52 protein-coding genes, 2 tRNA genes and 1 pseudogene (2 of these 55 only partly in view) are annotated in these 55463 nt (G+C 67.6%); 24 read left to right on the top strand and 31 right to left on the bottom strand.

What is annotated here, in order from left to right:
* On the bottom strand, positions 1-2812 hold the 5' portion of the coding sequence (locus FOZ74_RS03360) for an efflux RND transporter permease subunit (RefSeq protein WP_146911744.1). It extends 431 nt beyond the left edge of the window; 2812 of the gene's 3243 nt are visible here — the first part of the coding sequence; the start codon lies at positions 2810-2812; its stop codon lies off the left edge, out of view.
* Between the two features lies 1 nt (position 2813).
* Positions 2814-3869, bottom strand: a complete 1056-nt coding sequence (locus FOZ74_RS03355) for an efflux RND transporter periplasmic adaptor subunit (RefSeq protein WP_255437758.1) — start codon at positions 3867-3869, stop codon at positions 2814-2816.
* An 84-nt stretch (positions 3870-3953) separates the two neighbouring features.
* On the opposite strand from FOZ74_RS03355, the gene FOZ74_RS03350 reads away from it, so the two are divergent.
* From FOZ74_RS03350 to FOZ74_RS03330, 5 genes are all read left to right on the top strand, one after another.
* A complete protein-coding gene (locus FOZ74_RS03350) occupies positions 3954-4292 on the top strand; it encodes an ArsR/SmtB family transcription factor (RefSeq protein ID WP_146911743.1) in 339 nt (112 codons plus the stop codon).
* 92 nt (positions 4293-4384) lie between these two features.
* Positions 4385-4458 (top strand) — tRNA-Gly (locus FOZ74_RS03345).
* 104 nt (positions 4459-4562) lie between these two features.
* Positions 4563-7193 carry an alanine--tRNA ligase gene (gene alaS, locus FOZ74_RS03340; protein ID WP_146911742.1) on the top strand — a complete coding sequence of 877 codons (2631 nt, stop codon included), beginning with the start codon at positions 4563-4565 and terminating at the stop codon, positions 7191-7193.
* 2 nt (positions 7194-7195) lie between these two features.
* Positions 7196-7534: a tRNA-binding protein gene (locus FOZ74_RS03335; protein WP_146911741.1), complete on the top strand. Its 339-nt coding sequence runs from the start codon at positions 7196-7198 to the stop codon at positions 7532-7534.
* A 112-nt stretch (positions 7535-7646) separates the two neighbouring features.
* Positions 7647-8039 (top strand): hypothetical protein, encoded by a 393-nt coding sequence (locus FOZ74_RS03330; protein WP_146911740.1) that lies wholly within the window; start codon positions 7647-7649, stop codon positions 8037-8039.
* Between the two features lie 18 nt (positions 8040-8057).
* On the opposite strand, the gene FOZ74_RS03325 is transcribed toward FOZ74_RS03330, so the two are convergent.
* Positions 8058-8525, bottom strand: coding sequence for a winged helix-turn-helix transcriptional regulator (locus FOZ74_RS03325; RefSeq protein WP_146911739.1), 468 nt, complete (start codon positions 8523-8525; stop codon positions 8058-8060).
* Positions 8526-8664: 139 nt separating this feature from the next.
* Between FOZ74_RS03325 and FOZ74_RS03320 the strand changes: the two genes are divergently transcribed.
* Positions 8665-9978, top strand: coding sequence for a D-amino acid dehydrogenase (locus FOZ74_RS03320; protein WP_146911738.1), 1314 nt, complete (start codon positions 8665-8667; stop codon positions 9976-9978).
* An 8-nt stretch (positions 9979-9986) separates the two neighbouring features.
* On the opposite strand, the gene FOZ74_RS03315 is transcribed toward FOZ74_RS03320, so the two are convergent.
* The 4 genes and pseudogenes from FOZ74_RS03315 to FOZ74_RS03300 form a co-directional block, all read right to left on the bottom strand.
* Positions 9987-11174, bottom strand: coding sequence for an acetate/propionate family kinase (locus FOZ74_RS03315; RefSeq protein ID WP_146911737.1), 1188 nt, complete (start codon positions 11172-11174; stop codon positions 9987-9989).
* A 31-nt stretch (positions 11175-11205) separates the two neighbouring features.
* Positions 11206-12117 (bottom strand): annotated as a pseudogene (locus FOZ74_RS03310) (bifunctional enoyl-CoA hydratase/phosphate acetyltransferase); the annotation flags it as partial.
* 116 nt (positions 12118-12233) lie between these two features.
* Positions 12234-13067: an isocitrate lyase/PEP mutase family protein gene (locus tag FOZ74_RS03305; protein ID WP_146911735.1), complete on the bottom strand. Its 834-nt coding sequence runs from the start codon at positions 13065-13067 to the stop codon at positions 12234-12236.
* A gap of 80 nt (positions 13068-13147) precedes the next feature.
* A complete protein-coding gene (locus FOZ74_RS03300; protein WP_146911734.1) occupies positions 13148-13633 on the bottom strand; it encodes a nucleoside deaminase in 486 nt (161 codons plus the stop codon).
* 62 nt (positions 13634-13695) lie between these two features.
* Between FOZ74_RS03300 and FOZ74_RS03295 the strand changes: the two genes are divergently transcribed.
* Positions 13696-14190 carry a flavodoxin family protein gene (locus FOZ74_RS03295; protein ID WP_146911733.1) on the top strand — a complete coding sequence of 165 codons (495 nt, stop codon included), beginning with the start codon at positions 13696-13698 and terminating at the stop codon, positions 14188-14190.
* Positions 14191-14207: 17 nt separating this feature from the next.
* Positions 14208-15902, top strand: a complete 1695-nt coding sequence (locus FOZ74_RS03290; protein WP_146911732.1) for a phosphoethanolamine transferase — start codon at positions 14208-14210, stop codon at positions 15900-15902.
* 247 nt (positions 15903-16149) lie between these two features.
* Here FOZ74_RS03290 and FOZ74_RS03285 read toward each other — a convergent pair whose 3' ends face one another.
* The 3 genes from FOZ74_RS03285 to FOZ74_RS03275 all read right to left on the bottom strand — a co-directional run bounded on the left by FOZ74_RS03285 (position 16150) and on the right by FOZ74_RS03275 (position 18580).
* On the bottom strand, positions 16150-16731 hold the full coding sequence (locus FOZ74_RS03285) for a peroxidase-related enzyme (RefSeq protein ID WP_146911731.1): 582 nt from the start codon (positions 16729-16731) through the stop codon (positions 16150-16152).
* Positions 16728-18029: a class I SAM-dependent methyltransferase gene (locus tag FOZ74_RS03280; RefSeq protein WP_146911730.1), complete on the bottom strand. Its 1302-nt coding sequence runs from the start codon at positions 18027-18029 to the stop codon at positions 16728-16730. The genes FOZ74_RS03285 and FOZ74_RS03280 overlap by 4 nt, the downstream gene beginning before the upstream one ends.
* Positions 18030-18268: 239 nt before the next feature.
* Positions 18269-18580, bottom strand: a complete 312-nt coding sequence (locus tag FOZ74_RS03275; protein ID WP_146911729.1) for a c-type cytochrome — start codon at positions 18578-18580, stop codon at positions 18269-18271.
* A 108-nt stretch (positions 18581-18688) separates the two neighbouring features.
* Between FOZ74_RS03275 and FOZ74_RS03270 the strand changes: the two genes are divergently transcribed.
* On the top strand, positions 18689-18931 hold the full coding sequence (locus FOZ74_RS03270) for a TIGR04438 family Trp-rich protein (protein WP_146911728.1): 243 nt from the start codon (positions 18689-18691) through the stop codon (positions 18929-18931).
* Positions 18932-18952: 21 nt separating this feature from the next.
* Here FOZ74_RS03270 and ilvD read toward each other — a convergent pair whose 3' ends face one another.
* Positions 18953-20647 (bottom strand): dihydroxy-acid dehydratase, encoded by a 1695-nt coding sequence (ilvD, locus tag FOZ74_RS03265; RefSeq protein WP_146911727.1) that lies wholly within the window; start codon positions 20645-20647, stop codon positions 18953-18955.
* 166 nt (positions 20648-20813) lie between these two features.
* Here ilvD and FOZ74_RS03260 point away from each other — a divergent pair, with 166 nt between their 5' ends.
* The 5 genes from FOZ74_RS03260 (at position 20814) to FOZ74_RS03240 (ending at position 25507) form a co-directional block, all read left to right on the top strand.
* Positions 20814-21236 carry a PaaI family thioesterase gene (locus FOZ74_RS03260; protein ID WP_146911726.1) on the top strand — a complete coding sequence of 141 codons (423 nt, stop codon included), beginning with the start codon at positions 20814-20816 and terminating at the stop codon, positions 21234-21236.
* A gap of 115 nt (positions 21237-21351) precedes the next feature.
* Positions 21352-22134, top strand: a complete 783-nt coding sequence (locus tag FOZ74_RS03255) for a 3-hydroxybutyrate dehydrogenase (RefSeq protein ID WP_146914056.1) — start codon at positions 21352-21354, stop codon at positions 22132-22134.
* A gap of 69 nt (positions 22135-22203) precedes the next feature.
* Positions 22204-23025 carry a prolipoprotein diacylglyceryl transferase gene (gene lgt, locus FOZ74_RS03250; protein ID WP_146911725.1) on the top strand — a complete coding sequence of 274 codons (822 nt, stop codon included), beginning with the start codon at positions 22204-22206 and terminating at the stop codon, positions 23023-23025.
* Positions 23015-23836: an enoyl-CoA hydratase/isomerase family protein gene (locus FOZ74_RS03245; RefSeq protein WP_146911724.1), complete on the top strand. Its 822-nt coding sequence runs from the start codon at positions 23015-23017 to the stop codon at positions 23834-23836. Before lgt ends, FOZ74_RS03245 begins: the two co-directional genes overlap by 11 nt.
* 105 nt (positions 23837-23941) lie before the next feature.
* Positions 23942-25507: a malonate--CoA ligase gene (locus tag FOZ74_RS03240; protein ID WP_146911723.1), complete on the top strand. Its 1566-nt coding sequence runs from the start codon at positions 23942-23944 to the stop codon at positions 25505-25507.
* Between the two features lie 37 nt (positions 25508-25544).
* Here the strand turns inward: FOZ74_RS03240 and FOZ74_RS03235 are convergent, their stop codons facing one another.
* Positions 25545-25988, bottom strand: coding sequence for a universal stress protein (locus tag FOZ74_RS03235; protein ID WP_146911722.1), 444 nt, complete (start codon positions 25986-25988; stop codon positions 25545-25547).
* A 148-nt stretch (positions 25989-26136) separates the two neighbouring features.
* On the opposite strand from FOZ74_RS03235, the gene FOZ74_RS03230 reads away from it, so the two are divergent.
* From FOZ74_RS03230 to FOZ74_RS03220, 3 genes are all read left to right on the top strand, one after another.
* Positions 26137-26649, top strand: a complete 513-nt coding sequence (locus tag FOZ74_RS03230; protein WP_146911721.1) for a disulfide bond formation protein B — start codon at positions 26137-26139, stop codon at positions 26647-26649.
* 224 nt (positions 26650-26873) lie between these two features.
* The gene (locus tag FOZ74_RS03225; protein WP_146911720.1) at positions 26874-28412 is read left to right on the top strand and encodes a 2-isopropylmalate synthase; all 1539 of its coding nucleotides are present in this window, start codon (positions 26874-26876) and stop codon (positions 28410-28412) included.
* Between the two features lie 164 nt (positions 28413-28576).
* A complete protein-coding gene (locus tag FOZ74_RS03220; protein ID WP_255437754.1) occupies positions 28577-29674 on the top strand; it encodes a D-alanyl-D-alanine carboxypeptidase family protein in 1098 nt (365 codons plus the stop codon).
* A gap of 49 nt (positions 29675-29723) precedes the next feature.
* On the opposite strand, the gene FOZ74_RS03215 is transcribed toward FOZ74_RS03220, so the two are convergent.
* The 3 genes from FOZ74_RS03215 to FOZ74_RS03205 all read right to left on the bottom strand — a co-directional run bounded on the left by FOZ74_RS03215 (position 29724) and on the right by FOZ74_RS03205 (position 32453).
* Positions 29724-30482, bottom strand: coding sequence for a 3-hydroxyacyl-CoA dehydrogenase (locus FOZ74_RS03215; protein ID WP_146911719.1), 759 nt, complete (start codon positions 30480-30482; stop codon positions 29724-29726).
* 106 nt (positions 30483-30588) lie between these two features.
* Positions 30589-31656 (bottom strand): extracellular solute-binding protein, encoded by a 1068-nt coding sequence (locus FOZ74_RS03210; RefSeq protein ID WP_146911718.1) that lies wholly within the window; start codon positions 31654-31656, stop codon positions 30589-30591.
* A gap of 254 nt (positions 31657-31910) precedes the next feature.
* Positions 31911-32453 (bottom strand): phasin family protein, encoded by a 543-nt coding sequence (locus FOZ74_RS03205; RefSeq protein ID WP_146911717.1) that lies wholly within the window; start codon positions 32451-32453, stop codon positions 31911-31913.
* A 219-nt stretch (positions 32454-32672) separates the two neighbouring features.
* Between FOZ74_RS03205 and FOZ74_RS03200 the strand changes: the two genes are divergently transcribed.
* The 6 genes from FOZ74_RS03200 (at position 32673) to FOZ74_RS03175 (ending at position 39045) form a co-directional block, all read left to right on the top strand.
* Entirely contained in the window at positions 32673-33140 is a 468-nt protein-coding gene (locus FOZ74_RS03200) for an acyl-CoA thioesterase (protein ID WP_146911716.1), read from the top strand.
* Between the two features lie 10 nt (positions 33141-33150).
* Positions 33151-34353 (top strand): nicotinate phosphoribosyltransferase, encoded by a 1203-nt coding sequence (pncB, locus tag FOZ74_RS03195; RefSeq protein ID WP_146911715.1) that lies wholly within the window; start codon positions 33151-33153, stop codon positions 34351-34353.
* A gap of 48 nt (positions 34354-34401) precedes the next feature.
* Entirely contained in the window at positions 34402-35814 is a 1413-nt protein-coding gene (locus FOZ74_RS03190) for a sodium:proton antiporter (RefSeq protein WP_146911714.1), read from the top strand.
* Between the two features lie 19 nt (positions 35815-35833).
* Positions 35834-36799 carry a 2-hydroxyacid dehydrogenase gene (locus FOZ74_RS03185; RefSeq protein ID WP_146911713.1) on the top strand — a complete coding sequence of 322 codons (966 nt, stop codon included), beginning with the start codon at positions 35834-35836 and terminating at the stop codon, positions 36797-36799.
* 64 nt (positions 36800-36863) lie between these two features.
* Complete coding sequence (locus FOZ74_RS03180; protein ID WP_146911712.1) at positions 36864-38486, top strand: DNA recombination protein RmuC; 1623 nt, start codon at positions 36864-36866, stop codon at positions 38484-38486.
* Between the two features lie 199 nt (positions 38487-38685).
* Positions 38686-39045 carry a plasmid stabilization protein gene (locus tag FOZ74_RS03175; RefSeq protein ID WP_146911711.1) on the top strand — a complete coding sequence of 120 codons (360 nt, stop codon included), beginning with the start codon at positions 38686-38688 and terminating at the stop codon, positions 39043-39045.
* A gap of 117 nt (positions 39046-39162) precedes the next feature.
* Here FOZ74_RS03175 and FOZ74_RS03170 read toward each other — a convergent pair whose 3' ends face one another.
* On the bottom strand, positions 39163-40443 hold the full coding sequence (locus tag FOZ74_RS03170; protein WP_146911710.1) for an NAD(P)/FAD-dependent oxidoreductase: 1281 nt from the start codon (positions 40441-40443) through the stop codon (positions 39163-39165).
* 11 nt (positions 40444-40454) lie between these two features.
* Positions 40455-40763 carry a c-type cytochrome gene (locus tag FOZ74_RS03165; RefSeq protein ID WP_146911709.1) on the bottom strand — a complete coding sequence of 103 codons (309 nt, stop codon included), beginning with the start codon at positions 40761-40763 and terminating at the stop codon, positions 40455-40457.
* A 262-nt stretch (positions 40764-41025) separates the two neighbouring features.
* On the opposite strand from FOZ74_RS03165, the gene FOZ74_RS03160 reads away from it, so the two are divergent.
* A complete protein-coding gene (locus FOZ74_RS03160) occupies positions 41026-42198 on the top strand; it encodes a cytochrome P450 (protein ID WP_146911708.1) in 1173 nt (390 codons plus the stop codon).
* A gap of 13 nt (positions 42199-42211) precedes the next feature.
* On the opposite strand, the gene FOZ74_RS03155 is transcribed toward FOZ74_RS03160, so the two are convergent.
* From FOZ74_RS03155 to FOZ74_RS03090, 14 genes are all read right to left on the bottom strand, one after another.
* Positions 42212-43075, bottom strand: a complete 864-nt coding sequence (locus tag FOZ74_RS03155) for an LOG family protein (protein WP_146911707.1) — start codon at positions 43073-43075, stop codon at positions 42212-42214.
* Positions 43076-43152: 77 nt separating this feature from the next.
* Positions 43153-43536: a fluoride efflux transporter CrcB gene (gene crcB, locus FOZ74_RS03150; RefSeq protein WP_146911706.1), complete on the bottom strand. Its 384-nt coding sequence runs from the start codon at positions 43534-43536 to the stop codon at positions 43153-43155.
* Between the two features lie 17 nt (positions 43537-43553).
* Positions 43554-44288 carry a phosphoserine phosphatase SerB gene (gene serB, locus FOZ74_RS03145; RefSeq protein WP_146911705.1) on the bottom strand — a complete coding sequence of 245 codons (735 nt, stop codon included), beginning with the start codon at positions 44286-44288 and terminating at the stop codon, positions 43554-43556.
* A gap of 36 nt (positions 44289-44324) precedes the next feature.
* A complete protein-coding gene (locus FOZ74_RS03140) occupies positions 44325-45314 on the bottom strand; it encodes an adenosine deaminase (RefSeq protein ID WP_146914054.1) in 990 nt (329 codons plus the stop codon).
* A 209-nt stretch (positions 45315-45523) separates the two neighbouring features.
* Positions 45524-45600 (bottom strand) — tRNA-Pro (locus tag FOZ74_RS03135).
* A gap of 25 nt (positions 45601-45625) precedes the next feature.
* Positions 45626-46006 carry a MerR family transcriptional regulator gene (locus tag FOZ74_RS03130; protein WP_146911704.1) on the bottom strand — a complete coding sequence of 127 codons (381 nt, stop codon included), beginning with the start codon at positions 46004-46006 and terminating at the stop codon, positions 45626-45628.
* A gap of 85 nt (positions 46007-46091) precedes the next feature.
* The gene (locus tag FOZ74_RS03125) at positions 46092-46430 is read right to left on the bottom strand and encodes an integration host factor subunit alpha (protein WP_146911703.1); all 339 of its coding nucleotides are present in this window, start codon (positions 46428-46430) and stop codon (positions 46092-46094) included.
* Positions 46427-48856 carry a phenylalanine--tRNA ligase subunit beta gene (pheT, locus tag FOZ74_RS03120; protein WP_146911702.1) on the bottom strand — a complete coding sequence of 810 codons (2430 nt, stop codon included), beginning with the start codon at positions 48854-48856 and terminating at the stop codon, positions 46427-46429. Before pheT ends, FOZ74_RS03125 begins: the two co-directional genes overlap by 4 nt.
* Positions 48857-48970: 114 nt before the next feature.
* Positions 48971-50044 carry a phenylalanine--tRNA ligase subunit alpha gene (gene pheS / locus FOZ74_RS03115; protein ID WP_146911701.1) on the bottom strand — a complete coding sequence of 358 codons (1074 nt, stop codon included), beginning with the start codon at positions 50042-50044 and terminating at the stop codon, positions 48971-48973.
* Positions 50045-50148: 104 nt separating this feature from the next.
* Complete coding sequence (gene rplT / locus FOZ74_RS03110) at positions 50149-50508, bottom strand: 50S ribosomal protein L20 (RefSeq protein ID WP_146911700.1); 360 nt, start codon at positions 50506-50508, stop codon at positions 50149-50151.
* Between the two features lie 27 nt (positions 50509-50535).
* Positions 50536-50739: a 50S ribosomal protein L35 gene (rpmI, locus tag FOZ74_RS03105; protein WP_146914053.1), complete on the bottom strand. Its 204-nt coding sequence runs from the start codon at positions 50737-50739 to the stop codon at positions 50536-50538.
* A 175-nt stretch (positions 50740-50914) separates the two neighbouring features.
* The gene (gene infC / locus FOZ74_RS03100) at positions 50915-51517 is read right to left on the bottom strand and encodes a translation initiation factor IF-3 (protein WP_146911699.1); all 603 of its coding nucleotides are present in this window, start codon (positions 51515-51517) and stop codon (positions 50915-50917) included.
* Positions 51518-51598: 81 nt separating this feature from the next.
* A complete protein-coding gene (gene thrS / locus FOZ74_RS03095) occupies positions 51599-53518 on the bottom strand; it encodes a threonine--tRNA ligase (RefSeq protein WP_146911698.1) in 1920 nt (639 codons plus the stop codon).
* Positions 53519-53739: 221 nt separating this feature from the next.
* On the bottom strand, positions 53740-55463 hold the 3' portion of the coding sequence (locus tag FOZ74_RS03090) for an arginine/lysine/ornithine decarboxylase (RefSeq protein ID WP_146911697.1). It continues 553 nt past the right edge of the window; only the last 1724 of its 2277 coding nucleotides appear in the window; its start codon lies beyond the right edge, outside the window; its stop codon occupies positions 53740-53742.

Raw genomic sequence — 55463 nt, 5'->3', positions numbered from 1 at the left:
GGTAGGAGCCGAAGTGCGCGACGACCAGCAGGTAGATCAGCACCAGCCCCACCGCATAGGCGGCGCCCATGTCGCGAAAGGTCTCCCAGGTGATCTGCCACTCGCCATCCCACTTCAGGCTGTAGCCGCGCCAGGGGTCTTCGGGGGGGGCAAAGAAGTGCTCCTGCAGCTGCCCGCCGTCGGGTGCGACGATCTGGGCGATGCGGCTGCGCGCGGCAAACATGCCGTAGAGCGGGCTGTCCACCCGGCCGGCCATGTCGGCCACGACCAGATTCACCGGCAGCAAGTCCTTGTGGTAGACGGGCTGCTCGCGCAGGGTGTCGCTCACCGTGACCAGTTCGCCGACCGGCACCAGCGCGCCGCTGGCGGTGCGCACCGGCAGTTGCAGCAGGGTGGCGAGGCTGCCATGCTGCTCGGCAGGCAGCTGCAGCACGACGGGCGTGGCGTATTTGCTCCGGGCATCGTGCAGCCAGGTCGCTGCCTCTCCTGCCAGGCCCGCGTGCAGGGCGGAGACGATGGCGCCTTGCCGCACGCCCATCAGCGCGGCCTTGCGCCGGTCCACCAGCACCAGCTTCCTGGGCGCATCGGCGATCGACGAATCGTCCAGATCGACGATGCCCGCGGTCTCGGCCATCGCCTGGCGCACCGCCTTGGCCACGGTGCGCCGGCCCTCGGCATCCGGCCCGTAGATTTCGGCCACGATGGGCGAGAGCACCGGCGGGCCGGGCGGCACTTCCACCACCTTCACGTTGGCCCCCATGCGCGCGCCGATCTCCTGCAGTGCCGGGCGCACCCGCATGGCTACGGCGTGGCTTTGCTGCACACGTGCGTGCTGGCCCTGCAGGTTCACCTGGATGTCGCCCGCCTGGCCGCCGCTTCTCAGGTCGTACTGGCGCACCAGGCCGTTGAAGTTGATCGGCCCGGCCGTGCCCGCATGGGACTGGAAGTCGGTGACCTCGGGCACGGTGGCAAGGTAGGCCCCCAGCTCGTGCAGCACGGCGGCGGTGTGCTCCGGCGGCGTGCCCGCGGGCAGGTCCACGACGACCTGGAACTCGCTCTTGTTGTCGAACGGCAGCATCTTCAGCTGCACCCAGCCCACGGCGGGCAGCAGCAGCGAGACGGCGATCAGGCCCGCCACGGCCAGACCCAGCAGCGCGCGGTTGCGCGGGCCGCGCCGGTCGTCGAGCAAGGGTGCGAAGAGCCGCTCGAACAGCGGTGCCAGCCTGGCAGCCAACCCCGTGTGCACCTGTGCGGTGGCGCCCGTGTGGCGCTTCATCCAGTGCTGTGCCAGCCATGGCGTGACGGTGAAGGCCACGGCCAGCGAGATCAGCATGCCCATGCTGGCGTTGATCGGGATCGGCGCCATGTAGGGGCCCATCAGGCCGCTGACGAAAGCCATGGGCAAGAGTGCGGCAATGACCGTGAAGGTGGCCAGAATCGTCGGTCCGCCCACCTCATCGACCGCGCCGGGAATGAGCTCGAGCAGGGTTTTCTCGGGGTGCAGCGCCTGGTGGCGGTGGATGTTTTCCACCACCACGATGGCGTCGTCCACCAGGATACCGATGGAAAAGATCAGCGCGAACAGCGACACGCGGTTGAGCGTGAAACCCCAGGCCCAGGAGGCGAACAGCGTGGCCGCCAGCGTCAGGCCCACGGCCACGCCGACGATGAGCGACTCGCGCCGGCCCAGCGCGAAGAACACCAGCGCCACCACCGAGAGCGTGGCGAAGGCCAGCTTCTGGATCAGCTTTTGCGCCTTGTCGTTGGCCGTCGCGCCGTAGTCGCGCGTCTCGGCCACCTGCACCTCGGCGGGGATGACGGTGTTCTTCAGTTGCCGCACGCGCGCCATCACGGCCTGGGCCACGTCGATGGCGTTCTCGCCCGCCTTCTTGGTGACGGCCAGGGTCACGGCCGGATATTCGCTTGCGACGCCGTCGCGCACGATGCTGTGCCAGACATAGTGCATGGCGGGCGGCGGGCCGTCGCGCACGCTGGCCACGTCTTTCAGGAACACCGGTTTGCCGCCGTGGGTGCCCACCACGATGTCGGCCACTTCGTCGGCGCGGGACAGCTGCGGGCCGGCCTCGATGGCCACCGCCTGGTTGCCCGTCAGCAGCTCGCCCAGCGGCAGGCCCTGGTTGGCCGACTGCAGCGCGCCGCGCAGCATGTCTACGGTGATGCCGCTGCCCGCCATGCGCGCGGGGTCCAGCTGCACCAGCACCACACGCCCGGGCCCGCCCAGGGTGGTGACGCTGCGGGTGCCGGGCACGCGCTTGAGCTCCACCTCCACGCTGTGCGCCACGCGCTCCAGGTCGTAGGCGTTGCCGTCGGGCGCTTCGCTGTAGAGGGCAAGGGTGACGATGGGCACGTCGTCTATGCCCTTGGGGCGCACGATGGGCTCCATCGCCCCCAGGCCGCGCGGCAGCCAGTCGGCGTTGCTGCGCAGCACGTCGTGCAGGCGCACCAGCGCCTCGGTGCGCGCCACGCCCACCTTGAACTGCACCGTCAGCACGGCGCTGCCGGGTTGCGAGACGCTCGTCACATGCTCCACGCCCTGCATCTGCGCGAGCACCTGCTCGGCGGGCGTGGCGATCAGCGCCTCGACCTCGGCGACCTGCGCGCCGGGGAAGGGCACGATCACGTTGGCCATGGTCACGTCGATCTGCGGCTCTTCCTCGCGCGGCGTGACCAGCACCGCGAAGATGCCCAGCAGCAGCGCCACCAGCGCCAGCAGCGGGGTGATCTGCGCGTTCTGGAAAGCCTGCGCGACGCGGCCGGACAGGCCCGGGGCGTGCTTGGCGTTCGTGCCCATCTCAGCGCTCCCGAGCCGCCGCCTGGGGGTCGGTGGCCACCTGCTCACCGGCGCTCAGGCCGCTGAGGACTTCGATCTGCTCGCCCGCCGCCGGGCCCAGCCGCACCTGGCGCAGCCGTGGCTTGCCGTCGCCAGCGCGCACGTAGACGCCGCTCATCTCGGCGCGGCGCACCACGCTGGCGGCAGGCACGAAAAGGCGCGTCGGGTTGCCCGCCGCGCCCGCGCCCTCGAACCACAGCCGTGCGAACGCACCCGGAACCGCGCCAGCCAGACCGGCGGGCAGCAGCACGCGCACCGTGCTCGTGTGGCTTTGGGCGTCGGCCGTGGGCAGGACTTGCACCTGCGCCATGGCGATGGTGGTGGGTGGTGTGCCCGCACCGGGCAGCTCCACCATCACCTGCGGGGCGCCGCGCAGCCGGGCGGTCTGCGCCTGGCTGAGCGCTGCGGTGATGCGCAAGGCACCGGGGTCGACCAGCGTGAGCAGCGGCTTGCCCGGCAGCGCCATGTCGCCCAGCGTCACCGGCACGCTGGCCACCACGCCGTCGAACGGCGCGCGCAGCACGTGCAGGCCGGTTTGCGTGCCCGCCACCGCCGCCTGCGCCTGCAGCGCCTTCACCTGCGCCTGGCTGGCCTGCCACCGGGCGCGCGCCTGCTCCAGCGCGGCCTGGCTGATGTAGTGCCTGGCAAAAAGCTGCTGCTGGCGCTCGTAGTCCCTGGCCGCCACGCTGGCCTGGGCCTGCGCGGCGACCACCTGCGCGCTGCTGGCCGCCGCGCCCTGGCTGGCCATGCGCGCGTCGATGCGCAGCAGCTCCTGCCCGGCCTTGACGGAGGCGCCCGCATGCACCTGCAGCGCGGTGATGCTGCCCGCCACCTGCGCGGCGAGGACGGCCTCGCGCACCGCCTCGACCCTGGCGTCGCTGCTTTGCAGGGGCGCGGCGGTGCTGGTCTGCACGGGCGTCCAGCCCAGCGCCGCGGCATCGGCGGCAGGGCTGGCGGGGGCCAGGGCCAGGGCGGCGGCAAGAAGGGCGATACGCTCGAGGCGGAGAAACATGTCCATGGCTTCAGTTCGGTTCGTAATTGATTATTTACGCATTCACTCAATTAGTCAACGAAAGTATAATGCAGCCATGGAGATTGCGTCATGAAGCACATGCCCGCCGAGGTCATCGATCAGGTGGCCGCCTACTTTCAGGTGCTGGCCGAGCCCACGCGGCTGCGCCTGCTCAACCTGCTGCGCGAGCGTGAATACAACGTCGGCGAGCTGGCGCAGGCCTGCGGCTACACCTCGGCCAACGTCTCGCGCCACCTCTCGCTCATGACCAAGCACGGCATCGTCGCGCGCGAGGAACGCGGCACCAGCGTCTATTTCCGCATTGCCGACGAACGCGTGGACGAGCTGTGCGAACTGGTCTGCGGCAGCATCGCCAGTCGCATGCAGGCGGCCAGCGCGGTGCACGACGCGTTCAAGGCCCTGATCTAGCCGCACGCCGCCGCGCTGGCCTGCCGCCGCGGCCGCGCAGAGACGCGGCGCACACCACGGCGTTCGCCGTGCCTTAGAATCTGCGGTCTTGCGCGGGTGTAGTTCAATGGTAGAACGGCAGCTTCCCAAGCTTCATACGAGGGTTCGATTCCCTTCACCCGCTCCACCGAACAAGGCGCTTTTCACGGGCGCCTTTTTCATTGGTGCCATTCGCTATCGATTGATGAGCTGCTCGCGCATGCAGCACGGGCGCCAGAGGCATAAATCGCAATGAAATCGCAGAACCCGCCGACCAGCGTCGCAGACATACGCCAGAGCTTTCTGGACTTCTTCGCTGCGCGCGGCCACACCGTCGTGCCCTCCAGCCCTCTGGTGCCGGGCAACGACCCGACGCTGATGTTCACCAACAGCGGCATGGTGCAGTTCAAGGACGTGTTCCTGGGCACCGACCAGCGCCCCTACACGCGCGCCACCAGCGTGCAGGCCTGCCTTCGCGCCGGCGGCAAGCACAACGACCTGGAGAACGTTGGCTACACCGCGCGCCACCACACCTTCTTCGAGATGCTGGGCAACTGGAGCTTCGGCGACTACTTCAAGCGCGAGAGCATCGAATGGGGCTGGGAGCTGCTCACCCAGGTCTATGGCCTGCCGGCCGAAAAACTGCTGGCCACGGTCTATTACGAGGACGACGAGGCCTACGACATCTGGACCCAGGTCATCGGCCTGCCGCCCGAGCGCGTGATCCGCATCGGCGACAACAAGGGCGGCAAGTACAAGAGCGACAACTTCTGGATGATGGCCGACACGGGGCCCTGCGGCCCGTGCTCGGAAATCTTCTACGACCACGGCGCGCACATCCCGGGCGGCCCGCCCGGCAGCCCCGATGAGGACGGCGATCGCTTCATCGAGATCTGGAACCACGTGTTCATGCAGTTCGACATGGCGGCGGACGGCTCGGTCACGCCGCTGCCCGCGCCCTGCGTGGACACCGGCATGGGCCTGGAGCGGCTGGCGGCCATCCTGCAGCACGTGCACAGCAACTACGAGATCGACCTGTTCCAGGCATTGATTGGCGCCGCCGCGCGCGAGACCGGCTGCGCCGACCTGGCCAACCCGTCGCTGAAGGTGATTGCCGACCACATTCGCGCCACCGCTTTCCTGGTCAGCGACGGCGTGATTCCGGGCAACGAAGGCCGCGGCTACGTGCAGCGGCGCATCATCCGCCGCGCCATCCGCCATGGCTACAAGCTGGGGCAGAAGACGCCGTTCTTCCACAAGCTGGTGGCCGACCTGGTGGCGCAGATGGGCGAAGCCTACCCGCGCCTTGCCGAGCAGCAGGCGCACATCACCGGCGTGCTCAAGACCGAGGAAGAGCGCTTCTTCGAGACGCTGGCGCACGGCATGGAAATCCTCGACGCGGCGCTGGCCGGCGGCGAGACGACCCTGCCCGGCGAGGTGGCCTTCAAGCTGCACGACACCTACGGCTTTCCGCTGGATTTGACCAACGACGTCTGCCGCGAGCGCGGTGTGGCGGTGGACGAAGCCGGGTTCGATGCCGCCATGCAGCACCAGAAGGAGCAGGCGCGCGCAGCGGGCAAGTTCAAGATGGACAAACTGCTGGACTACCACGGCGATGCCAATACCTTCACCGGCTACGAGCATCTGGCGGAAGACGCAAAAATCGTAGCTATCTACGAAGGTGGGGAAAGCGTCAGCGAGCTGAAAGAGGGTGAAAACGGCGTGCTGGTACTGGACGTGACACCGTTCTATGCCGAATCCGGCGGCCAGGTGGGCGACGCGGGCGTCATCGGTGCGGGCGGCGCGCGCTTTGCGGTGCACGACACGCAAAAAATCAAGGCCGGTGTCTTCGGCCACCATGGCGAGCTCGCTTCGGGCAGCCTCAAGGTGGGCGACGCGGTGCAGGCACGGGTCGATGCCGATCGCCGCGCCGCCACCATGCGCAACCACTCGGTCACCCACCTGATGCACAAGGCGCTGCGCGAGGTGCTGGGCGCGCACGTGCAGCAAAAGGGCTCGCTCGTCGATGCCGACAAGACCCGCTTCGACTTCGCGCACAACCAGCCGGTGACGGCGGCGCAGATCAAGGAGGTCGAGCGCCGCGTGAATGCCGAGGTGCTGGCCAACACCGCGACCCAGGCGCGCGTGATGGACATCGAAGCGGCCAAGGCCACGGGCGCGATGATGCTGTTTGGCGAGAAGTACGGCGAGAGCGTGCGCGTGCTGGACATCGGCAGCAGCCGCGAGTTCTGCGGCGGCACGCACGTCGCGCGCACCGGCGACATCGGCTTGTTCAAGATCGTCATGGAGGGCGGCGTGGCCGCCGGCATACGCCGGGTGGAGGCGATCACGGGTGCGAATGCGCTGGCCTATCTGCAAGGGCTGGAGACCACGGTGCGCGACGCCGCCGCTGCGCTCAAGGCCCCGACGGAAGAGCTCAGGCAGCGCATTGCCGCCACGCTGGAGCACGCCAGGGGGCTGGAGAAGGAGCTCGCCCAGCTCAAGGGCAAGCTCGCCGCGAGCCAGGGCGATGAGCTTGTCGCGCAGGCGGTTGAAGTCAAGGGTCTGAAGGTGCTGGCCGCGGTGTTGCCGGGGGCCGACGCCAAGGCCTTGCGCGAGACCATGGACAAGCTCAAGGACAAGCTCGGGGCCGCAGCCATCGTGCTTGCCGCGGTCGATGGCGACAAGCTGCAGATTGCCGCCGGCGTGACCAAGGCCGAAACCGCCAAGCTCAAGGCGGGTGATCTGGTCAACTTCGTCGCCCGGCAGGTGGGCGGCAAGGGCGGCGGCAAGAGCGACATGGCCATGGCCGGCGGCAGCGACGCCGCCGCGCTGCCGGCGGCGCTGGCCAGCGTCCAGGCCTGGGTGGCAGAGCGCCTCTAGCCATGGCCGAGATCGGCTGGGACGACTTCACCAAGGTCGAGCTGCGCGTGGGCCGCATCGTCGCCGCCGAGGTGTTCAAGGAAGCGCGCAAGCCCGCCTACAAGCTGCAGGTGGACTTTGGCGCCGAGATCGGCGTGAAGAAGTCCAGCGCCCAGATCACCGCGCACTACACGCCCGAGGCGCTGCTCGGGCGCCTGGTGGTGGCGGTGGTGAACTTCCCGCCCAAGCAGATCGGGCCGATGCGCTCCGAATGCCTGGTGACGGGCTTTCACGACGCGGCCGGCCAGGTGCTGCTGTGCGTGCCCGATGGCGATGTGCCGCTGGGCACGCGCCTGCTCTGAGCACCGCGCCGCTGCAAACTGCCTGAACATGGTGCGAATTGCTCTTTGTTTGATAGCTGCTGGCGCGCTTGCCGCCTGCGCCAGCGGCCAAAAACATCCAGATACTGCGGTGGTGCGGCCCGTCGCCGCGCCGGCTGCCTGCCCCGATCTGCTGCGCTGGGGCGCGCCCGAGCTCTACGGCCGCTGGCAGCTGCAACTGCCCGATCTGGGCCAGCAGGGCACGCTGGTGTTGCGCCGCCATCCCGAATTCGGCGCCAGCCTGCGCGGCGAGTTCGAGATTGCCGGTCTGCGCTCCATCGCTTCGGGCGATCTCGAAGAGGGCGAATTCAACCTGGACGAGTCGCGCGACGGCAAGAGCCTGTTCGCCTTCTGGAGCGGGCGCCTCGTGCCCGAAGCCTGCGGGCGCGAGATCCGCGGGCAGATGCAGCAGCTCGACCGCCCGGGCAGGCCGGGGCGCGAAAGCCGCTTCGTGCTGCGCCGCCAGGGCGCGGCGCCGGGCTGGTAGGCGCGCACGCCGGACGGCCTACAGGCCCACCGGCAGCGGCCCGTTTTCCTGGATTTCCTCCATCACCACATAGCTGTTGCTTTGCGCCGGCACCGGAATCTGGCGCAGGATGTGGCCCAGCAGCTCGCGGTATTCGCGCATGGCCGACAGACGCACCTTCAGCAGGTAGTCGAAGCTGCCCGAAATCAGGTGGCATTCGAGCACGCGCGGCTCCAGCAGCAGCGCCTGGCGCACCGCTTCGAAGATCTGGGCGGACTTGGCCGACAGCGTCAGCTCCACGAAGACCACCAGGCCGCGCCCCAGCGCCTCGGGGTTGACGCGGGCCTGGTAGCCCTGGATCACGCCGCTGCGCTCCAGGCGCTTGACACGTTCGGTGCAGGGCGATGCGCTCAGGCCTATGCGCTGCGCCAGCTCGGTCATGGGCAGGCGGCCTTCGCGCTGCAAGGCTTCGAGAATTTTCCGGTCGATGCGATCAAGCTCAATCATATTCGCTGCCCTGTTGGCGAGGATTCAGTGATTTTTGCTGAAATCGCGGTGCCTGGCCAGGCATTTCAGTGAGTCTTGCTGCGCCGATTTGCCTAAACTTTCAGCACATCAACGGGTGTGACGCATCTCGGGGGCAAACATGAAAGTTCTGGTTCTTGGCGGCGGCGTGATCGGTGTCAGCACGGCCTACTACCTGGCGCGTGCGGGAGCGGATGTGACGGTGCTCGAGCGCGAAGGCGGCGTGGCGCTGGAAACCAGCTTTGCCAATGCCGGCCAGGTCTCGCCCGGCTACAGCACACCCTGGGCGGCGCCCGGCATTCCGCTGAAGGCGCTCAAGTGGATGTTCCAGAAGCATGCGCCGCTGGCCCTGCGCCTGGACGGCTCGATGTTCCAGCTGCGCTGGATGGCCATGATGCTGCGCAACTGCACCAGCGCGCGCTACGCGGTGAACAAGGAGCGCATGACGCGCATCGCCGAATACAGCCGCGACTGCCTGCGCCAGCTGCGCGAGGACACCGGCATCGCCTACGAGCAGCGCACCCGCGGCACGCTGCAGGTGTTTCGCACGCACAAGCAGCTGGCGGCGGCGCACCGCGACACCGAGGTGCTCGACGAATGCGGCGTGCCCTACCGCATGATGACCAACCCGGCCGACCTCGTCGAATACGAGCCGGCGCTGGCGCATGCCCGGGGGCTGGTCGGCGGCCTGCAGCTGCCCGGTGACGAAACCGGCGACTGCCAGCGCTTTACCGCCGCGCTGGCCGAAAAGGCCCGCGCGCTGGGCGTGAAGTTCCGCTTCGGCGTGCAGATCGCCGAGCTGCAGCAGCGCGGCGGCCAGGTGAGCGGCGTGCGCCTGGCGGGCGAGGCGGCTGAAGTGCTCACCGCCGACCGCTACGTGCTGGCCCTGGGCAGCTATAGCCGCGCCATGGCCGCCGGGCTGGGGCTGGACCTGCCGGTCTATCCGGTCAAGGGCTATTCGCTCACCATCCCGCTGGTGGACGAGAGCCGCGCGCCGGTCTCCACCGTGATGGACGAAACCTACAAGGTGGCCATCACCCGCTTCGACCAGCGCATCCGCGTCGGCGGCATGGCCGAGCTCGGCGGCTTCGACCTGCGCCTGAACCCGCGGCGTCGCGCCACGCTGGAGATGGTGACCAACGGGCTGTTTGCCGGTGGCGGCGACGTGCCGGCGGCCACCTTCTGGACCGGCCTGCGCCCGATGACGCCGGACGGCACGCCCATCGTCGGCGCCACGCACCTGTCCAACCTGCTGCTGAACACCGGCCACGGCACGCTGGGCTGGACCATGGCGGCGGGCTCGGGCAAGCTGGTGGCCGACCTCACGCTGGGCCACAGGCCCGACATCTCCACCTCGGGCCTGGGCGTGGATCGCTACGGCAAGGAGAGCGGCCAGCGCAGGTCCGGCGTGGGCCACAAGCCTGTCCACGCCTGATTCCGCGGCTAGATCCCGAGCAGCTCGGCCGCCTGCGTCGCGGCCATCCATTCCTCGTTGGTCTTTTCCACGCCGACGATCACGCGGCTTGCCTTGCTTGAGATGACGCCTGCGTGCGCCGCATTGGCGGCCGCGTCCAGCTCCACGCCCAGCCACGCCAGAGGCGCGCAGATGCGTGCGCGCAGCAGCGCGTGGTGCTCACCTATGCCGGCCGTGAAGACCAGCATGTCCAGGCCGCCGAGCACTGCGGTGAGTGCGCCGATTTCGCGCACGATGCGGTGTACGTAAAGCGCAAGCGCCACGCGCACGCGCTCGTTCGTCGCTTCCAGCGGCAGCAGCTCGCGCGGATCGGGCGACACGCCGGAGACGCCCAGCAGCCCGCTGTCGTGGTAGAGCATCCGCGCCACCGCCTCGGTGCCCAGGCCCTGCTCCTGCATCAGATAGATCACCGCGCCGGGGTCGATCGCGCCGCAGCGCGTGCCCATCATCAGGCCGTCGAGCGCGGAAAAACCCATGGTGGTGGCCACGCTTTTGAGGTCGCGCATGGCGCACAGGCTGGCGCCGCTGCCCAGGTGTGCGACGATGGTGCGCCCGCGCGCGGCCTCGCCGTGGCGCTGCGGCAGCGCGTGGGTCATGTAGTCGTAGGACAGGCCGTGAAAACCGTAGCGGCGCACGCCCGCCTCCCAGGCCGACCAGGGCAGGGCGAACATCTGCTCCACCTGCGCCGTGCTCTGGTGGAAGGCGGTGTCAAAGCAGGCCACCTGCGCCACCTTGGGGTGCTGCGCCAGGATCAGGCTCATGGCCTTGAGCGGGAAGGGCTGATGCAGCGGCGCCAGCGGAATCAGCGCGCGCAGCGCGTCGATGAGCGCCGGGCTCACGCACGTGGGCGCAAAGTGGTGCTGGCCGCCATGCACCACGCGGTGCACCACGGCTGCGAGCCGGCCCTGGCCGGCGATGCGGCGGTGGACGCGCTCCAGGATGAGCTCCAGCGCCGTCGTGTTGGGATGCGTGGCGTCCAGCGCCACGGGCTGCGACGGCGCGTCGCTCAGGTCGAGCATGGCCTGCGCCTGCCCTATGCCCTGCACCTTGCCGCCCCAGGCGGGCTGGCGCGGGAGCCTGCCCTGGCCGGCCTGGAACAGCGCGAACTTGATGCTGGAGGAGCCGCAGTTCAGGGCCAGGATCCAGGCGGTGTTCATCGGTATCTCCCTTGGCATGCAGGCCGCTGGTTCAGGGCGGGGCGCTGCGCCAGCGCTCGGCCAGCAGCAGCGCGATGGCGCAGGAGGCCAGGCGCGTGGCGCGCGAGTCGGCCCGGCTGGTGAGCACCACCGGCACGCGCGCGCCCATGACGATGCCCGCGCTCTCTGCACCGCCGAGGAACTCGAGTTGCTTGGCCAGCATGTTGCCGCTCTCCAGGTCGGGCACCACCAGCACGTCGGCCTGCCCGGCCACGCGCGAGGCAATGCCCTTGACCTTCGCGGCTTGCGGCGAGACGGCGTTGTCGAAAGCCAGCGGCCCGTCGAGCACGCCGCCGCTGATCTGCCCGCGATCGGCCATCTTGCACAGCGCGGCCGCATCCAGCGTCGAGGGCATGCGCGGGTTCACCGTCTCCACCGCCGCAAGGATCGCCACCTTGGGCTTGTTCACGCCGATCACCTGCGCCAGCGCGATGGCGTTGCGCACGATGTCGGCCTTGTCGTCGAGCGTGGGCGCAATGTTGATCGCCGCGTCGGTGATGATGAAGGGGCGCGGGTAGCTGGCGATCTGCATCACGTAGCAATGCGACAGGCGCCGCTTGGTGCGCAGCCCGGCCTCGCTCGCCAGGATCGCGCTCAGGTATTCGTCGGTGTGCAGGCTGCCTTTCATCAGCGCCTGCACCTCGCCCTTGCCAGCGAGTTGCGCCGCACGCGCCGCGGCCGCGTGGCTGTGCGGCACGTCGATGACTTCGCAGCCGGCCAGGTCCACGCCCGCCTTGCGCGCGGCGGCGCGCAGCTTGGCCCGCGGGGCGACCAGCACCGGGGTGATGAGCCCGGCCTGGCAGGCGTCCATCGCGCCGCTCAGGCTCAGCGGATCGCAGGGGTGCACCACCGCCATGCGCACCGGCGGCTTGCCGCGTACATGGGCGATCAGGCGGGCAATGCCGCTTTGCGGGGCGGCGACTCGTGGAGTGGGCATGGGGCGCGGCTCGTCGTTGCAGGCGAAGCGCGCATGTTATGCCAACCGCGCGCCCGGTCCGATCGCGCCGGGCCGCCGGCGCCTCAGCTGCGAAACAGCTGGTTGAGCTCACGCCCCGATGCCGCACCGGCAAAGCCGTCGAAGCGCCCGTGCCCGGCCAGCTCCTGCGCCGCCCGCATGAAGCCGCCCCAGGCGGCGCGCGCCAGGCCCCCGCCCACGCTCACGCGGCGCACGCCCAGCTCGGCCATGTCGGCCATGGTGAAGTCGCTGGTGCCGCCGATCAGCACGTTCACCGGCTTGGGCGCGCAGGCCGCGACCACGGCGGCGATCTGCTCGCGCGTGTGCAGGGCCGGAGCGTAGAGGCAGTCGGCCCCGGCCTCGGAATAGGCGCGCAGGCGCGCGATGGCGTCGTCGATGTCGGGGCGGCCGGCGAAGAAATTCTCTGCGCGGCCGATCAGCATCACGTCCTGCCCGCTCGCGTCCATGGCTTCGCGCGCCGCGCGGATGCGCTCGGCCCCGAGCGCGATGTCGAAGAGCGGCGCATCGGGGTCGCCGCTGGAGTCTTCGATCGAGATGCCGGCCACGCCGGTATCGATCGCCAGACGCACATGGCGCGCCACCTCCTCGGGCGTGTCGGCAAAGCCCTTTTCGAAGTCGGCATTCACCGGCAGCGCGGTTGCCGCGACCATGTCGCGCAGGTGATCGAGCACGGCGTCGAGCGGCATGCCCCCGTCGAAGCTGCCGCGCGACCAGGCCCAGCCCGAGCTCGTCGTGGCCAGCGCCTTGAAGCCCAGGTGGGCCAGGTAGCGCGCCGAACCCGGGTCCCAGGGGTTGGGCAGGACGAAGCAGCCTGAAGCGTGCAGCTGGCGAAATGCGCTGCGCCGGTGCCGGATTTGCTCGGCGGTGGGGGTGGTCATGGCGGTCTCCTTTGCGCCATTGTGCGGCGCCGGCGCAACCCGTGTGACCATGGGGTAATGACGGGCGCGACTATGCCCGCTCAGCCTTGCGCCGGCCAGGACTCGTCGCCGTAGAGTTGCGCCGCGCGGATGCCGGTGTGCAGGCGCGTGAGCGGCAGCGGCGGGGGCTGCAGCGGCAGGCTCAGGCGTCGGTAGCTCGCTTCGCTGGAGAGCTGCCAGGGTGCGGCGTCGGCATTGTCGAAGGCGAAGAACACCTGCCGTGCGCCAGCCATGACGATGGCGGCCAGACACATCGGGCAGGGGTGGCCGCTGGCGTAGACGTCGCAGTCCTGCAGCTGCGGCTCGCCCAGCGCGCGGGTGGCGGCGCGCAGCGCCTGCATTTCGGCATGGGTGCTGGGGTCGTGCGTGCGGTGGATCTCGTTCACGCCGGTGGCCAGCGTCTGGCCGCCGCGTGCGATCACGGCGCCAAAGGGCTGCCCGCCCTCGCGGCGGTTGCGCCGCGCCAGCTCCACGGCACGGCGCAGCAGGACGACGTCGGTATCGGTGTGCGTGGATGTGTGGTTCATGGCCCGTGTTTAGCAGATGCGTGCACCGGGTTCAAGGCGGGCAATGCCGGCACAATCGGCGCATGCGCAAATGCCTGCTCATGGTCTATCACACGCTCACCGGCGGCACGCTGCAGATGGTGCAGGCCGCATGCGCCGGCGCCGAGGCCGAAGCCGGGGTGCGGGTGCACGTGCTGCAGGCGGCGCAGACCGGCGTGGACGAGGTGCTGGCGGCCGACGGCTATCTGTTTGCCACGCCGGAAAACCTGGCGAGCATGAGCGGCATGATGAAAGACTTTTTCGACCGGACCTACTACGGCGCGCTCGAGCGCATTGCCGGGCGCCCCTATGCGGCCATGGTCTGCGCCGGCAGCGACGGCGCGGGCGCGGCGCGGCAGGTCGCGCGCATTGCCACCGGCTGGCGCCTGAAACCGGTGGCCGAGCCGCTCATCGTCTGCACGCACGCGCAAAGTCCCGAGGCGATTCTGGCGCCCAAGCAGATCGCGCCGCCGGAACGCGCGCGCTGCGCGGCCCTGGGCGAGGCGCTGGCCAGCGGGCTGGCGCTGGGCGTGTTTTGAGCCGCCCGCGCCCGCCCATGCAGACCGATCCTGCTGAGCGCGGGGCCCGGCCATTGCCCGGCGCGCGCCGCTGGCTCGTCGGCCCGATGTCCGCCCAGCGCGCGGCGCTGTACCTGAGCCTGTACCTGCTCGCGGCCGCGAACTGGCCGCTGTGGCTGGAGCTGGCGCGCATTGCCGGCGCGCCGGCGGAGCTCGCGCGCCTGGCGCTCGGCATGGCCGGCCTGAGCATGGCGGCCACGCTGCTGGTGCTCGCGCCGCTGGCCTGGACGCGCGCGGCGCGCTGGCTGTGGGTGGCGGTGCTGCTGGTGGCGGCGCTGGCGCAGTACTACATGCTGGTCTACAAGGTGGCGATGGACCCAGGCATGCTGGCCAACGTGTTGCAGACCGATGTGCGCGAGGCGCGCGACCTGCTCTCCTGGCGCATGCTGGCAGCGCTGGGGCTGGTCATGCTGGTGCCCAGCTGGTGGCTCGCGCGCCTGCGCCTTGCGCCCGCGCCCTGGTGGCGCCAGTGGCTGGGCAACGGCTTGCTGCTGGCGCTGGCGCTGGTGCTGGCCGCGCTCAGCGTGGCCCTGGGTTCACGCGATCTGGCGCCGCTGATGCGCAACCACCCGGCGCTGCGCTATCTGATCAACCCGGCGGCGCCGCTGTTTTCCACCGGCGTGGCCATCCATGAGCGCTGGTTCAGCCGCCCGCGCACCCTGGTGCGCATGACCGAGGGCGCGGGCCTGGGCGCCAGCTACGCGCCGGCGCAGCGGCCGCTGCTCTTCGTGCTGGTGGTGGGCGAGACGGCGCGCGCCGACCACTTTGCGCTCAACGGCTATGCACGCGACACCAACCCCGAGCTGGAGCGCCGCGACGTGCTGAGCTGGCGCCAGGTGTTTGCCTGCGGCACCAGCACCTATGCCTCGCTGCCGTGCATGTTCTCGCCGCTGGGACGCGAGGCCTTCATCGCGCGCACCCAGGACTACGAAAACCTGCTGGACGTGGTCCAGGCCGCGGGCCTGGCGGTGCTGTGGCTGGACAACCAGGGCGGCTGCAAGGGCGTGTGCGAGCGCGTGCCCTTTGCCGACGCGATCGACGGCCTGGATGCGCAGCAGCGCGCACGCCTGTGCCAGGGCGGTGAATGCAGCGATGAAGCCATGCTGGCGGGGCTGGACGCCCGCATCGCCGCGCTGCCCGAGGCGCAGCGTGCGCGCGGCGTGCTGCTGGTGCTGCACCAGATGGGCAGCCATGGTCCCGCCTACTACAAGCGTTCGCGCCCCGAACAAAAGCGCTTTGCGCCCGAATGCCGCACCGAGGTGCTCTCCGACTGCGACCATCAGGCGCTGATCAACACCTACGACAACTCCATCGTCGCGACCGACGCCTTCCTCGCGCGCACCCTCGACTGGCTGCAGGCGCGCGCGGGCGAGCAGGACACCGGCATGCTCTACCTCAGCGACCACGGCGAATCGCTGGGCGAATACGGGCTGTTCCTGCACGGCATGCCCTACGGCATTGCGCCGGATGCGCAAAAGCACGTGCCCATGATCGGCTGGTTCAGCGCCCCTTTGCGCGCGCGTCTGAGCCTGTCCACCGATTGCCTGCGCGCCGGCCTGGACCAGCGCCTGACGCACGACCATCTCTATTCCAGCATGCTCGGGGCGCTGGATCTGCACTCGCCCAGCTACCAGCGTGCGCTCGATGTGCTGGCGCCGTGCCGCAAGCCTTGATGCGCTGGCCTTGCGCCGCAGCGTAAGCGGTGCGCACGCGGCTCCTTCCCCCTCTGGGGGAAGGCGGGATGGGGGCGGCCCGATGCTGATCTATTGGCTGCGCTGCAGCGCGAGCTTGCTGGCCCCCACCCCGGCCCTCCCCCAGAGGGGGAGGGAGTCAGGGCGCACGGGGATGTCAGGTCAAATACGGCCCAAACGCTTGCTGGGCAAGTGCAAGCAGCTATGAATGCAGAAGCACAAGAGAGGCTCAGGCCTTCTTCTCGCGCGGCAGGCGGCCCATCAGGTAGAACTCGGGGTTGGGCAGCATGCTGGCAAAACTTGCCATGCGGTTGGACAGGCCGAAGAAGGCGCTGATCGCGGCGATGTCCCAGATGTCCTCGTCGTCGAAACCGTGCGCATGCAGCTGCTCGAAGTCGGCCTCCTCGATCTCGGCGGAGCGCTGGCTGACCTTGAGCGCGAAGTCCAGCATGGCGCGCTGGCGCGGCGTGATGTCGGCCTTGCGGTAGTTGACCGCCACCTGGTCGCTCACCAGCGGCTGCTTTTCGTAGATGCGCAGCAGCGCGCCGTGCGCCACCACGCAGTACAGGCAGCCGTTGGCGCTGCTCGTGGCGACGACGATCATCTCGCGCTCGCCCTTGCTAAGGCTGCCTTCCTCCTTGAGCATGAGCGCGTCGTGGTAGGCGAAGAAGGCGCGCCATTCGGCCGGGCGGCGCGCGAAGGCGAGGAAGACGTTGGGGATGAAGCCGGCCTTTTCCTGCACTTCGAGGATGCGCGCGCGGACGTCCTCGGGCAGGCTGGCCAGTTCGGGCACGGGGTAGCGTTGTGTCATGGCTGCCTTCGCGGTGTGGCGCCCGCTTGGGGCGGGGTGTAGATGTATTCGCGGTTGAACGGGTATTCGCTCTGCGCGCCGGCCATGGGCCCGCTGTCGGGCAGGCCGTCGGGGCGGGTCATGAGAATCTGGTGCAGCGCCACCCAGCCCTGCTCGAAGCCCAGCGCGCAGCCCGCCAGATACAGGCGGTAGGCGCGCAGCACCTTGTCGCCGCGGTCTTCGCCGTGCTGCGCCACCAGGATCTCCCGCGCGCGCGGCAGCTGCGCCTCCAGCGCGTCCGACCAGGCCCAGAGCGTGCGCGCGTAGTGCGGGCGGATGTTTTCGGTGTCCACCATCTCCAGCCCGGCGCGGGCGATCTCCTGCAGCGCCACGCTCACGTGCAGCAGCTCGCCGCCGGGAAAGATGTAGCGGTCGATGAATTCGCCCAGGCCCGCGCCCAGCCCGGTGTTGTCCACGCCGCCGGCGGTGATGCCATGGTTCATCGCCAGGCCGCCGGGCTTGAGCAGGCGCTGCAGCGTGGAAAAGTAGGTGGGCATCTGCGCGCGGCCCACATGCTCGAACATGCCGATGGAGGAGATCTTGTCGAAGGGCTCGCTCACCTGCAGCTCGCGGTAGTCCTGCAGCAGCACCTGTACGCGCCCGCCAAGGCCGCGCTCTTCTATGCACTTTTGCACATAGGCGTACTGGTTCCTGGACAGCGTGATGCCGGTGCCCTGCACGCCGTAGTGCTCGGCCGCCCACAGCAGCATGCCGCCCCAGCCCGAGCCCACATCCAGGAAGCGCTCGCCCGGCTGCAGGCGCAGCTTGCGGCAGATGTGGTCGAGCTTGGCTTCCTGGGCCTGCGCGAGCGCCATGTCCGGCGTGCGGTAGTAGGCGCAGGAATACACGCGCCAGGGGTCGAGCCAGAGCGCGTAGAAGTCGTCCGAGACGTCGTAGTGGAACTGGATGTTCTCCGCGTCCCTGGCCGTGGTGTGGCGTGCGCGCGAGACGTACCACACCAGGGCCTGGCGCCACCAGGTGGTGTGCTCGTCATGCACCGGGTCGGCCTGCAGCAGCGCCTGGGCCGCGAGCATCAGCTCGCGCACGCTGCCCTCGAACCGCACCCGCCCTTCGACGATCTCCGCGCCCACGGTGCCGATCGCGCCCGTAGCGAGCGCCGCCACCGCGGCGGGGTCGTGCAGCGTCAGGCGCAGCGAAGCATCGGCGGGGCCGATGCGGTCACCGTCTGGCAGCACGATGGCGATGGGAACGGGCGACTTTTCCAGCCTGGCCTCAAGCGAGCCGTAGGGCGGCCTCATGGCGCAGTCCTCCTTAAATGCGAGCACAAAACCGAGGGAGGGTTTGCATGACCCTCGCGCGTTGGCAGCAACTGCAGGGAGTCATGCAAACCCTCCCGAGCATTGCCGCCTTGCCACTCGCAAATATAAAGGCATGCAGGCACTTGCGTGCAAGGCCCGTGCGCCGGCCACCGGGCGGCGCAAACGAAAAAGGGCCGCCAGGCTAAAACCTGGCAGCCCTTGCGCCGGCGCGGGCCGGATCACTTCATCGAGAGAATCCAGTCCACCAGCTGCTTGGCTTCGGCCTGGCTCACGTTCTTGTTGGCGGGCATGGGGATCGGGCCCCACACGCCCTTGCTGCCTTCGAGCACGGCCTTGATGAGCTGCGCCTCGGCGTCCTTCTGGCCGGCGAACTTCTTGGCCACTTCCTTGTAGGCCGGACCCACCACCTTCTTGTCCACCGCATGGCAGGACATGCAGTTCTTGGACTTGGCCAGCGCGGCGGCATCCTGCGCAAAAGCGGGCGCCGATGCGGCGAATGCGACGGTGAGGGCGATCAGGGCGGCTTTCATGGTGTTTCCCTTCAGAAGGTTGGTGGAAATACGGAGTGGATAACGCTATTCTAGTGACCGAAGTTGACTTGACCAGTCCATTTACCCATCTTTGACCCGAGGTGACTTGTGTACACACTGATTCTGGGCGTGCTGCTGGTGCTCCTGAAATACCTGGAGGTCGCCCCGGTGGCCGCCTGGTCGTGGTGGTGGGTGCTGGCGCCTTTTGCGCTCACCTTCGCCTGGTGGGTGTGGGCCGATTCCACGGGTTTCACCAAGCGCAAGGCCATGGAAAAAATGGACCGGCGCAAGCGTGAACGCGTGCAGCGGCAGAAGGAGTCGCTGGGCATGGCGCCCCGGCGCAGGCGCTGAGCGCCCGCGCTGCAGGCCGCTTCAGTCGAACGCGTCCAGCACCGCACCGCGACTGGCGGTGGAAGCGTTGCGCGCAAATTTGGCCAACACGCCGCGCGTGTAGCGCGGCGCGGGGGCCTTCCAGGCGGCGCGCCGGCGCGCGATTTCCTCGTCGGAAACGTTGAGCTGCAGCAACAGTTGGCGCGCATCGATGGTGATCGAATCCCCTTCCTGCACCAGGGCTATCGTGCCGCCCACGGCCGCTTCGGGCGCCACGTGGCCGACCACCATGCCCCAGGTGCCGCCGGAAAAGCGCCCGTCGGTGATCAATCCCACGCTCTCGCCCAGGCCTTCGCCGATCAGCGCGCCGGTGGGCGCGAGCATCTCGGGCATGCCCGGGCCGCCCTTGGGGCCGAGGTAGCGCAGCACCATCACGTCGCCGGCCTGGATCTTGTGATCGAGAATGGCGGCAAGCGCCGACTGCTCGTCGTCGAACACGCGCGCCGGGCCGGTGATGACCGGGTTCTTCAGGCCGGTGATCTTGGCCACGCAGCCCTCGGTGCTGAGGTTGCCCTTGAGGATGGCCAGGTGGCCTTGCTTGTACAGCGGCTGGTCGATCGGGTGGATCACGTCCTGGTCGGCGCGCGGCGCATCGGGCACGTCGGCCAGCGTTTCGGCAATGGTCTTGCCGGTGATGGTCATGCAGTCGCCGTGCAGCAGCCCGGCGTTCAGCAGCATCTTCATCACCTGCGGAATGCCGCCGGCCTTGTGCAGGTCCACGGCCAGGTACTTGCCGCTGGGCTTGAGGTCGCAGAACACCGGTACCTTCTTGCGCATGCGCTCGAAGTCGTCGATGCTCCAGTCCACCCCGGCTGCGTGGGCGATCGCCAGGAAGTGCAGCACCGCATTGGTCGAGCCGCCCACGGCCATGATCACGGCGACGGCGTTCTCGATGGATTTTTTCGTGACGATGTCGCGCGGCTTCAGGTCGCGCTGGATGGCTTCGATCAGCACCCTGGCGGATTCGCGCGCCGAATCGACCTTCTCCTGGTGCGGATTGGCCATGGTGGACGAATAGGGCAGGCTCATGCCCATGGCCTCGAAGGCGCTGCTCATGGTGTTGGCGGTGTACATGCCGCCGCACGAGCCGGTGCCCGGAATCGCGTGCTGCTCGATCTCCTTGAGCTGGCCGTCGCTGATCTTGCCGGCGGCGTTCTCGCCCACGGCCTCGAAGACGCTGACGATGTTCAGGTCGCAGCCGTTCACGCAGCCGGGCAGGATGGTGCCGCCATACACATAGATGCTGGGCACGTTGGCGCGCAGCATGCCCATCATGCCGCCGGGCAAGTTCTTGTCGCAGCCGCCGATGACGACGCAGCCGTCCATCCACTGGCCCTGCACGCAGGTCTCGACGCAGTCGCTGATGACCTCGCGGCTCACGAGCGAATACTTCATGCCTTCGGTGCCCATGGCCATGCCGTCGCTGATGGTCGGCGTGCCGAACACCTGCGCATTGCCTCCGGCCAGCTGGATGCCCTCGATGGCCGCGTCCGCCAGGCGCTGCAGGCCGCTGTTGCACGGCGTGATGGTGCTGTGGCCGTTGGCCACGCCGACCATGGGTTTCTTGAAGTCACCCTCCTTGTAGCCCATGCCGTAGAACATCGAGCGGTTGGGTGCGCGGGCCTTGCCTTCGGTAATATGGGCGGAGCGGTGGTTGATGGCTTTGGGGTCGGTCATGGCGGGGTGTGCTGGCGCGCGGGCCAGGGGTTGCAGGAGAGTGGTTCGAGTGTAGTGCGTGCCGATTTGCCCGGCCGCACTGCAGGAATTCAAGGAAAAACAGGTGCAAACGCTTGCCCGGCAAGCGCCACCAGTTATCAAAACAAGGGCGGTAGCCAGGAGAAACATGACAGATGTGCACGACAGGGTGGCGCGCAGTTTCGCGGCCCAGGGCTTGATGAAAACGCTGGGCGCGCGGCTGGCGCGCGTGGAGGATGGCGTGGTGGAAATCGAGATGCCCGCAAGCGCCGCGCTCAGCCAGCAGCATGGTTACGTGCATGCGGGCGCGGTGACCAGCATCGTGGACAGCGCCTGCGGCTACGCGGCGCTGACCCGCGCGCCCGAGGGCTGCGACGTGGTCACGGCCGAGTTCAAGGTCAACTTCCTGCGCCCCGCGCTGGGGCAGCGCTTCCTTGCCGTCGGGCGGGTGGTCAATGCGGGCAAGAGCATGGGCGTGTGCACCGGCGAGGTGCGCGCCTATGCCGAGGGCGCGCAGGATTGCAAGGTGGTCGCGCTGATGCAGGCCACCATGGTCTTCGTGCGGCCCTGAAGCGCCGGCCTTCAGGACGCGGCGCTTGACAAAGCCCGCATCCGCCCCCATCTCATGGCGTGTTGATCAGGAGCAAACCATGAGCGAAAAACAATCCATCCAAGCCACCACCACGCTGAGCCTCAAGGGCAAGACCGCCCTCGTCACGGGCGCCGCCAGCGGTCTGGGAAAGCGCATCGCCGAAGTCTTCGCCGATGCCGGAGCCCAGGTCGTGGTGGCCGACCTCAAGCAGGCCGATGCCCAGGCCGCCGCAGACGCCATCGCCAGCAAGGGCGTCAAGACCATGGGCATCGCCATGGACGTGACCAGCGAGCAGGCGGTGGACGAGGGTTTTGCGCGGGTGCAAAAAGAGCTCGGCGCGGTGGACATCCTGGTGAGCAACGCCGGCATCCAGATCGTCGCGCCGATCCAGGACTTCAAATTCTCGGACTGGAAGAAGCTGCTCGCGGTGCACCTCGACGGCGGTTTCCTCACCTCGCGCGCCGCGGTGCGCCAGATGATCGCCTCGGGGCGCGGCGGCAGCATCATCTTCATGGGTTCGGTGCACTCCAAGGAGGCGTCCAAGCTCAAGAGCCCCTACGTCACGGCCAAGCACGGCCTGGAAGGCCTGGCCAAGGTCATCGCCAAGGAGGGCGCGCAGCACAACATCCGCAGCAACGTGATCTGCCCCGGCTTCGTGCGCACGCCGCTCGTTGAAAAACAGATCCCCGAACAGGCGCAGGAGCTGGGCATCAGCGAGGAAGAGGTGATCAAGAACGTGATGCTCAAGGAAACGGTCGATGGCGAATTCACTACCGTGGACGACGTCGCGCAGGCCGCGCTCACCTTCGCGAGCTGGCCGAGCAATGCGCTGACCGGCCAGTCGCTGGTGGTGAGCCACGGCTGGTTCATGCAGTAAGCCGGCTGCGCCGCCGGGCGGGCGGCGGGGCGGGGCGCGCGGCGGGCGCGCTGCTGCACAATCGCCGCCATGCTGATGTACCCCCGCATCGATCCGGTGGCCCTGCAGGTCGGGCCGCTGGCGATCCACTGGTATGGCCTGACCTATCTGGCCGCCTTCGGTCTGTTCCTGTGGCTGGGCAACTTGCGCCTGAAGCACCAGCCCTATGCCTCGATGCGGGGCGACGCGGCCTGGACGCGCAAGGACGTGGAAGACATCCTCTTCCTTGGGGTGCTCGGCGTGATCGTCGGCGGGCGCCTGGGCTACTGCCTGTTCTACAAGCCCGGCTACTACGCCGGCCACCCGCTGGAGATTTTTGCCGTCTGGAAGGGCGGCATGAGCTTTCACGGCGGCATGCTGGGCGTGGCGCTGGCCATGCTGTGGTACGCGCATTCGCGCCGGCGCCCCTGGCTGCAGGTGGTCGACTTCGTCGCGCCCTGCGTGCCCACGGGCCTGGCGGCCGGGCGCGTCGGCAATTTCATCAATGGCGAGCTGTGGGGGCGCTTTGCCTCGCCCGAGCTGCCCTGGGCCATGGTGTTTCCGCAAAGCGGCGCTATGCAGCCGCGCCATCCATCGCAGATCTACCAGTTCCTGCTCGAAGGGCTGCTGCTCTTCGTGCTGCTGTGGCTCTATGCCCGGCGTCCGCGCAAGAGGGGCGAAGTGACGGCGGCCTTCCTCGTCGGCTACGGCGTGCTGCGCTTTACGGCCGAGTATTTCCGCGAGCCCGACGACTACCTCGGCCTGCTGTCGCTGGGCCTGAGCATGGGCCAGTGGCTGTGCATTCCCATGGTGCTCGCGGGCGTGCTGCTGTGGCTGTGGGCGCAGCGGCAGGGGGCGGCGCATGGCCGGTGAGATCGTGCTGGAAGCGGCCGATGCGCTGGGCATCGTGCGCGTCACGCTGCGCCACCCCGGGCGCCTGAACGCGATGGCGCGCGCCATGTGGCGCGAGCTGCGCACGGTGTTCGAGGGCATCCAGGCCGACGCCGGCGCGCGCTGCGTGCTGGTGCAAGGCGAGGGTGAGGCCTTCTGCGCCGGCGGCGATATTTCCGAATACCCGGCGTTTCGCTTCGATGCGCAAAAGCTGCGCGACTTTCACGAGATCGAGGTCTGGGGAGGCCTGTCGGCCATGCTGGAGTGCGAGGTGCCCATCGTTGCCGCGATCCGCGGCGCCTGCATGGGCGCGGGCGTGGAGATCGCCAGTTGCTGCGACATCCGCCTGGCCGAGGAGGGCGCGCGCTTTGGCGCGCCGATCGCGCGCCTGGGTTTCCCGATGGCGCCGCGCGAGGCGCTGCTTGTCGCGAGGAGCGTGGGCGACGCGCTGGCGCGGCAGATGCTGCTGGCCGCCGCCACCTTCGACGCGCGCGCGCTGCAGGCCAGCGGTTTCCTGGCCGAGGTGCTGGCCCCGCCAGAGCTGCAGGACAGGGCCGAGAAGCTGGCCCGCCACATCGCCGCGCTGTCGCCGCAGGCCGCCCGGCTGAACAAGCGCGTGCTGCGTTCGTTATTTGAAAGAAATACGGCCCAAACGCTTGATGGACAAGCGCCAACAGCTATGGTTTCAGGACTTGAAGACCCTTACGCCTACGCCGACAGCCGCGAGCACCATGAAGGCATAGAGGCCTTCCTCGCCAAGCGCAAGCCGCGTTTTACGGATGACGCCCACTGAAGTCCGCATTCGCCATGGGGGCGCCTCCGGCCGCAAAGGCCCTTCGCGGCCGGAGCCGCCCCCGCGAATGCAAGCTTCAAGGGGCTGGATCCACAGGAGCCTTTGATGCAGTTGCCTTCGCAAAACCTCTACAGCGCCCTGCGCGCCGCCTTTCCGAAGAACCTGGACGCGACAGCGGTCTTTGCCAGCACGCCCGAGGGCGCGCCGCTGAACTACTCCTGGGCCGACCTGGAGCACGCCAGCGCGCGCATCGCCAACCTGCTTGCATCGCTCGATCTGCCCGCATTCAGCCGCATCGCGGTGCAGGTCGAAAAATCGGTCGAGGCCATGCTGCTGTACCTGGCGGTGCTGCGCGCCGGGCATGTGTTCCTGCCGCTGAACACGGCGTACCAGCAGGCCGAGATCGAATACTTCATCGGCAACGCCGAACCGGCCGTCGTGGTCTGCACGCCGCAGAACTTCGGCTGGGTGTCAAAAACGGCGTTCAAGGCCGGCACGCACAGCGTCTTCACGCTGGGGCAGGACCGCAGCGGCAGCCTGCTCGAGCGCGCCGCGCAGTGCGGCGACCGGCACACGCCGGTGGCGTGCGGCAGGGACGACATGGCCGCCATCCTCTACACCAGCGGCACGACGGGGCGCAGCAAGGGCGCGATGCTCACGCACGGCAACCTGCTCTCCAACGCCCTGGTGCTCAAGGACTACTGGGGCTGGCAGCCCGGTGATGTGCTGATCCACGCGCTGCCGATCTACCACGCGCACGGCCTGTTCGTCGGCGTGCACGGCGCGTTGATCAACGGCAGCCCCATGGTCTGGTTCAACAAGTTCGACGCCAGGGCGACGATCGCCGCCTTCGCGCGTGCCACCGTCTTCATGGGCGTGCCCACGCTCTATGTGCGCATGCTGGCGGAAACAAGCTTGACGCGCGAGGCGGCGGCGCACATGCGCCTGTTCATCTCCGGCTCGGCGCCGCTCTTGGTCGATACCTTCGCCGCCTGGCAGGAGCGCACCGGCCACACCATCCTGGAACGCTACGGCATGAGCGAGACCGTGATGCTCTGCTCCAACCCCTGCGGTGCCGACGCACGCCACGACGGCCAGAGCGAGCGGCGCGGCGGCACCGTCGGTTTTCCCCTGCCCGGCACCGAGCTGCGCGTGGTGGACGACGACGGCAAGCCGCTGCCCGCCGGCGAGATCGGCAACATCGAGGTGCGCGGGCCCAACGTCTTCAAGGGCTACTGGCAGATGCCGGAAAAGACCGCGCAGGAGTTCGCCGCAGGCGGCTGGTTCAAGACCGGCGACGTGGGCCAGCAGGATGCGCGCGGCTACGTCAGCATCGTCGGGCGCAGCAAGGACCTTTTCATCAGCGGCGGCTTCAACGTCTATCCGGCCGAGATCGAGGGCTTCATCAACGAGCTGCCCGGTGTAGCCGAGAGCGCGGTCGTCGGCGTGCCGCATGCCGATTTTGGCGAGGTGGGCGTGGCCGTCATCGTGCCGCGCGCGGGAGCCAGGCCGGATACCGAAGCCGTCATCACCACGCTGCGCGCGCAGCTGGCGCACTTCAAGGTGCCCAGGCGCTGCTTCATCGCTGCACAGCTGCCACGCAACAGCATGGGCAAGGTGCAAAAGAACCTGCTGCGCGAGCAGTATCGGGATTTGTTCCTGAAAAAGTAGCTGTCAGCGAAGGAGGGGCAAGCGTTTCAGGTCGATTTCATCTCAGAACCAGCACCGGAATCTCGGCATGCGTGAGCACGTTCTGCGTCTCGCTGCCCAGCAGCAGGCGCTTGACGCCGCGCCGTCCATGCGAGGCCATGACGATCAGATCGCACCCATGCTTGCGCGCGGCCGCGAGAATCGCCTCCGCCACCTGATCGGAGCGCGGCGTCAGGGTCTTGACCATCACGCCTTCCTCGCTGCCGCGGTCCTTGACGCTGGCCAGCGTCGCCCGGACTTCATCGCGCCACTGTTCCTCGATCTGGCGGATCTGCTGCTCGTCCAGGCTCAGGCCGCCATCGAAGAACTTGCGCGGATAGCGCGGCAATACGCGCAGCGCCAGCACGCGTGCCCGCGTGAGGGCTGCCAGGCGCAGACCGTGTTGCACGGCCTTGTCGGACAGGGGCGAGCCATCGGTGGCAATCAGGATGCGTTTGTACATGGACAGTGCTCCGGGTTGAACTCTCGGGCGCCGTGCCGCTCACTACAGGCCGGGCGCCGGCGGTGCCCGAGAATACCCACACCGCGGGCCGGCCGGTGGCTTGCCACCGCCTTTTCATGCCCGCGGCTTTTGCCAAAGAAAGAAAAACGTGCTCCCAAGCCTCATAGCCCAGACCCCGCGCCGCCTGCTGGCGCTCATCAGCGCCGCCTGCGTGGCCATGCTGGCCTTCGGCATGTACCTGCAGTATGGCCAGGGGCTGGAGCCCTGCCCGATGTGCATCGTGCAGCGCTACGCCTTGATCGCGGTGGCGGTCTTCACCGGTCTTGGGGCGGCCCGCGGCGGCGCGCCCTGGCGCATGGCCTGGAGCTTGCTGGCCCTGCTGGGCGCGGGCTTTGGCGCCTTCGTCGCGGCGCGCCAGAGCTGGCTGCAGTGGTATCCGCCCGAGGTCGCCACCTGCGGGCGCGACTTCTACGGCATCATCGAGAACTACGCGCTCAGCCGCGCCATCCCGATGATCTTTCGCGGCTCGGGCGACTGCACCGTGGTGGACTGGCGTTTTCTCGGCGGCTCCATCGCCAACTGGTCCTTCGTCTGCTTCACGCTCTTTGGCCTGCTGCTGATCGCGATGCTGGTGCGCGCCGCCCTGCGGCGCACCCCATGACCGCGCCTGTGCTACATTTGCGCGCATGAATTCGCCCGCCACCCTGCCGATCCGCGCCGCCGCAGCCGCTGCGGCGCTGCTGCTGGCACTACTGGCGCTACTGCCATAGGTAGCGGGCCGACGCGTTCACTGTTTTTTCCATCGATTCGAATTTCCGACGGCCCGCATGCTCCAGCAGCGGGCCGTTTTCATTCGTGTTGCTGGTGGCAAGGAGCAAGAAAACCATGACCGACAAACTCATCATCTTCGACACCACCCTGCGCGACGGCGAGCAGTCGCCCGGCGCTTCCATGACGCGCGACGAGAAGCTGCGCATCGCGCGCCAGCTCGAACGCCTGAAAGTGGACGTGATCGAGGCCGGTTTTGCCGCCAGCAGCAATGGCGACTTCGAATGCATCCAGGCGATTGCGCGCACGGTGAAGGACTCCACCGTCTGCTCGCTGGCGCGCGCCAACGACCGCGACATCGCGCGCGCGGCCGAGGCGCTGGCGGACAGCCAGAACGCGCGCATCCATCTGTTCATCGCCACCAGCCCGCTGCACATGGAAAAGAAGCTGCGCATGACGCCCGAGGAGGTGTTCGAGCAGGCGCGCCTTTCCACCCGCTTTGCGCGCAATCTGCGTGACGACATCGAATTCAGCGCCGAGGACGGCTACCGCAGCGACATCGACTTCCTGGCGCGCGTGTGCGAAGCGGTGATCAAGGAAGGCGCGACGACGATCAACATCCCCGACACCGTGGGTTACGGCATCCCCGAGCTCTATGGCAATTTCATCAAGACGCTGCGTGAAAAAGTGCCGGACAGCGACAAGGCCGTCTGGAGCGTGCACTGCCACAACGACCTGGGCATGGCGGTGGCCAACAGCCTGGCGGGCGTGAAGGTGGGCGGCGCGCGCCAGGTGGAATGCACCATCAACGGCCTGGGCGAGCGCGCGGGCAACTGCTCGCTCGAAGAGGTCGTCATGGCCGTCAAGACGCGCAAGGACTACTTCGGCCTGCAGGTGGGCATAGACACCACGCAGATCCTGGCGGCGAGCAAGCTCGTGAGCTCGACCACCGGCTTCGTGGTGCAGCCGAACAAGGCGGTGGTCGGCGCCAATGCCTTCGCCCACGCCAGCGGCATCCACCAGGACGGTGTGCTCAAGGCGCGCGACACCTACGAGATCATGCGCGCGGAAGACGTGGGCTGGTCGGCCAACAAGATCGTGCTGGGCAAGCTCAGCGGGCGCAACGCCTTCAAGCAGCGCCTGCAGGAACTGGGCGTGGAGCTCGAGTCCGAGGCGGAGACGCTGGCTGCGTTCTCGCGCTTCAAGGAACTGGCCGACCGCAAGAGCGAAATCTTCGATGAGGACATCCTGGCGCTGGTCAGCAGCGGCGTGGGTCTGGCCGAGCATGAGCAGTACGGCTTCGTGTCGCTGTCGCAGCACAGCGAGACCGGCGAGCGGCCCAAGGCCGACATCGTCTTCACCGCGGGCGGCAAGGAGGTACGCAGCAGCGCCGAGGGCAACGGCCCGGTCGACGCGTCGCTGCGCGCGATCGAGGCGCACGTCAAGAGCGGGGCGGAGATGACGCTGTACTCGGTGAATGCGATCAATGGCTCGACCGATGCGCAGGGCGAAGTCACGGTGCGGCTGCAAAGCGGCGGGCACGTGGTCAATGGCTCGGGGGCCGACCCGGACATCATCGTCGCCTCGGCCAAGGCCTATCTGAGCGCCCTCAACCGGCTGCACCACGGCAGCGACAGGGTGGCCGCGCAAGGGTGAAGAGGACAGCGGGCGCGGCACGGCCTGGCCCCGATCCAACGTTCGCCGGCTACCCCGAACGTTCCTAGAATATTTTTAAGAAGGGCGCGCAAGATATTGTTCTTGCGCGCTTTTTTTTGCGTATGTACACTTGCGCGCAGTTTTCTCGATTTCTGGAGTATTTGATGCCTGCATGCATTCGCCCCGGCTCGCGTTGCCTGCAATGGATGTCGGTGGCGCTGCTGGCGCTGGCGCTGGCGCTGGCGGCGCCCGGCGCCCAGGCGGCCGGCAAGAAGGCGGTGGCCAAGAAGACCGTGACCAGCAGCCAGGTCAAGCGGGCTCCCGCCAAGGCGGCGACCCACAAGGCAGGCCCCAAGCGCAAGGCGCAGGCTTCGCTGGCGCAGCGCAGGACGCGGGCGGCGACCCGCAGGGCGCATGTGGTGGCCGCGCCGGCGGTGTTGTCCGTCGGGCAGAAGATGGGCCTGCATGCCACCGCCGATCCGCTGGCGCTGGCCTCCAGCGTGGCGTTGGTGCTCGACCAGGATACCCATGAGGTGCTGCTGAGCAAGAACGACGAGGCGGTGCTGCCCATCGCATCGCTTACCAAGCTGATGACCGGCTTGCTGATTTCCGAGGCCCAACTGCCGATGGACACGCCGATCACCATCACGCAGGCCGACGTCGATACCGAAAAGGGCAGCCGCTCGCGCCTGGCGGTGGGCACGACGCTCACGCGCGGCGAGCTGCTGCACCTGGCGCTGATGTCCAGCGAGAACCGCGCCGCCCATGCCCTGGGGCGTACCTATCCGGGCGGCCTGGCCGGCTTCGTGCGGCGCATGAACGCCAAGGCCGCGCAGCTGGGCATGCACGACACGCACTACGTGGAGCCCACCGGGCTGTCGAGCCAGAACCGCTCGAGCGCGCGCGACCTGGCGCGCCTGGTGGGCGTGGCCTACGACGACGCGCTGCTGCGCGAGCTCACCACTTCACCCCGCTATGAAGTGGAGGTTGGCAGCCGCACGCTGCAATACAACAACACCAACCGGCTGGTGAAGAGCCCGGTCTGGGACATCGGTCTGCAAAAGACCGGCTATATCTCCGAAGCGGGGCGCTGCCTGGTGATGCAGGCGGAGATTGCCGGGCGCAAGCTCATCATGGTGTTTCTCGACTCGGCGGGCAAGTTCAGCCGCCTGGCCGATGCCGAACGCGTGCGCTCATGGCTGCAGGCCAGCCCGCGGCACGGCGGGCACAAGGTGGCCAATTCGTTTGCCACGAATGGCTGAGCGCGGTTGAAGCCGCTCGCCCAGGCGCATGGCCCCGAAGGGCCATGCGTCATTTCGGGGCCAGGCGTATCGCGCCGTCCAGGCGTATCACCTCGCCATTGAGCATGTCGTTTTCAAAGATGTGGCAGACCAGCCTGGCGTAGTCCTCGGGCGTGCCAAGCCGACTCGGGAAGGGCACGCCGGCCGCCAGCGCGTCCTGCACCTCCTTGGGCATGCCAAACAGCATGGGCGTGCCGAAGATGCCCGGAGCGATCGTCATGTTGCGTATGCCGCTCCTTGCCAGATCGCGCGCGATCGGCAGCGTCATGCCGACGACCCCGCCCTTGGATGCGGAATAGGCCGCCTGGCCGATCTGCCCGTCGTAGGCCGCGACACTGGCGGTGGAGACGATGGCGCCGCGCTCGCCCGTGGGCTCGGCCTCGTTCCTGGCCATGGCTTCGGCCGCCAGGCGAATCATGTTGAAGCTGCCCACCAGGTTGACCGTGATGGTCTTGGTGAAGGTGGCGAGCTGGTGCGCGCCGTTCTTGCCCACGGTCCTCTCGGCGGGGGCGATGCCGGCGCAGTTGACCAGCCCCATGAGCTTGCCCAGCGCCGTGGCCTTGGCCACTACCGCCTGGCCATCGGCTTCGCTGCTGACGTCGCAGCGCACGAAATGGCCCTCGATCTCGCGCGCCACCGCTTCGCCCTTGTCGGCCTGCATGTCCGCGATCACCACCGTGGCTCCGCGTGCGGCCAGCATGCGCGCCGTGCCTTCGCCCAGCCCGGAAGCGCCGCCCGTGACGATGAATACCTTGCCTTTGATGTCCATGGGGTCCTCGTGTAGTTGACGTTCACGTCAATTATCGCCGCGCAATGAAAAAAGCCCGGCCAGGCCGGGCTGCAAAGTCTTGGAAGGCAGAGCCTCTGCTGCGGCTTCAGCGAAAACCCGCGCGGTCGAGCATCTGCTGCACGCGTGCCATGTTCTTGCCGACGACCGAGATATGGATGGTTTCGGTCTTGAAGGGTTTGCCGCCGGTCATCTCTTGCAGCGCGGTATTGTCGAATTTCACGCCCTTGGCCGCGGGCCATTCGTTGTTGCCGTTGGCAAAGTAGTTCTGTGCCTCGGGGCTGGCGAGGTATTCGAGGAACTTGATCGCGTTCTCGGGGTGCGGCGCGTGGCGCGCCACTGCGCCGCCGGCGATGTTCACGTGCGTGCCCCAGGAATCCTGGTTGGGAAAGACCGCGGCCACCTTGGCGGCCACGGCCTGGTCCGCCGGCTTGTCCGAGCGCATCAGGCGCGCCAGGTAGTAGCTGTTGCTGACCGCGATTTCGCACTCGCCCGCGGCCACCGCCCGGATCTGGTCGGTGTCGCCGCCCTTGGGTGCGCGTGCCATGTTGGCCACCACGCCCTTGAGCCAGGCTTCGGTCTTCGCTTCGCCCATGTGCTCGGCCAGCGTGCCGAACAGGCTCAGGTTGTAGGGGTGCGAGCCCGAGCGGATGCAGACCTTGCCCTTGTTGACGGGGTCGGCCAGCTTCTCGTAGCTGTCCACGTCCTGCACCTTCACCTTGTCCTTGGCGTAGACGATGATGCGCGCGCGCGTGGACAGGCCGAACCACTGTATGCCGCCGTCGGCGTCGGGCGCGGCGCGCAGGTTGGCGGGGATGAGCTCTTCGAGCACCTTGGAGCGCACCGGCTTGAACACGCCGTCCTGCTCGCCGCGGTAAAAACGCGCGGCATCGACCAGCAGGATCACGTCGGCGGGCGATGCGCTGCCCTCGGCCTTCAGGCGCGCCATGATGCCGGCGTCGTCCGCATCGACGCGGTTGATCTTGATGCCGGTGGCCTTGGTGAAGCCCTCGTAGAGGATTTCATCGGAGGGGTAGTGGCGCGCCGAATACAGGTTGAGCACCTGCTGCGATGCGTCAGCCGCATCCGCCGCGCCGGCCGTGCCGGTTACGGCAATGAGACAGGCCGCCAGAAGGGTCTTGAAGGAAGCAATCATGAACTTGGGATCAGCGTGGGTTGGGTAAAGCCCCGGATCATAGTTCAAATGAGAATAGTTATCAGTGCATTCGCACCCTGTTTGATCGGGAGCAAAAAAAGCCCGGCATGAAGCCGGGCTTGAAGGGATCCAGAAATTGACATTTCGTGAGGATCCAAGGAGACAACCGAAACAGGCGGCTCGTTGCCGAGCCATGGTGGCGATTTTAAGGGTAAACCCTTGTCTCTTTCAATCGCCCTGTTGTATTTGTGCGATCAACGCTTGCGGCCGGCAGCAGCCACCTTGCTGGCGCTGGTGCTCACGGCGTTGAAGTTGGCTTCGGCCATGTCGGTGGCTTGCTTGACGGCCTTTTGCACTGACTCGAAAGCGTTGTTGGCAGCCGACACGGCGCTCTTGAACACGGCCACCGAGGTTTCGGTGCCGGCGGGAGCGTTCTTGGCGGTGCTGTCCACGAAATTGCTGAAGGTGCGCTGGGCTTCGGTGGCCTGGGCTTCGAAAGCCTTGCCAAAGGCCGAGCTGGTGCCGGCGGCGATGTCGTACAGGTGACGGCTGTAGGCCAGGGTCTTTTCGGCCAGGGGCTGGAACAGGCTGGCTTGCAGCGTCAGCAGCTCTTGCGCGTCCTTGGCGGACAACACGGCCTGGGCGTGGGTGTTGGCTTCCGAGAGCGCGGCGCGCGAAGCGGTCACGTTCAGCTCGATGAGCCGTTCAACGCCTTCGAAGGCCTTGCTGGTCAGGCCGAACAGGGTTTCGAGGTTGGCCTTTTGGGCGGCCAGAATTTGTTCTTGCGGCAAAGACATGGTGATACTCCTGATCAAAGATCCGCCTTGTGGGCGGGGGTTCATGGAACTGCTCTGATCAACTTATGTTGCAGTGCAGCATGACCCGAATTATAAGGATGCGGGCCGCGATTGCAAGGCTTTTTTGTTGCAGTGCAACATTTATTTGTACCAAGATGTTTTCCTGCCACGCCGCCCGGGCGCCGGAGGGCCGCGGGCTGCTGGCACAATGAACCACCCATGGCAGCGTCCCTGACTTCACCGGCGCCCGAGCGCCCCGTACCGCCTGCGCGCGGTGCCTATCGCGTCTTTCGCTCCATCCCCACGCGCTGGTCGGACAACGACGTCTACGGGCACGTGAACAACGTCGTTTACTACAGCTGGTTCGACACGGCGGTGAACGCCTGGTTGATAGAGCAGGGCGCGCTGGACATCCATGGCGGTGACACCGTGGGCCTCGTCGTGCAGACGCAGTGCCACTATTTTGCGCCGCTGGCCTTTCCACAGACGGTGGAGGCCGGATTGCGCGTGGCGCATGTCGGGCGCAGCAGCGTGCGCTACGAGCTGGCGTTGTTTGCCCAGGGGGCGTCCATGGCGGCGGCCTGCGGGCATTTCGTCCATGTCTATGTGGGCCGCGGCGACCAGCGCCCGCGGCCCTTGCCGCAGAAGCTGCGCCAGGCCTTGCAAGACCTGTGCGTGCCGCATTGATGGAACAAGCATGATCATCCACAGCCTGCTGGATACCGACCTGTACAAGTTCACCATGATGCAGGTGGTGCTGCACCACTTCCCCGGCGCGCAGGTGGAGTACCGCTTCAAGTGCCGCACGCCGGGGGTGAACCTGGCGCCCTGCGTGGACGAAATCCGCGAGGAGATCCGCGCGCTGTGCAGCCTGCGCTTTACTGAGGAGGAACTGGCCTACCTGGCCTCGATGCGCTTCATCAAGAGCGACTTCGTGGACTTTCTCGGGCTGTTCCGGCTCAACGAAAAATACATCGAGGTCACGCCCCTGCCCACGGGAGAGATCGACATCAGCATCGTGGGCCCCTGGTTGCACACCATCCTGTTCGAGATTCCGGTGCTCTCCATCGTCAACGAGGTGTATTTCCGCAACCAGTATCCCGAGCCTGATTACCCGGAGGGGCGTCGGCGCCTGGCCACCAAGGTGCAGCAGCTGCACGGCCCGGGCCTGGAGGCGCTGAAGATTGCCGACTACGGCACGCGCCGGCGCTTTTCGCGCGTGTGGCACGAAGAGCTGCTGCGCCTGCTGACCGAGAAGCTCGGCGTGGAAGACAAGCGCCGCGGCCTCAGCGGCAAGTTTGCCGGCACCAGCAACGTGCTGCACGCGATGAAGCTGGACGTCACGCCGCTGGGCACCATGGCGCACGAATACCTGCAGGCCTGCCAGGCGCTGGGCCCGCGGTTGCGTGACACCCAGGTCTATGGTTTTGAAGTGTGGGCCAAGGAGTACCGGGGCGACCTGGGCATCGCGCTGTCCGACGTGTACGGCATGAACGCCTTCCTGCGCGACTTCGATCTGTATTTCTGCAAGCTGTTCGATGGCGCGCGCCATGACAGTGGCGACCCTTTTGCCTGGGGCGAGCGCATGCTGCAGCACTACCGCGAGAACCGGGTCGATCCGCTGTCCAAGGTGCTGATCTTCAGCGATGGCCTGACGGTGCCGCGCATCATCGAGCTGTACCGGCGCTTTCACGGGCGCTGCCAGCTGGCCTTCGGCATCGGCACCAACCTGACCAACGACCTGGGCTACGAGCCGCTGCAGATCGTCATCAAGATGACGCGCTGCAACGGCCAGCCGGTGGCCAAGCTGTCGGATGCACCCGGCAAGAACATGTGCGACGACGAAAAATACCTCGCCTACCTGCGCCAGGTATTCAATATTCCCGCCCCCCCGGCCTGAAGCAGTGCGAGCGGGCGGCAAGACAAGGAGAGACAGAGGATGGGATCCATGAAGGCGGGACGAGGGGCGGCGCTGGCCATGCTGGCGCTGGCGCCCATGGTGTGCGCGGCGGCCGAGGTGGACGGCGCCCAGCTGGCGGTGTGGTGGGGCGTACCGTTTGCCGGCGTGCTCTTGTCGATCGCACTGCTGCCGCTGCTGGCGCCCACGCTCTGGCACCACCATTACGGCAAGATCACCGCGGCCTGGGCGCTGGCCTTCTTCATTCCGTTTGCCCTGCGCTTCGGCTGGGTCAGCGCGGGGCAGGGGCTGGTGCATGCGCTGGTGGCCGAATACATCCCCTTCGTGATCCTGCTGACCGCCCTGTTCACCGTGGCCGGCGGCATCTACATCCGCGGCAACCTGCGTGGCACGCCGCTGCTCAACACCGGCATCCTGGCGGTGGGCGCGGTGCTGGCGAGCTTCATGGGCACCACCGGCGCCTCCATGCTGTTGATCCGCCCGCTGATCCGCGCCAACGACAACCGCAGGCACGTGGTGCATGTGGTGGTGTTCTTCATCTTCATCGTCTCCAACGCCGGCGGCTCGCTCACGCCGCTGGGCGACCCGCCGCTGTTCCTCGGCTTCCTGAAGGGCGTGAGCTTCTTCTGGACCGCCGAGCACGTGATCTTCGAAACCCTGTTCCTCGTGGGCGTGCTGCTGGTCCTGTTCTTCGCGCTGGACAGCTGGTTGTTTGCGCGCGCAGGCGAGGTGGACCGCCCCGACCCGACGCCCGACGATGCCGCGCCGGCGCTGGGCTTCGACGGCAAGGTCAACTTCCTGCTGCTGCTGGTGATCGTCGCGCTGGTGCTGCTCAGCGGCATCTGGAAGTCGCCCCTGCAATGGGACGTGGCCGGCACGCCGGTAGGCCTGCCCTCGCTGGTGCGCGACCTGGGCATGGTGGCGGTCACGCTGGCGTCGCTGGCGCTCACGCCGCACGCGGTGCATGAGGCCAACCAGTTCAGCTGGGGCCCGATGCAGGAGGTGGCCAAGCTGTTCGCCGGCATCTTCCTGACCATCATCCCGGTGATCGCCATGCTGCGCGCCGGTGTTCAAGGCCCCTTCGGCCCCATCGTCGCGGCCGTCACCGGCGCCGACGGGCAGCCGATCCCTGCGATGTATTTCTGGGCCACGGGCGTGCTCTCGTCGGTGCTCGACAACGCGCCCACCTACCTGGTGTTCTTCAACACCGCGGGGGGCGACGCCGCCACGCTGATGAGCACGCATGCGCAGACGCTGGCGGCCGTGTCCATCGGTTCGGTCTTCATGGGCGCGATCACCTACATCGGCAACGCGCCCAACCTCATGGTCAAGGCCATCGCCGAAGACCGCGGCGTGAAGATGCCCAGCTTCTTCGGCTACATGCTGTGGTCGGTGGGTATCCTGGTGCCGCTGTTCATCGCCATCACCTGGATGTTCTTCTGAGCGAGAGAGGCAAACGCCCATGTCCAAACCGCAAGTGCTGGTGGCCTGCGTCGTCTTTCCCGAGGTGCTCGATGCGCTGCGCGGGCACTTCGAGGTGCAGGCGATCGCCGAAGGCGAGGTCTGGCACCAGCAGGACTTCGTGCAGCGCCTGGCGGGCAAGCAGGGCGCCTTCATCACCGGCGCGCACCGCATCGACGCGCAGGCGCTGGCCGCGGCGCCCGAGCTGAAGATCGTCGCCAACATGTCGGTGGGCTACAACAACCTGGACGTGGCGGCGATGGCGGCCGCCGGCGTGGTGGGCACCAACACGCCCGACGTGCTGACCGAAACCACGGCCGACTTCGGCTTCGCGCTGCTGATGGCCGCCGCCCGGCGCATGCTGGAGGCGGAAAAATTCCTGCGCGCCGGCCGCTGGCAGCGCTGGCGCTACGACATGTTTGCCGGGCGCGACGTGCACGGCAGCACGCTGGGCATCCTCGGCATGGGCCGAATAGGCCAGGCCCTGGCCCAGCGTGGCGCCTGGGGCTTCGGCATGGAGGTGCTCTACCACAACCGCCACCGGCTTGATGCGCGTACCGAAGACCTGTGCAAGGCGCGCTACGTCGGCATGCACGAGCTGCTGGCCGAGTCCGATCACCTGGTGCTGGTGCTGCCCTATACCCCGCAGGCGCACCACATCATCGGTGCGCCAGAGCTGGCGCGCATGAAGCCCACCGCCACGCTGGTGAACATCGGCCGCGGCGGCCTGGTGGATGAAGATGCGCTGGCGCAGGCGCTGGCCGACGGCCGGCTGGCGGCCGCCGGGCTGGACGTGTTCGAGGGCGAGCCGCGCGTGAACCCCGCACTGCTCGCGCTGCCCAACGTGGTCCTGAGCCCGCACATCGCCAGCGCCACCGTGCCCACGCGCCTGGCCATGGCGCGGCTGGCCGCCGACAACCTGATTTCCTTCTTCGCCGGCAGCGGCGCGCTGACGCCGGTGAATTGAGCATGAAATACGGCCCAAACGCTTGTCCCACAAGCGCCCGCAGCTATCCTTGCAATAGTTGACCATGGCCTTTGAGTGGATCCTTGCCCTGGCGCTGCTGGCGCTGGCGCTGTTGCTCCTGATCGTGCTGCTGCTGCGCCGCCCGCGCGTGGCGCTGCCGCCCGAATGGCCCGAACGCCTGCAGGCGCTGGAGACGGCCGCGCAGGGCACGCAGCTGGCGGTGGCGCGCAACGACGGGGCGCTGAGCGCCATGGGCGAGCAACTGCGCGCCTTCACCGAAGGCACGCGCGGCCTGCTCGACGAGCGCCTGGCCCAGGCGCGCGACGAGGCCCGCGCCAGCCGCGGCGAGCTGCAGGCCGCCTTCGGCACGCTGCGCTCGCACCTGGAGCAGTTGCTGGCGCAGGCGCGCGGCGAGCAGACGCAGGCGCTGGCCGCGTTTCGCGGCGAACTGGCGGCCACGGTGCAGCAACTGGTGAGCGACAGCGCCCAGTCGCGCGAGGGCGTGGCCGCCAGCACCGAAGCCATGGCCCAGCGCATCCAGCAGCGCTTCGATGCGCTCGCCGAGGGGCTGCGCGGCAGCTTCGATTCGCTCAAGGGCGACCTGCATGCCCAGCTCGGCGCCAGCTCCGCCACGCTCAAGGACCAGCTGGGCAGCACCACGCAGGAGCTCGCGCGCCAGCTCTCGGGCCTGGTGGCGAGCCACCAGCAGGGCGGCGAGGCGCTGCGCAACGCGCTCAATGAACGTCTGGCCGCGATACAGAACGACAACGCCGCGCGGCTGGAGGAAATGCGCCGCACCGTCGACGAAAAACTGCACGCCACGCTGGAGCAGCGCCTGGGTGAATCCTTCAAGCTGGTCAGCGAACGCCTGGAGCAGGTGCACAAGGGCCTGGGCGAGATGCAGACCCTGGCCGGCAGCGTGGGCGACCTCAAGCGCGTGATGACCAACGTCAAGGCACGCGGCACCTGGGGCGAGCTGCAGCTGGGCGCCATCATCGACAACGTGCTTGCACCCGAGCAGTACGCGAGGAACGTCAAGACCATGCCGGGCAGCGACGACCTGGTGGAGTTCGCCATCCGGCTGCCCGGGCGCGGCGACGAGCGCCCGGTGTGGCTGCCGATCGACTCCAAGTACCCGGTCGAGCACTACCAGCGGTTGCTGGACGCGCACGACGCGGCCGACCGGGCGCTGCTGCAGTCGGCGGGCAACGCCTTCGAGGCGTCCATCCGGCTGGAGGCGCGCAAGATCTTCAGCAAGTACGTCTCACCGCCGCACACCACGGACTTTGCCGTGCTGTACCTGCCTTCCGAAGGCCTGTTTGCCGAAGTCATGCGCCGCCCCGGCCTGGTGGAGGCGGTGCAGAACGAGTGCCGCGTGATGATCACCGGCCCGGCCAACCTGGCGGCGATGCTCTCGAGCCTGCAGATGGGCTTCAAGACCCTGGCGATCGAGAAGCGCTCGTCCGAAGTCTGGGCCGTGCTCGGCGAGGTCAAGACAGAGTTCGCCAAGTTCGGCGACGTGGTCGAGCAAACGCGCAAGTCCATCGACGCGGCGGCCAAGAAGTTCGAGCAGGTCGGCGTGCGCACCCGCGCCATCCAGCGCAAGCTGCGCCACGTGCAGGAGCTGCCCGCGCCTGACGCGGCGGCCCCGGCTCTGGCTGAGCCCGACGGCGACGCGCCGGGCTGAGGCGGCGCGCCCGGCGCCTGCCGCCCGCCGGTCGGAAACGGTGTCGGCGCGCAAGGGGGCGTTTGTCCTACGCCTGCCCGCGCCGGCCACCTACGGCGCGCGCCGGTGGTGCGCCCACAATGGAAAGCACGGGTCCCCCGCCGTTTCGGGCCAGTCGGGAGCACGGCGGCGGGGCATTGACCACTTGCAGGAGAACACCATGCCCAGAGGCGACAAATCAGCCTACACCGACAAGCAAAAACGCCAGGCGGAGCACATCGAGGAAGGCTACGAAAAGCGCGGCCTTGGCACCAAGGAAGCCGAACGCCGGGCCTGGGCGACGGTGAACAAGCAGTCGGGCGGGGGCAACAAATCGGGCTCGGGGCGCGGCAAGCCGGACAGCCACGAGTCGGCGCGCAAGGGCGGCCACCTGGGCGGCAAGGCCTTGGCCAAGCGCAAGGCTGCCCAGCGCTCGGCCTCGGCCAAGAAGGCCGCAGCCAGCCGCACGCCCGCGCAGCGTTCGGCATCGGCGAAGAAGGCCGCGGCCACGCGCAAGCGCAACGCGCAAAAGTCGAGCTGAAGGCCGCTGCCGCGGGCCGTGGCACCGTGGCGCGGCGTGCGCCCCGCAGCAGGGCCACGGCCGCGGCCAGCCGAAAAAAAGGGGCGCATGGCGCCCCTTGCTGATCCGCGCTGCCGGTTAGGCCAGCGCGTCGGCCCAGATGTTGTTGGCCCAGGCCAGGGCAAAACGCCCTTCCATCTCGGTCGGTGCGGCCGACAGGCCACCCGAGCCCTCCACGCTCAGCATGGTTTTCTTGGCGGCGTCGTAGCGGTGCACGCTGGCCACGTGCACCACCTCGCTTTCGCTCACGAAGCTGTAGCAGGTGTTGTTGTAGATCGGCAGCTTGCCCGGCTCGTTGCCCGAAAGCAGCGCCACCACCGCCGCCGCCGCCACCTTGCCGTGCTGGTTGGCCATGTGACCGGACTTGGGCATCAGCGGGGCGCTCTGGGTGCAGTCGCCCAGCACGTGCACACCCTTGGCCTGCAGGTGTTCCATCGTCAGCCAGTCCACCTCGCACCAGCGCTTGTTGGCGTTGGCAAGGCCGGCCTTGACCACCACGTCGCCCGCGCGCATCGGCGGAATCACGTTCAGCACATGGGCCTTGGCGTCGTCGTTGAAGTCGAACTTCAGCGTGTTTGTGGCCACGTCCACGTCCACCAGGCGGTGCTTGGGGCGGTATTCGATGATGCCCTTGTAGCGCTCGGCCCAGGCCTGCTTGAACAGCTTGCCCTTGGAGGTCACGTCGTCGTTGGCATCGAACACCAGCACCTTCGATCTGGGCTTGGCGTGCTTGAAGTAGTTGGCCACCTGGCAGGCGCGCTCGTAGGGGCCGGGCGGGCAGCGGTAGGGCGCCAGCGGAATGCTGATGGCGAACACCCAGCCGTCGGGCATGGCTTCGAGCTGTTGGCGCAGGCCCAGCGTCTGCGGGCCGGCCTTCCAGGCGTGCAGCACCTTGTCCTGCGCGCCCGGCTGCGTCAGCGCGGGCAGCTGGTCCCACATGAAGTCGACGCCCGGCGAGAGGATGAGGCGGTCGTAGGCCAGCGTCTCGCCCCCCGCGAGCTTCACCTGGCGTTTGTCCGGGTCGATGCCGCTGACCCAGTCGCGCACCAGCTTCACGCCGTGGCGCGCGCTCAGGTTGTCGTAGGGCGTGGTGATGTCGGCCATGGTCTTGGTGCCGCCCAGCACCAGGTTGGAGATCGGGCAGGAGACGAAGGCGGCGTTGGGCTCGACCAGCGTGACCTCGACCTTGCCGCCGGACCACATGCGGATGTACTTGGCCGCGGTGGCACCGCCGTAGCCGCCACCGACCACGACCACCTTGCCCCCGGCGCTGCCGCCCACCGAGGCGCAGCCTGCCAGGCCCAGAGCGGAGACGGCCGAAACGGCCGAGCCGGCACGAATGAATTGACGACGATCCATGGTGTGCCTCCTCACTTCTTCTGCGCGGCAAAGTAGCCGGCGATCGCGGCCAGCTGTTCATCGGTATAGCCCTTGGCCAGCTGTTGCATGATGGTGGAGGGCGCGCTGCCGCTCTTGTAGGCCAGCAGCTTGTCGGTCATGTCGGCCTGGCTCTTGCCGGCCAGCGGCGGCATGCCCTTGAGGGCGTGGCCGTCGGTGCCGTGGCAACTGGCACAGCCGGCGGCCCAGCTGCGTACCTGCAGCGGGTCGGACTGGGCCTGGGCAAGACCAGCGGTGGTCACGAGACCGACCGCAAGGGTGGCGAAAAGCATTCTTTTCATGGTTTGGCGTCCTCCTGTGGACATTGGGGGGCGGAAAATCGTTGGTACCCGGCGGGTGCGGGCATCGTAAGCCGACGCTTATATGTCCCGGCCAAGGGTTTACCCTTGGTTCTTAGCCATTGATTTCATAAGCAAAAACCCTGACTGCCAATAGCCTTTGGCGGTGCATGGAGATGGTTTTTGTGCTCGGTGGCGCTGTGACATAGTCGGGTTTTCCCTTAAGGCGACGCGCGAGGGCTTTTTCAGCGTTGCCTTCAATGCCATGACCGATCGCCCTAGCTCAGACTGGGATGTGCGCAGCGACGAGGTGCAGCGCAATCCACTTGCGGCTCACGACCGTTTGCGTGAATCGCACGGCGTGGCGCGCTCCGAGGTGCTGCACACGTCGGTGTTTCGCCACGCCGATGTGCTGGCCGTGGTACAGGACCACGCGCGCTTCAGCAGCGTGGTGTCTGCCCATGTGGCGGTGCCCAACGGCATGGACCCGCCCGAGCACACGAGCTACCGGCGCCTGATCGAGCCCTACTTCGCGCCCGATCGCGTGGCAGCCATGCGTCCTCTCTACCAGCGCCTGGCGCATGAACTGCTGGCGCACACGCGCCAGGTGCATGCGCGGCAGCCCTTTGACTTCATCGCCGGCTGTGCCTTGCCCTATGCGGCGCGCACGCAATGCGCCTTCCTCGGCTGGCCGCTGGCGCTGGAAGGCGTGCTGTGCGACTGGATCGCCCGGCACCATGCGGCCGTGTTCGCGCAGGACCGTGCGCGCCTGGCGCAGCTGGGCCTGGCATTCGAGGCGCTGATCGGGCGCATGCTCGACGAGCGCGACGCCAGCGCCAGCGGCCCGCCGCGCGACGCCACCGAGGCGCTGCTGCGCGAGCGCGTCGAGGGCCAGCCGCTGGCGCGCGCCGCCATTGCCAGCATCCTGCGCAACTGGACGGTGGGCGAAATCGGCACCATTGCCGCCTCGCTCGGCATCCTGGCCGATTGGCTGGCCCGCCATGGCGAGTTGCAGCAGCAGCTGCGCGCCCAGCCCGCGCTGCAGGCCGAGGCGATCGAAGAAATCCTGCGCCTGCACGGCCCGCTGGCGGTGAACCGCCGCGTGGCGCGCTGCCCGGTGCAGCTGGGCGGGCATGAATTCGGGGCGGGTGAGCGTGTGACCGTGCACTGGGGCGCGGCCAACCGCGACCCGCGCGTGTTCGAGGCACCGGAGGAATTTCGCTTCGGCCGCGATCACGCGCGCAGCCTGCTCTACGGCGCTGGCATCCACGTCTGCCCCGGTGCGCCCCTGGCGCGAGCGCAGCTGGGGCTGTGGCTGCAGGCCCTGCTGGGCGCCACCACGCACTTCCGGCTGGCGCAGCCCGCCCAGCCGCCACAGTACGCGCGCTACCCGGCCATGGGCTTCGAGCGCCTGCCGCTGGTGCTGGACTGGGCCTGAAGCGCAGGCGCCGCTACGCGGCGTAGAAGTTGCGGATGATCTCCCAGGCCTGCTGCGCGTCGTCGGTGACGTGAAACAGCGCCAGGTCGTCTTCGCTGATCGTGCCTTCCTCCACCAGCACGTCCAGGTTCAGCACGCGGCTCCAGAACTGCGAGCCGAAGAGCACGATGGGCACCGGCTTGGCCTTGCGCGTCTGCACCAGGGTCAGCACCTCGAAGAGTTCGTCCATGGTGCCGAAGCCCCCGGGGAAGACCACCAGCGCCTTGGCGCGCATCATGAAGTGCATCTTGCGCAGCGCGAAGTAGTGGAACTTGAACGCCAGCGAGGGCGTGATGTAGCGGTTGCAGCTCTGTTCGTGCGGCAGCGTGATGTTCAGGCCGATGCTAGGCGCGCCCACGTCGTGCGCACCGCGGTTGGCCGCCTCCATGATGCCGGGGCCGCCGCCGGTGCAGATGGTCAGGCGCTCGGCGGGCGGGCGGCCCTGGCTGTATTCGGCCACGTGGCGCGCGAACAGGCGGGCCTGGGCGTAGTAGTGCGAGCTCTTGAGCTTGCGCTCGGCCAGCGCGAGGGCGCGCGCATCGCCGCCGGCGCGTGCGGCCTCGAGCTGTGCCTGGGCCGCGTCGGGCGCCAGCGTGCGGGCGCTGCCATAGACCACCACGGTGCTCTCGATTTCCTGCGCCGCCAGGTCCAGGTCGGGCTTGAGCAGTTCCAGCTGGAAGCGGATGCCGCGCGTCTCGCGCCGCTGCAGGAATTCGGGGTCGATGAAAGCCAGCCGGTAGGCGTCGGGCTTGAGCGGGTCGCTGTCGAGCGGGCCGTGGTCCAGCTCGCCCCACATCTGCATGAGGCGAGGGTCGCGAAGTTCGGTATTGGCGTCCATGGATGGATTCTACGAAGGGGCAATTTGCCTTGCGCGGCTTGCGCTGGCAGCTATTTTTTGGCTAGCTGGTGCGACGCTCACGCCGGCTTGAGCCAGGGCGCCACGCTGTGCAGGCCGAGCCAGGTCATGGTGAGCGAGCCCGCCAGGTGCAGCATGCCCACGAGCAGTGCCATGCCCAGGCGCCCCTGCATCAGCAAGCCCACCACCTCGGCCGAGAAGGTGGAAAAGGTGGTGAGCGCGCCCAGAAAGCCGGTCACCAGCGCCAGGCGCCACAGCGGGTCCAGTTGCGGCAGGGCCTGCAGCAGCGCAATTGCCAGCCCGACCAGGTAGCCACCCAGCAGGTTGGCCGCCAGCGTCCCCCAGGGCAGCAGCGCGCCCGGCGTGTTCAGCCAGATGCCCAGCCCCCAGCGCAGCAGCGCCCCGAGGCTGGCACCCAGACAGATGGCGGCGACGGCAAGCATGCGGATGTCCCTGCGGCTCAGGCCCCGAGGGGGGCGAACACTTCCAGCAGTCGGTCCAACCCGCCTTCGTTGATCGCCACGCTGGCCTGGGCGCGGACCGCCGGCTTGGCGTGCCAGGCCACCGACAGGCCGGCCGCGCCCATCATGGGCAGGTCGTTGGCGCCATCGCCCATGGCCATGGTCTGCGCCGCGCCGATGCCCATGAGCGAGGCCAGCTCCAGCATTGCGCGGCGCTTTTCCGCTCCGTCGCAGATGTCGCCCCAGACCTGGTCGACCATGCGGCCCGTTAGCCGTCCGCCGCGCAGCTGCAGCACGTTGGAGCGCGCAAAACGCATGCCCAGGCGCGCCTTCACCCGGTCGGAGAAGAAGGTGAAACCGCCCGACACCAGCAGCGTGGTCACGCCGGCTTCGTGCAGCACCTGCATCAACCGCTCGGCGCCCGGGTTCAGCCGCAGGCGCTCGGTGTAGATGGCCTCCAGCTGCTCGGCCGTCACGCCTTCGAGCAGCGCCACGCGCTGGCGCAGGCTTTCCTTGTAGTCGCTGATCCGGCCCTGCATCGCCGCTTCGGTGATGGCAGCGACCTCGGCCTTGCGGCCCACGGCGGCGGCGATTTCGTCCACGCATTCGATGCCGATCAGCGTCGAATCCATGTCGCAGGCCAGCAGTTTGTAGTTGGACAGGTGCAGCGGCGTGGAAATGCCCTGCACCACAAGGCCGGGCGCAATCTCGCGCGGCGGTGTGTTGGTGTTCATGGTAGGAGGGATTATCGGGCGCGGCGCGGGCGCTCTTCAGTGGGCAAAGCGCTCGAACACCTCGGCGAGCTGGTCCATCCAGCGTGCCTTGTCGGCGGCCGGGGCAAAGCTTGCTTCAAAACTGTGGGCGGCCAGTTGCCAGGCGTGCTGCACGCCCATGCCGGTGGCGGCAAACACCTGCAGCAGGTTGTCGTTCAGGTAGCCGCCGAAGTAGGCCGGGTCGTCCGAATTGGCGGTGGCCACCAGGCCTCCGTCCAGCAGCGCCTTGAGGTTGTGCTGGCGCAGGTCGGGGAAGACCTGCAGCTTCTGGTTGGACAACGGGCAGACGGTGAGCGGCACGCGCTCGGCCGCCAGGCGCTGCATCAGCGCCGTGTCGTGCACCGCCTGCACGCCGTGGTCTATGCGCTCGGCGCGCAGCAGGTCCAGCGCCTGCCAGATGTAGGCGGGCGGCCCTTCCTCGCCTGCGTGGGCGACGATGTGCAGACCCAGCTCGCGACAGCGCGCGAACACGCGCTGGAATTTTTCCGGCGGATGCCCGAGCTCGCTGGAATCGAGCCCCACGCCGATGAAATGCTCGCGCAGCGGCAGCGCCTGCTCCAGGGTTGCAAAGGCCTCGCGCTCGCTCAGGTGGCGCAGAAAGCTCAGGATCAGGCTGGCGCTGATGCCGTGGCGCTGCTGCGCCTCCTCGCAAGCGCGTGCCAGGCCGCGCACCACGGTTTGCATCGCCACGCCGCGCTCGGTGTGCGTCTGCGGGTCGAAGAAGATCTCCGCGTGGACTACGTTATCCATGGCGGCCCGCGCAAGATAGGCAAGCGCCATCTCGCAGAAATCCTCTTCGGTCTGCAGCACGCCCGCACCCTGGTAGTACAGGTCGAGAAAGCTCTGCAAGTCGGTGAAGGCGTAGGCGCTGCGCAAGTCCTGCACGCTGGCGTAGGGCAGGGCGATGCCGTTGCGCCGCGCCAGCTCGAAGATCATCTGCGGCTCCAGCGAGCCTTCGATGTGGATGTGCAGCTCCGCCTTGGGCATGGCGGCAAGCAGCGCGTTCAGGCGTTCTGGGGCGATGCGGGGCAGGTTCTGGGACACGTCGGGCTCCGTCGGCAAGGGACAGGCTGGAACATACCATCGGCGCGCCCCGGCCAAGGTCTGGTGCACCGCGAGGGGCAACCAATGGCGGCGCAAGGCGGCAGAAACGGGCAAGGGCCCCCGGCCGGATGGCCAGGAGCCCTTGTCGTGACTGGTCGGCGTGGCGGGATTCGAACTCGCGACCCCTTGCACCCCATGCAAGTGCGCTACCAGGCTGCGCTACACGCCGAAAGATGGAGATTGTAGCCTGCCTCTCAGGCCTCGGAGAGCAGACTGCGGATTTCTTCGAGCTGCTGGCGCAGCTGCAGCGCGGTGAGCGGCGCCTGGGTGTCGGCCTGGCCTTGCAGCTGCAGTTCGTGCGCGGCCGCGCTGCCGGCGCCCGACAGTTCCTGCAGGCGGTTGCGCGCGCCGCTGATGGTGAAGCCCTGCTCGTACAAGAGCTCGCGGATGCGGCGGATCATCAGCACCTCGTGGTGCTGGTAGTAGCGCCGGTTGCCGCGGCGCTTCATCGGGCGCAGCTGGGTGAATTCCTGTTCCCAGTAGCGCAGCACGTGCGCCTTGACCTTGCACAGGTCGGCCACTTCACCAATGGTGAAGTAGCGCTTGGCAGGTATGGGCGGCAGTTGCAGGCTCATGGCTATCCGGGCAGAAAGACGCGCAGCAAACCCGCAAGGGTACAGCAGCCGGCCCGGCGCTCGCACGCGCGGGCGCCCGGGCGTGTCATTTCTGCAGCTGTTCCTTGAGCTTGTTGCTGGCGTGAAAGGTGACCACGCGGCGCGCTTCGATGGGAATGACTTCGCCGGTGCGCGGGTTGCGTCCGGGGCGCGGCGCCTTGGTGCGGATCTGGAAGTTGCCGAAGTTGGACAGCTTCACGTCTTCGCCGCGGCTCAGGCTCTCGACGATGAGGTCGAAGAAGGCGTCCACCATGTCCTTGGCTTCGCGCTTGTTCAGCCCGATCTGCTCGAACAGCAGCTCGGCCAGGTGGGCCTTGGTGAGCGCAGGCGTTTCCAGGCTTTCGACGGCCAGCTCGATCTCCGGCAGGGCGGTGGGCGTGTTCATCGCAATCGGGCTCCGGTGTGTTGTGCCAATGCCTGCAGTATTTGCTGCACGGCGGTGTCGATGTCGGCGTCGGTCAGTGTCGCCTGGCTGCTCTCCAGCGTCAGGCGGATGGCCAGGCTCTTTTCGTCCGCCGCGATGGCGGCGCCCGTGCTGCCGGGCTGCGGGCGAAACACGTCGAACAGCACGCACGAGCGCAGCAGGCCGCCGGCCAGCGCCCCGCGCGCCGCCTGCATGATCTGCGCGTGGCTGATGCCTTCCTTGACGACGATGGCGATGTCGCGCTCCACATGCTGCAGCCGCCCCACGGGGTGAAAGACGGGCACGGGGTGCTGGCGCACTGCGTCGAAATCCAGCTCGAAAAGCATGGGCGCGTGCGGCAGGCCCCAGCTCTGGCGCCAGCGCGGATGCAGTTCGCCGACGAAGCCCATGGGCCGTCCGCCCAGCAGCACGCGGGCGCAGCGGCCGGGGTGCATGGCGGGGTGCTCGGCGGCTTCGAAGTCGGGCTGCAGCGGGGCCAGCAGCGCCTGCACGTCGCCCTTGGCGTCGAAGAAGTCGACCAGGCGCTCCTTGCCGCCCCATTGCAGCGGCGCGCTGCTGCCGTAGGCCAGCGCGGCGATGCGCACCGGCTGGGCGTAGCCCTGCACGCTGGTGTCGCTGTCGGGCACGCTCGCGTCGCGCAGGAAGACGCGGCCGACTTCGAACACGCGCACGCGCGCCGCCTTGCGGTCCAGGTTGGACCTGAGCACCTGCATGAGCGAGCCCAGCAGGCTGGAGCGCATCACGCTCATCTGGCTGGCGATGGGATTGAGCAGGCGGATCGGCGCGCCGTTGCCGGCCAGCTCCTGCTCCCAGCGCTCCTGCACGAAGCTGAAATTGATGGTTTCCTGGTAGCCGAGCGCGGCCATCTCGCGGCGCACCGCGTAGCGGCTGCGCCGGCTCTCGGGGCGCAGGCGCGGGGCGATGCGGCCCAGCGGCGCCTCGGTGGGCAGTTTCTGGTAGCCGATGATGCGCGCCACCTCTTCGATCAGGTCTTCTTCCAGGCGCAGGTCGAAGCGGTAGCTGGGCGGGGTGACCTCGATCACGCCCTCGCGCGCGCGCACCGCCAGGCCCAGGCGTTCGAGCGCATCCGCGCACTGCGCCTGGCTGAGCGGCATGCCGATGACCTTGCTGGCGCGCGCCACGCGCAGCGTGACGGGCGTGGGCGCGGGCATGCGCGGCTGCTGGTCGTCGATCGGGCCGCAGACGGTCTCGGGTGTGCCGCAGATGGCCAGCACCAGTTCGGTGATGCGCTCGATGTGCTCGATGGTGTGCTCGGGGTCCACGCCGCGCTCGAAGCGGTGGCCGGCGTCGGTCGCGAAGTTGTAGCGGCGCGAGCGTCCGGCAATCGCCTCGGGCCACCAGAAGGCGGCTTCGATGAAGATGTCGCGCGTGCCCTCGTCCACGGCCGTGGCGTCGCCGCCCATGATGCCGGCGAGCGACTCCAGCGCGCGCTCGTCGGCGATCACGCCGACGGTTTCATCCACGGTGACGGTGTTGCCGTTGAGCAGTTTGAGCGTTTCGCCCGGCTTGCCCCAGCGCACCGCGAGGCCCCCTTCGATCTTGTCCAGGTCGAAGATGTGCGACGGCCGGCCCAGCTCGAACATCACGTAGTTGGAGATGTCCACCAGCGGCGCCACGCTGCGCTGGCCGCAGCGCGCCAGGCGCTGCACCATCCATTCGGGGGTTTGCGCGCGCGGGTTGACGTGGCGCACCACGCGCCCGGAAAAGCGCCCGCACAGGTCGGGCGCCTCGATGCGCACCGGCAGGCGGTCGGCGATGGCCGTGGCGGCCTGGGGGAATTGCGGTGTCTTCAGGGGCGCGCCGGTCAGTGCGGCAAGCTCGCGCGCCACGCCGTGGACGCTGAGCGCATGCCCCAGGTTGGGCGTGAGCTTGAGCGTGAACAGCGTGTCCTCCAGCTGCAGGTGCGCACGGATGTCCTGGCCCAGCGGCGCGTCGGCGGCCAGCTCCAGCAGTCCGCCGTGATCCTGAGAGAGCCCGAGCTCGCGCGCCGAGCACAGCATGCCGTGGCTTTGCACCCCGCGCAGCTTGCCGACCTTGATGCGAAACGGCTTGCCATCCTCGCCCGGCGGCAGTTCGGCGCCCACCACGGCGCAGGGCACGCGGATGCCCACGCGGGCATTGGGCGCGCCGCAGACGATGCTGAGCAACTGCGGCCCGCCCACGTCCACCTGGCACACGCGCAGGCGGTCGGCGTTGGGGTGCTGCTCGGCCACCCTGATCTCGCCGACCACCACGCCGGAGAACGGCGGCGCGACGGGGCGGGTTTCTTCCACCTCCAGCCCGGCCATGGTCAGGGTGTCGGCCAGCGCCTGGGTGCTCAGCGGCGGATTGCAGAATTCGCGCAACCAGGATTCGGGGAATTGCATGTCGGCTTCTCGGGAATACTCTGAAATAAATAGCTGTTAGCGCTTTTGTATAAACGATTTCAAATACAAAAAACTTTGAAATCCAATGCTGGAAAGCGCAAGCAGCTCTCTTTTTTACTGGAACTGCGACAGAAAGCGGATGTCGCCATCAAAGAACAGCCGCAGGTCGTTCACGCCGTAGCGCAGCATGGTCAGGCGGTCCGGCCCCATGCCGAAGGCAAAGCCGATGTAGCGCTCGGGGTCCAGCCCCATGTGGCGCACCACGTTGGGGTGTACCTGGCCGGAGCCGGCCACCTCCAGCCATTTGCCCGCAAGCGGCCCGGAGGGGAACTGGATGTCGATCTCGGCGCTGGGCTCGGTGAAGGGGAAGAAGCTGGGGCGAAAACGCAGCACCAGCTCGTCGTTTTCAAAGAAAGTCTTGCAAAAGCCGGTAAATATCGTCTTCAGGTCGGCAAAGCTCACGTTCTCGCCCAGCCAAAGACCTTCGCACTGGTGGAACATCGGTGAGTGCGTGGCGTCCGAATCCACGCGGTAGGTGCGCCCGGGCGCGATCACGCGGATGTCGGGCAGGGGGCCATCCCAGGGCTTGCCCGCGCGCGGGTCGAAGCCCGCCGCATGCTTGCGGATGTGCGCGTGGGCGTAGCGCACCTGCATCGGGCTGGTGTGCGGGCGCAGGTTCAGCGGCAGGCCGTCGGCGCTTTTGCCGTCGATGTAGAAGGTGTCCTGCATCGAGCGCGCAGGATGGTTGGGCGGGTTGTTCAGCGAAGTGAAGCTGAACCAGTCGGTCTCGATCTCGGGGCCGTCGGCCACGTCGAAGCCCATGGAGCCGAAGATTGCCTCGATGCGCTCCAGGGTCAGTGTCACCGGGTGCAGGCTGCCCGTGCCGCGCGTGCGCCCCGGCAGGCTCACGTCCAGTGCCTCGGCCTTCAGGTGGGCCTCAAGCTCGGCGTCCTGCAGCGCCTGGCGGCGAGCGCCGAGCGCCGTCTCGATGGCCTGCTTGGCGGCGTTGATGGCCGCGCCGCGCGTGCGCTTTTCTTCGGGCGAGAGCTGGGCCATGCCTTTCATGAGCTCGGTCAGGCGCCCCGACTTGCCCAGGAACTGCGCCTTGGCATTTTCCAGCTCGGCGGCCGTGGGGGCGGCGTTCAATTGCTCTTGCGCGCTTGCAACCAGGGTGTCCAGATCAGTCATGAAAAACTCGGGCAAAAAGAAACGGGGGCCAGTGCCTTTTCAAGCCCTGGCCCCCGTGAGAGAAGCGCTGGCAGCTATCACAAAGATAGCCGCCGCGCAGGAACTCAGGCCGCCAGCCTGGCCTTGACCTGCTCCACGATGCCGGCAAAGGCGGCTTCGTCGTGCACCGCAAGATCGGCCAGCATCTTGCGGTCGATCTCGATGGCGGCCTTCTTCAGGCCGTTGGTGAACTGGCTGTAGGTCAACCCTTGGGCACGCACGGCGGCGTTGATGCGGGTGATCCACAGACGACGGAAGACGCGCTTCTTGTTGCGGCGGTCACGGTAGGCGTACTGGCCCGCCTTCATCACCGCCTGCTTGGCGATGCGAAAGACGTTGCCGCGGCGACCACGGAAACCCTTGGCAAGGGCGAGAACCTTTTTATGACGGGCGCGGGCCGTCACACCACGTTTGACGCGAGGCATGTGTTTACTCCTGGTTCGTCAAGTTGATTACAGACCGGCCATGGGCATCATCCTGGCGATGGAGCCCATGTCACCGTCATGCACCGCCACCGTGCCACGCAACTGGCGCTTGTTCTTGGTGCTCTTCTTGGTCAGGATGTGGCGCTTGAACGCCTGGCCCCGCTTGACGGTGCCCCCTGGACGAACGCGGAAACGCTTCTTCGCGCCGCTCTTGGTCTTCATTTTGGGCATTTGCATGCTCCTTTTCATTTGTGCTCGTGAGGCGTTTGCACACCGCTGTGCAAACTTGCGGGCCCCGAGCCACTTTTGAAACGTGCCGCCGCTTGCGCCGCAGCCCGTGCGGCAGCGCTCTCGCGCCGCCTGTTGGCGCGCCGGCAGTGCCGCCGCGCCACATCTTGCCTCTTGCCTACGCCGTGGTTGCGGCGTTGCTGCCCGCGCTCCTGGCGCTGGCCTGCTTCTTGCGCGCCGGCGCAATCATCATCACCATCTGGCGGCCTTCGAGCTTGGGAAACTGCTCCACCTGGATGGTGTCGGCCAGCTCGTCGCGCAGCCGGTTGAGCAGCGCCAGGCCCAGTTCCTGGTGGGTGATTTCACGGCCGCGAAAGCGCAGCGTCACCTTGACCTTGTCGCCCTCGCCCAGAAAGCGGCGGATGTTGCGCAGCTTGATGTTGTAGTCGCCTTCGTCGGTACCGGGGCGGAACTTCACTTCCTTGATGTCGATGACGGTCTGCTTGGCCTTGGCCTCGGCCGCCTTCTTCTGCTCCTGGTACTTGAACTTGCCGTAATCCATCAGGCGGCAGACGGGCGGGTGGGCCGTGGCGGCAATTTCCACCAGATCCACGTCCAGGTCGCCCGCCATGCGCAGGGCTTCCTGCAGGCTCACGATGCCTATGGCTTCATTGTCCGGTCCGGTCAGGCGCACTTCAGGCGCCATGATTTCCCGGTTCAGCCGGTGCTTGCGCTCCTCGCGGTGACGGCGATCACGGTATTCAGTAGCGATGGTTTTCACCTCTGTTCAATTTGACTACGAAAAGCGTAGCCGCTTGCGCACATGCGACGTGCACCAAAGCGTGGCTGCAACCACGAAAAATCAGGCTTTGGAGGCGATGTCCCGTGCGATCCGTTCGACGAAGGCGTCGAGAGACATCACGCCCAGGTCCACATTGCCCCGGGCACGTACCGCAACGCTGCCGACGGCCTTTTCCTTGTCGCCTGCGACCAGGATATAGGGCGGCTTTTGCAGCGCTTGCTCACGTATTTTATACGTAATCTTCTGGCTGCCCAGCGCCGTGACCACTCTAAGATCTTGATTCGGCAATGCTTTTTGCAGCTTTGCGGCAATTTCGCGACAGTAGTCGGCCTGCGCATCGGTGATGTTGAGCACCGCCACCTGCACCGGGGCGAGCCACGCGGGCAGGGCGCCCGCGTGCTGCTCGATCAGGATGCCGATGAAGCGCTCCAGCGAACCCACGATGGCGCGGTGCAGCATCACCGGGCGGTGGCGCGCGCCGTCCTCGCCCACGTATTCGGCGTCGAGCCGCTCGGGCATGGAGAAGTCCACCTGCATGGTGCCGCACTGCCACTGGCGCCCGATCGCGTCCTTGAGCGTGTATTCGATCTTCGGACCGTAGAACGCCCCTTCGCCGGGCGAGATTTCATACTCGCAGCCCGTGGCCTTCAGGCTCTCGATCAGCGCCGCCTCGGCCTTGTCCCAGACCTCGTCGGAACCGATGCGCGCCTCGGGGCGCGTGGCGATCTTGTAGATGATGTCCTTGAAGCCGAAGTCCGCATACACCTTCTGCAGCACGCGCGTGAAGGCCAGCACCTCGTCCTGGACCTGGTCCTCGGTGCAGAAGATGTGCCCGTCGTCCTGCGTGAAGGCGCGCACCCGCATGATGCCGTGCAGGCCGCCCGTGGGTTCGTTCCTGTGGCACTGGCCAAACTCGCCATAGCGCAGCGGCAGGTCGCGGTAGCTCTTGACGCCCTGTTTGAAGATCAGGATGTGGCCCGGGCAGTTCATGGGCTTGAGGGCGTAGTCGCGTTTTTCCGACTCCGTCGTGAACATGTTCTCGCGGTACTTGTCCCAGTGGCCGGTCTTCTCCCACAAGCCCTTGTCCAGAATCTGCGGGGCCTTGACTTCCTGGTAGCCGCTGTCGCGGTAGACGCGCCGCATGTACTGCTCCACCTCCTGCCAGATGGCCCAGCCGCGCGGGTGCCAGAACACCGTGCCGGGCGAGTGCTCGTCGATGTGAAACAGATCCAGCTCGCGCCCCAGCCTGCGGTGGTCGCGCTTTTCCGCTTCCTCCAGCATGCTCAGGTAGTTCTGCAAGTCTTCCTTGCTGGCCCAGGCGGTGCCGTAGATGCGCTGCAGCATCTCGTTGCGGTGGTCGCCGCGCCAGTAGGCGCCGGCCACCTTCATCAGCTTGAAGAATTTCAGCTTGCCCGTGCTGGGCACGTGCGGGCCGCGGCACAGGTCTTCGAAGCCGCCCTCGCGGTACAGGCTCACGTCCTCGTTCGCGGGGATGCTGGCGATGATCTCGGCCTTGTAGTGCTCGCCCATGCCCTTGAAATATTCGACCGCCGCATCGCGCGGCAACACGCGGCGCACCACCGGCTCGTCCCTGGCCGCAAGTTCGGCCATGCGCTTTTCGATGGCAGCCAGATCTTCGGGCGTGAACGGGCGCTTGTAGCTGAAGTCGTAGTAGAAGCCGTTTTCGATCACCGGGCCTATGGTGACCTGCGCGTCGGGGAACAGCTCCTTGACCGCGTAGGCGAGCAGGTGGGCCGTGGAGTGGCGGATGACGTCCAGCCCCTCGGCATCCTTGGCCGTCAGGATGGCCACCTCGCTGTCGGCTGCGATGGGGTAGGCCGTGTCGACCACCTTGCCGTCGACCTTGCCGGCAATCGCTGCGCGCGCCAGTCCCGCGCCGATGGAGGCGGCCACTTCGGCGACGGTGACGGGCCCGGGAAACTGGCGCTGCGAACCGTCAGGTAGCGTGATCTGAACCATGGCGTGAGTCCCTTGCAAAACGGTGGGTGATCAAGACAACAAAAAGCGCGGAACGAGGTCCGCGCTTCTTGGGGAAAGAGAGAGGCTTTCGGGCAGGCGCGAACCATCAGCCCAGGGGGCCGGCTTCCTTTGCGGTGGTAGTTCGCGGTGTCATAACCGGGTATGCCTTTCTTGCCCTTGCTGCATTGATTTAGCTCCCCATTTTAACGCCAAGGGCTGTTTCAGGCGACACAGTCGGCAAAATAGCTCATGGTGCCGTCTTCGCCCTTGAGTTCCACCAGTCCATGGATGTCGGTGTCGAAGCCGGGGCACAGGCGCGAGAACTCGCGCGCGAACTTGAGATAGTCCACGATCTTGCGGTTGAACACCTCGCCCGGAATGAGCAGCGGTATGCCTGGCGGATAGGGCGTGATCAGGCTGGTGGTGATGCGCCCTTCGAGGTCGTCGATCGCCACGCGCTCGGTCTTGCGCGCGGCGATGTGCGCGAAGGCGTCGCTCGGCTTCATCGCCGGGGTCAGCGGCGACAGATACATCTCGGTGGTCAGGCGTGCCACGTTGTAGCGTGCATACAGCTCGTGCACGTGCTGGCACAGGTCCTTCAGGCCCATGTGCTCGTAGCGTGGCTGCTGCTGGCTGAACTCGGGCAGGATGCGCCACATCGGCTGGTTCTTCTCGTAGTCGTCCTTGAACTGCTGCAAGGCCGTGAGCATGGTGTTCCAGCGGCCCTTGGTGATGCCGATGGTGAACATGATGAAGAAGCTGTAGAGCCCGGTCTTCTCCACCACCACGCCGTGCTCGGCCAGGTATTTGGTGACGATGCTCGCCGGAATGCCCACCTTGTGGAACTTGCCGTCCAGATCCAGACCGGGCGTGACGATGGTGGACTTGATCGGGTCGAGCATGTTGAAGCCGTCGGCCAGGTTGCCAAAACCGTGCCACTTGCTGCCGTTCTTCTTGCTCTTGCCGTCGCTGCGGATGATCCAGTCGTCGGCGCGGCCTATGCCTTCCTCGGCGATCTTTTCCGGCCCCCAGACCTTGAACCACCAGTCGCCCTTGCCGAATTCCTCCTCCACCTTGCGCATCGCGCGGCGAAAGTTCAGCGCCTCGAGGATGGACTCCTCCACCAGCGCGGTGCCACCCGGCGGCTCCATCATGGCGGCTGCCACGTCGCAGCTGGCGATGATGCTGTACTGCGGGCTGGTACTGGTGTGCATCAGATAGGCTTCGTTGAACAGATGCCAGTCCAGCTTGGTGCTCTGGCTGTCCTGCACCAGCACGTGACTCGCCTGGCTGATGCCCGCGAGCAGCTTGTGGATGGATTGCGTGGAATACACCACCGACTGCTGGGGCCGCGCGCGCTTCTTGCCCATCGCGTGGTAGCTGCCATAGAAGGGGTGAAAGGCGGCGTGCGGCAGCCAGGCTTCGTCGAAGTGCAGGTTGTCCACGTAGCCGTCGAGCATCTGCTTGATGGCCTCGGTGTTGTAGAGCACGCCGTCGTAGGTGGACTGGGTGAGCGTGAGGATGCGCGGGCGCACCTTCTTCGGGTCCACGCCCTTGAGCAAGGGGTTGGCGCGGATCTTGGCCTTGATGGTGGCGGGCTCGAACTCCGACTTGGGAATGGGCCCGATGATGCCGAAGTGGTTGCGCGTGGGCTTGAGGAACACCGGGATCGCACCCGTCATGATGATGGAGTGCAGGATGGACTTGTGGCAGTTGCGGTCCACCACCACCACGTCGCCCGGCGCCACCGTGTGGTGCCAGACGATCTTGTTGCTCGTGGAGGTGCCGTTGGTCACGAAGAAGCAGTGGTCGGCGTTGAAGATGCGGGCCGCGTTGCGCTCGCTCTCGCCGATGGCGCCGTTGTGGTCCAGCAGCTGGCCGAGCTCCTCCACCGCATTGCATACGTCCGCGCGCAGCATGTTCTCGCCGTAGAACTGGTGGTACA

This window comes from Comamonas flocculans (assembly GCF_007954405.1).
Lineage (GTDB): Bacteria > Pseudomonadota > Gammaproteobacteria > Burkholderiales > Burkholderiaceae_C > Comamonas_C > Comamonas_C flocculans.
This window is presented reverse-complemented; position numbering and strand designations above follow the sequence as displayed.

Excerpts from the sequence above, each read along its gene's own strand:
- FOZ74_RS03355 (WP_255437758.1), bottom strand. The coding sequence starts at position 3,869 with ATGGACATGTTTCTCCGCCTCGAGCGTATCGCCCTTCTTGCCGCCGCC.
- FOZ74_RS03350 (WP_146911743.1), top strand. The coding sequence starts at position 3,954 with ATGAAGCACATGCCCGCCGAGGTCATCGATCAGGTGGCCGCCTACTTT.
- alaS (WP_146911742.1), top strand. The coding sequence starts at position 4,563 with ATGAAATCGCAGAACCCGCCGACCAGCGTCGCAGACATACGCCAGAGC.
- FOZ74_RS03335 (WP_146911741.1), top strand. The coding sequence starts at position 7,196 with ATGGCCGAGATCGGCTGGGACGACTTCACCAAGGTCGAGCTGCGCGTG.
- FOZ74_RS03325 (WP_146911739.1), bottom strand. The coding sequence starts at position 8,525 with ATGATTGAGCTTGATCGCATCGACCGGAAAATTCTCGAAGCCTTGCAG.
- FOZ74_RS03320 (WP_146911738.1), top strand. The coding sequence starts at position 8,665 with ATGAAAGTTCTGGTTCTTGGCGGCGGCGTGATCGGTGTCAGCACGGCC.
- FOZ74_RS03315 (WP_146911737.1), bottom strand. The coding sequence starts at position 11,174 with ATGAACACCGCCTGGATCCTGGCCCTGAACTGCGGCTCCTCCAGCATC.
- FOZ74_RS03305 (WP_146911735.1), bottom strand. The coding sequence starts at position 13,067 with ATGACCACCCCCACCGCCGAGCAAATCCGGCACCGGCGCAGCGCATTT.
- FOZ74_RS03300 (WP_146911734.1), bottom strand. The coding sequence starts at position 13,633 with ATGAACCACACATCCACGCACACCGATACCGACGTCGTCCTGCTGCGC.
- FOZ74_RS03295 (WP_146911733.1), top strand. The coding sequence starts at position 13,696 with ATGCGCAAATGCCTGCTCATGGTCTATCACACGCTCACCGGCGGCACG.
- FOZ74_RS03290 (WP_146911732.1), top strand. The coding sequence starts at position 14,208 with ATGCAGACCGATCCTGCTGAGCGCGGGGCCCGGCCATTGCCCGGCGCG.
- FOZ74_RS03285 (WP_146911731.1), bottom strand. The coding sequence starts at position 16,731 with ATGACACAACGCTACCCCGTGCCCGAACTGGCCAGCCTGCCCGAGGAC.
- FOZ74_RS03280 (WP_146911730.1), bottom strand. The coding sequence starts at position 18,029 with ATGAGGCCGCCCTACGGCTCGCTTGAGGCCAGGCTGGAAAAGTCGCCC.
- FOZ74_RS03275 (WP_146911729.1), bottom strand. The coding sequence starts at position 18,580 with ATGAAAGCCGCCCTGATCGCCCTCACCGTCGCATTCGCCGCATCGGCG.
- ilvD (WP_146911727.1), bottom strand. The coding sequence starts at position 20,647 with ATGACCGACCCCAAAGCCATCAACCACCGCTCCGCCCATATTACCGAA.
- FOZ74_RS03260 (WP_146911726.1), top strand. The coding sequence starts at position 20,814 with ATGACAGATGTGCACGACAGGGTGGCGCGCAGTTTCGCGGCCCAGGGC.
- lgt (WP_146911725.1), top strand. The coding sequence starts at position 22,204 with ATGCTGATGTACCCCCGCATCGATCCGGTGGCCCTGCAGGTCGGGCCG.
- FOZ74_RS03245 (WP_146911724.1), top strand. The coding sequence starts at position 23,015 with ATGGCCGGTGAGATCGTGCTGGAAGCGGCCGATGCGCTGGGCATCGTG.
- FOZ74_RS03240 (WP_146911723.1), top strand. The coding sequence starts at position 23,942 with ATGCAGTTGCCTTCGCAAAACCTCTACAGCGCCCTGCGCGCCGCCTTT.
- FOZ74_RS03235 (WP_146911722.1), bottom strand. The coding sequence starts at position 25,988 with ATGTACAAACGCATCCTGATTGCCACCGATGGCTCGCCCCTGTCCGAC.
- FOZ74_RS03225 (WP_146911720.1), top strand. The coding sequence starts at position 26,874 with ATGACCGACAAACTCATCATCTTCGACACCACCCTGCGCGACGGCGAG.
- FOZ74_RS03220 (WP_255437754.1), top strand. The coding sequence starts at position 28,577 with ATGCCTGCATGCATTCGCCCCGGCTCGCGTTGCCTGCAATGGATGTCG.
- FOZ74_RS03215 (WP_146911719.1), bottom strand. The coding sequence starts at position 30,482 with ATGGACATCAAAGGCAAGGTATTCATCGTCACGGGCGGCGCTTCCGGG.
- FOZ74_RS03210 (WP_146911718.1), bottom strand. The coding sequence starts at position 31,656 with ATGATTGCTTCCTTCAAGACCCTTCTGGCGGCCTGTCTCATTGCCGTA.
- FOZ74_RS03205 (WP_146911717.1), bottom strand. The coding sequence starts at position 32,453 with ATGTCTTTGCCGCAAGAACAAATTCTGGCCGCCCAAAAGGCCAACCTC.
- FOZ74_RS03200 (WP_146911716.1), top strand. The coding sequence starts at position 32,673 with ATGGCAGCGTCCCTGACTTCACCGGCGCCCGAGCGCCCCGTACCGCCT.
- pncB (WP_146911715.1), top strand. The coding sequence starts at position 33,151 with ATGATCATCCACAGCCTGCTGGATACCGACCTGTACAAGTTCACCATG.
- FOZ74_RS03190 (WP_146911714.1), top strand. The coding sequence starts at position 34,402 with ATGAAGGCGGGACGAGGGGCGGCGCTGGCCATGCTGGCGCTGGCGCCC.
- FOZ74_RS03185 (WP_146911713.1), top strand. The coding sequence starts at position 35,834 with ATGTCCAAACCGCAAGTGCTGGTGGCCTGCGTCGTCTTTCCCGAGGTG.
- FOZ74_RS03180 (WP_146911712.1), top strand. The coding sequence starts at position 36,864 with ATGGCCTTTGAGTGGATCCTTGCCCTGGCGCTGCTGGCGCTGGCGCTG.
- FOZ74_RS03175 (WP_146911711.1), top strand. The coding sequence starts at position 38,686 with ATGCCCAGAGGCGACAAATCAGCCTACACCGACAAGCAAAAACGCCAG.
- FOZ74_RS03170 (WP_146911710.1), bottom strand. The coding sequence starts at position 40,443 with ATGGATCGTCGTCAATTCATTCGTGCCGGCTCGGCCGTTTCGGCCGTC.
- FOZ74_RS03165 (WP_146911709.1), bottom strand. The coding sequence starts at position 40,763 with ATGAAAAGAATGCTTTTCGCCACCCTTGCGGTCGGTCTCGTGACCACC.
- FOZ74_RS03160 (WP_146911708.1), top strand. The coding sequence starts at position 41,026 with ATGACCGATCGCCCTAGCTCAGACTGGGATGTGCGCAGCGACGAGGTG.
- FOZ74_RS03155 (WP_146911707.1), bottom strand. The coding sequence starts at position 43,075 with ATGGACGCCAATACCGAACTTCGCGACCCTCGCCTCATGCAGATGTGG.
- crcB (WP_146911706.1), bottom strand. The coding sequence starts at position 43,536 with ATGCTTGCCGTCGCCGCCATCTGTCTGGGTGCCAGCCTCGGGGCGCTG.
- serB (WP_146911705.1), bottom strand. The coding sequence starts at position 44,288 with ATGAACACCAACACACCGCCGCGCGAGATTGCGCCCGGCCTTGTGGTG.
- FOZ74_RS03140 (WP_146914054.1), bottom strand. The coding sequence starts at position 45,314 with ATGCCCAAGGCGGAGCTGCACATCCACATCGAAGGCTCGCTGGAGCCG.
- FOZ74_RS03130 (WP_146911704.1), bottom strand. The coding sequence starts at position 46,006 with ATGAGCCTGCAACTGCCGCCCATACCTGCCAAGCGCTACTTCACCATT.
- FOZ74_RS03125 (WP_146911703.1), bottom strand. The coding sequence starts at position 46,430 with ATGAACACGCCCACCGCCCTGCCGGAGATCGAGCTGGCCGTCGAAAGC.
- pheT (WP_146911702.1), bottom strand. The coding sequence starts at position 48,856 with ATGCAATTCCCCGAATCCTGGTTGCGCGAATTCTGCAATCCGCCGCTG.
- pheS (WP_146911701.1), bottom strand. The coding sequence starts at position 50,044 with ATGACTGATCTGGACACCCTGGTTGCAAGCGCGCAAGAGCAATTGAAC.
- rplT (WP_146911700.1), bottom strand. The coding sequence starts at position 50,508 with ATGCCTCGCGTCAAACGTGGTGTGACGGCCCGCGCCCGTCATAAAAAG.
- rpmI (WP_146914053.1), bottom strand. The coding sequence starts at position 50,739 with ATGCCCAAAATGAAGACCAAGAGCGGCGCGAAGAAGCGTTTCCGCGTT.
- thrS (WP_146911698.1), bottom strand. The coding sequence starts at position 53,518 with ATGGTTCAGATCACGCTACCTGACGGTTCGCAGCGCCAGTTTCCCGGG.